Consider the following 57,671-nt stretch of genomic DNA (forward strand, 5'->3'; position numbering starts at 1 on the left):
TCCGTGGTGTTCCACGCCCGCGGGCAACTGTTCCACCTGGCCAGCCTCAAGGCCGAGCCGCAGCTGATCGAGTTGACCACCGGCATCGGGGCGCCGGCGCCGGTCCACATCCACCCCACCGACCGGCTGGAGTCGATCGTGCCGGACCACGGCGGCGACGGCTCGCTGCTGGAATGGCGCGGCGCCGCCTACTACCTCACGCACCGCAGCGGCCCCGCCCGCGCGCTGGCGGACACCGCCGGGGTCCGGGTGCGGGAGCCCCGGTTCCTGGACCGGAAGGCCGGCAAGGCCGTCTGGGTCACCGACGCGGAGGGCGAGGACGCGCTGGAGATCAGGCTGATCGAGGGCGGCGACAAACCGCGCCGCATCGGGGCGGGCAAGCTGGGCCGGGTGCTGACACTGGAGGCCAGCCCGCAGGGCAACAGGATCGCCGTGGGCAGCCACGATGGTGCCGTCTACCTCGTGGACGTGGCGCGTGGCTCGGTCAGGGAGATCGGCCGCTCCGCCGTCGGCGAGCCCACCGGCTTCACCTGGTCCACGGACGGGCGCTACCTGGTGTGGCGCAACGCCATCGCGCAGGAGGGGATGCTGGGCCAACTCGTGGGCTACGACCTCACGGACAAGAGGGCCTTCACGCTGACCCGTGGGCAGTTCAACGACTTCTCCCCGGTGTTCTCCACCGACGGCAAGCACCTGGCGTTCCTGTCCAGCCGCACCATCGATCCCACCTACGACGAGTTGACGTTCGATCTCTCCTTCACCAACACGGTGCGCCCGTGGCTGGTGCCGCTGAGCGCCGCAGAACCCGCACCGTTCGGACCGTCCGCGGACGGCTGGGCGATCAGCGAGGCCGACGACGAGCACGACGACGCCGACAGCCACGGCAAGGGCAAGGACGACAAATCCGACAAGGAGGACCGCGGGCCGGAGTCTGTGGTCTTCGACGTGGAGGGCGTGGAGGAGCGGATGGTGCCGTTCCCGGTTCCGTCCGGCCGCTACCTGCACCTGCAGCCCACGCAGCACGGCTACGTGTGGCAGTCCATGCGCTCGCTGGGCGAGTTGGGGGCGCTCCGCGCCGGGGTCGACGGCGAGGTCAAGGACATCGTCGAGCACTTCTCGCTGAAGACACGCAAGGTCACCACCGTGGTGGAGGGCTGCGACGGGGCCGGGGTCAGCGGCGACGGCGAGCGCCTGGTGGTGCGCAACGGCGACGAGATCTGGGTGCAAGGCGCGGAGCAGGCGCCCGGCGACGACGAGGACGCCAGGGTCGCCGTCGATCTGGGCCGGCTGCGCCGCGAGGTGGACCCGCGTGCGGAATGGCGCCAGATGTTCGAGGAGAACGCCCGCCTCATGCGGGACCACTTCTGGCGCGAGGATTTCGACGGCACGGACTGGGACGCCGCGGTGGCCCGCTACCGGCCGCTCCTCGACGTGCTCGCCAGCTACGACGACCTGGTCGACGTGCTCTGGGAGACCGTGGGCGAGCTGAACACCTCGCACGCCTACGTCTCCCCGCCCGACGACGACGGCCCGTCGGTGGGGCAACTCGGCGCCACCTTCACCCGCAACGCGAAGGGTGAGGTGGTCCTGGCCGGCATCCTGCCTGGCGAGACCTCTGACCCGACGGCGCGTTCCCCACTGCGCGCGGCGGGCGTCGCGGCGGAGCCCGGCGATGTGATCGTCGCGGTTGACGGCCGCTCCACCGCGGATGCCCCGCACATCGGCGCCCTGCTGCAGGGCGCCGCGGACAAGGTGGTGGAACTGACGCTGGCCAGGGGCAGGCAGAAGCGCAGGGTCGCCGTCGTGCCCACCAGCAACGAGTCGCCGCTGCGGTACCACCAGTGGTCGGCCGAGCGGGTGGCCTATGTGCGGGAGCGCTCCGGCGGGCGCATCGGCTACGTGCACGTGCCGGACATGGTGGCACGGGGATGGGCGGAGTTCCATCGCCTCATCGACGCGGCGATGCGCTGCGAGGGCGTGGTGGTGGACGTGCGCTTCAACGGCGGCGGACACACCTCGGAACTGGTGATCGAGCGGCTCGCCCGCCGCGCGATCGGCTGGGTGGGGGCGCGCCACCATGAAGGCGCCTCGACGTATCCCAGCCAGGCCGCCCGCGGCCCGGTGGTGTTCGTGACCAACCCGTTCGCCGGCTCAGACGGCGACATCGTCACCGCCGCCGCCCAGAACCTGGGCCTCGGCCCCGTGGTGGGGGAGCGCAGCTGGGGCGGCGTCGTCGGCATCGACGGACGGTTCACGCTGGTGGACGGCACCGAGGTGACGCAGCCGCGCTACTGGATCGCGTTCGATACCCACGGCTTTGGGCTGGAGAACCACGGCGTCGACCCGGACATCGTGGTGGAGATGGACCCCGCAGATTGGGAATCGGCGGCCGACAAGCAACTTGACGCCGCGGTGGACGAGGCGCTGGCCCGGCTCGACGGCACCCCCGCGGCCTCGGCGCCTCCGTTCGCCCCTCCCCGCTACGGCTGACCAGAATGTGAACCCCCGGTTGGGGCCAGCCCACCACCGTGACGTTCGACGAGCCCGTGACCACGCGTTACATCAAGCTGACCTCCATCAGTGCCGTGACGATCAACAACTTCGCGTCGGCCGCAGAGATCCGGGTTACCGGAGTTTCCGCAGCCGCCCCGAAGGAGCTTGTGGACCCGCCGCTCGGCCCCTACCCGGGCTCCACGCCGGAACCCACGCAGACGCCTGATCCGACGGTGGAGCCGACGGAGTAGCCCACTGTTGAGCCCACTGTTGACCCGACGGACGATCCCACGGTCGACCCGGCGGACGATCCGACGGAGGAGCCCCCGGTTGACCCGACGGTTGAGCCGACCTCGCCTGCGCCGACCACTCCGGCGCCGACGAAGAAAGAGCGGTTGGGCGTTCAACAACCTCACCTACCTGCCGTACATGACCGAGGCGTCGTGGAAGGGCAACCCGCAGCGTGACTGTGACCTTGACCCCTGCGATTGAGGTGTCGGATCGGCTGCGGGGTCCTTTACTTCGACCTGTCCGGCGCTTCGCGCTGGGACAGGCTCAGCACAAGCGTCGTGCCCGGCTCGTTCCTCGCGGGGCACGCTCAGGGACCGGTGAGGGGTGCCTTCATCCCCCGCTTGGCTCAGGACACGAGCTCGCAGGGCGACGCTCAGGGGCCGGGGCGGCAGACTGAGGCGTAGAGGTGGTGATCGTCGAGGCGGGTGGTGCCCGCGGCGCTACGCAGGTACTGGTACCCCAGTGGGCTGCGCCACCAGAGCTGTCCAGGGCGCACCTGCCGGGTGGTCCAGTAACCGGCGGTCTTCGCGTTGTGCACCTTGACGCCGAGTGGCGCCAGGTTGCGTAGCTCAGTCTTCCCGGAGAATGGGCCGGTGCCCCACGGGCTGGTGTGATCCTGCTGCAGGCCCTGGGAGGAGCGGGTGGCGAAGGGGAAGGCCTCCACGGGGAAGAGATACTCGACGGCTTCACGCAAGGCCGCAGACGGCGCGTAGCGGTCTTCCGTGGGCAGTTCGTTGAGGTCGACCACCGGCTTGACCGTGACGTTGCTGTGGCGCAGCATCCTGGCCAGCGTCTCGATGGTGACGTGGCCAGCCTGCTCGATCCAGGCGGAGCCCCGCGGATTGCCCTGGCCGTGCGCGATCAGGTCTGCGGAATTGAGGTGCACGATCACCTGCGCTGTAGGGCGCAGCTTGGAGAGGGGCACTGTGATGGTTCCACAGGTGTGGCCGCCGCAACAACAGGGTGGGCGACGGCCCGGGGCCGCCGGGTGCTCGCCGCCGGCATCGACGGCGGGTGGGCTCACAGGCGAAGTTTCCTCTTCTGGTGGTTCGCGCAGGGGCAGAGCCCAGCCCGGCGGAGGAGCGGGTTCCTCCCAGCGGAGTTCCGCCAGGCGGCGCTTGGTGAGCGGCTCAGCATCTGACGGAGGTGCAGGCGGGGGCTCTGAGGCGCCCTGAGCTTCGGGTGGATTGGCCAGCAGCGCCTGCCAGACCTCCTCTGGAAGCCCTGCCGGCGGTTGGTTGGGGACCTCTGCGGTGACCAGCGGCTGCTGGGCGTCCTGCTGGAGCAGCGCCAGCGCGTAGGCGGGGTGGGCGAGGATGCCCAGCGCCGCGGAGCGGAGTTCGTTCTTGGTTTCGATGGGCCAGTCGATGTCATCGTCTGTGAGGTGGATGCGTTCCAGCACGCCGGCGATCTGCTCGACAGCGGCGTCAAGGTACCGGGCGTCCAGAGCGGACAGACGGGCCGTCAGCTTCAAGGTGCCGTGCTGATGATCGAACACGTTGACTTTGCGCTCGGTGAGGGCGAGGGCTTCCTTCTGTGCCGCAGCATCCGGATCGAGCGCGATGATCAGTTGCTCGAGCAGGTCTTTGGCCGCGGACCAGGGGAGTCCTTCCTGGCGCTTCAACCAGGTGTTGGCGATGCGGTCTGCTGTGGTCATGTCCAGGGCTCGGCACCGGTGCGCGGCCCACAGCGCCTTCCAGTGTTCGAGCTCGAGTTCCTGAACAGCGCGCCAGAGGAACTGGTGGCGGTGCTTCAGGGATACAGCGTCGTCGCTGGCCTTCAACTGCTCCAGCCTTAGACCCCGAAGAGGTATCGACTCCGTGCCTCGGGTCGCCCTCGCCGCGTAAGCGGCCAACTCGCTCTGTCACTGGAAGGGGGCGGTGTCGCAACTAGTGCGACACCGCCCCTTCGCTCTTGCCTGGATCAGGCGGTCGACTCAGCGAGCTCCACGTCGACCGACAGTGACTCAGCGCCCTCGGCCCACTCCACGTCGCCGACGAGGCGGCCGACGGCGCGGAGGTCAGGCTCGATCGCCCTTAACCGCTCCAGCGACGCCGCGGGGCCGTGGAAGACTGCCCTCGATACCTCGGCGCGCATCGAGACCTTCGCGTTGGACTTCGCGCCGCGGATGGCGATGAGCGCCTCGGCGACATCTGCCAACAGCGCCGCGTCGCCGTCGGTCGACAACTCCTCGACGGTGGGCCAGGGAGAGCGGTGGATCGAGGTCTCATTGGTCCAGCGCCAGACCTCCTCGGTCACGAACGGCAGGAACGGGGCGAACAGGCGCAGCTGCACGCCCAGCGCGATCGCCAGCGCGGCCTGGGCCGACGCCTTCTCGGCCTCGGCGCCGCCGTAGGCGCGTTCCTTGACCAGCTCGAGATAGTCGTCGCAGAACGCCCAGAAGAACGTCTCCGTGGCCTCGAGGGCGCCGGAGTAGTCGAACTCCTCGAACTCCGCGGTGGCCTTCTCCACCACGCCGGCCAGCGCGGTGAGCAGGGACCTGTCGACGGGGTTGGTCACAGCTTCCAGCGTGGCCGGGGTCTCGGCCATCGACAGCACGAACTTGCCCGCGTTGAGGATCTTCATCGCGAGGCGGCGGCCCACCTTCATCTGCGTCTCATCGAACGGCGAGTCCATGCCCGGGCGGGCCTGCGCGGCGCGCCAGCGCACGGCGTCGGAGCCGTACTTGTCGAGGATGTCGGTGGGCACCACCACGTTGCCCTTCGACTTCGACATCTTCTTACGGTCAGGATCCACCACGAAGCCCGAGATGGTCGCCCGCTTCCACGGCAGCGTCCCGTTCTCGAAGTGGGCGCGCACCACGCGGCTGAACAGCCAGGTGCGGATGATGTCGTGGGCCTGCGGCGCCACGTCCATCGGGAACGTCAGGTTGAACAGTTCCTCGTCGCGCTCCCAGCCGGTTGCCAGGTGGGGCGTGAGCGACGACGTGGCCCAGGTGTCCATCACGTCCGGGTCGGCGGCGAACCCGCCGGGCTGGTTGCGCTGCTCCTCGGTGAAGCCCTCCGGGGCATCGGTCATGGGGTCGACGGGGAGCGTGGCTGCATCGGCGACGATGGGGCTGTCATAGATGGGCTCGCCGTCGGCGTCCAGCTTGTACCAGACGGGGAACGGCACGCCGAAGAAGCGCTGCCGCGAGATCAGCCAGTCTCCGTTGAGGCCGCTGACCCAGTTCTCGTAGCGGTGCTTCATGTGCTCGGGGGTCCACTCCAGCTCCGTGCCGCGCCTGAGGAGGGTGGCCTTCAGGTCCTCATCGCGGCCGCCGTTGGTGATGTACCACTGGCGGGTGGCGACGATCTCGAGCGGCTTGTCGCCCTTCTCGAAGAAGTTGGCCATGCGCTGCGTGGCCTGCGGTTCTCCCACCAGGTCTCCCGTTTCGCGCAGCTTCGCGACGGTGGCCTCACGCGCGGAGAAGGCGGTCTTCCCTGCGATGGGTGCGTAGGCCTCCGCGTCGGCGATCCACTCCGGGGTTTCGGTCTGGAACCGGCCGTCGCGGCCGATCACGGTGCGGGTGGGCAGGTTCAGTTCGCGCCACCAGAGCACGTCGGTCAGGTCACCGAACGTACAGCACATGGCGATGCCTGCACCCTTGTCGGGCTCTGCGGCGGGGTGTGCCAGGACGGGGATCTCCACCCCGAAGATGGGGGAGGTCACCGTGGTGCCGAACAGCTCCTGGTAGCGCTCGTCATCGGGATGTGCGATCAGCGCACACACGGAGACGATCAGCTCGGGCCGGGTGGTCTCGATGTGGACCGGCTCGCCGTCGGGCTTGTGGAAGGCGACGCGGTGGTAGTGGCCCGGGTATTCGCGGGCCTCCAACTCGGCCTGGGCGACGGCGGTCTGGAAGGTCACGTCCCACAGGGTTGGGGCGTGGTCGAGGTAGGCCTCGCCGCGCTCGTGGTTGCGCAGGAACGCCAGCTGCGCCACCTTCTGCGCCTCGGGCGAGATGGTGGTGTACAGCGTGTTCCAGTCCACCGAGAGGCCCAGCTGCTTCCACAGGTCCTCGAACGCCTGCTCATCGATCTGGGTGAGCTCTTCGCACAGCTTGATGAAGTTGCGGCGGCTGATGGAGACCTGGCGCTTCGGGTCCGGCTTGGCCGGCGGCTGGAACTGCGGGTCGTACGGCAGCGACGGGTCGCAGCGCACGCCGTAGTAGTTCTGCACGCGGCGCTCGGTGGGCAGGCCGTTGTCGTCCCAGCCCATGGGGTAGAACACTTCCTTGCCCCGCATGCGCTGGTAGCGCGCCACCGTATCGGTGTGTGTGTAGCTGAACACGTGGCCCACGTGCAGCGAACCCGAGACCGTGGGCGGGGGAGTGTCGATGCTGAACACCTCATCGCGCGATGAGGGCCGACGGAAGGCGTAGACGCCCTCGTCCTGCCATACCTCGCCCCACTTGGCCTCCAGGCCTTCGAGGACGGGCTTGTCAGGCAGGGTGCGCTTGGGCGCGGTGGTCTCAGTCATGCCCCCGATCTTAGCGAGGTTCGGGCGGTGCCTCGATCTGGCGGCCGCCGGCCTCCCATGCTGCGGTCACACCCTGCAGTAAGCTCTCGGGCTCCGGCTGGATCAGCATGTTCCCCGTGGCCTCATCGAAGAACTGCAGCCGCTTGCCGCTGACCACGAACGTGGGCGTGGCAGCGACCTGCTCCGCGGTGAACTTCTCGAACGAGCTGGCCACGAAGTCCTCGAAGGCGCGGGCCTCGTACAGCTCCCGGAAGCGGGTGAGGTCGTTGCCCTGGATGCCGGCCTGCTCGGCGAAGCCCGTCAGGTCGGCGTCCGTGTAGTTGCCGGCCCCCTGATGCAGTTGCGCGAACAGGAGCGCGTGGTACTCGTCGAACTTGCCCACCGCATCTGCTGCGGCCATCGCGATCGCTCCGCGCAGTGAGGGGCCATCGGGCTGGCCCTGGTCGAGGAAGTACGCGAAGCGGGCCTCGGCGGTGATCTTCCCCTCGTCCACGAGTTGCGCGATGACCGGGCCGAAGCCCACCTCGTACTGCGCGCAGGCGGGGCACTGCGGGTCCTCCCAGATGATGACGTGGGGGATCCCCTCCGACGGTGCCTTGCCGCGGATGAGGATGCCGAACCCGTCGGTGGCGTTGGGTGGCGTCGTCTCATCAACCGTCTGGGACGGCTCGGCGGTCTCGTCGCCGGCGTCGGCGGCCACCGTCTCGGTGACGGTAACCGTCTCGGTGCCGGCGGGTTGGGCCATCTCGCGGCCGATGAGGATGCCTGCACCCGTGAAGAGCGCGGCTGCCAGCAACCCGCTGAGCACTATGAGCAGGGTCTTGGACCCGCCGGACTTCTGCGGAGGCTGGTTATAGGGCGGCAGCCCGGCCGGACCCTGCCACTGTGCACCGGGCTGCGGTGCGGGCGGCGGGTTCGAACCGGGCTGCTGTTGGTAGTGGGGGCCCTGGTAGGCCGGGCCGGGCTGCTGGGGGCCGGTCACCGCTGGTAGGGCTCCGGCTTGGTGTCAATCTGCTTGTCGCCGGCCTCCCAGGCCTCGGTGATGGCCCGGAGGAAGTCCTGCGCGGTGGGCTGGATCAGTACCTGGTTGTTCGCGTCGACGAACTGGAGGCGCTTGCCCGAGACGACGTAGGCCGGGGTGGCGGCGATCTCGTCCTCGTTGAACTTGTCGTTGGCGTTGTCGACGAAGTCCTTGAATGCGCGGGAGTTGTAGAGCTCCTGGAAGCGGGTCAGGTCGTCGCCGGTGATGCCAGCGGCCTCGGCGACGTCGCCGCGCAGCACCTGATCGGTGTAGCCGGTGTTCTGGTTCTCGAAGGCGATGCGGTGGAACTCCTTGTAATGGCCCACCTCGTCCGCGGCGGCGGCGGCGACGGCGGCGCGGAACGACGGGCCGTCCTCGCGGGTGTCATCCATGAACTTCGCGGTGCGGATCTCGGCGGTGATGTCACCGTCGGCGACGAGCTGCTCGATGATGGGGCCGAAGGCGGCCTCGCGGGCGGCGCAGGCCGGGCACTGGAAGTCCTCCCACACGATCAGGTGCGGCTTGTCCTCCGTGGGCTCGTTGCCGTCGATGAGGATCCCGTAGTTCTCCGTGGCGTTGGGCGGGGTGAGCTGGTCCTCAGCGATGGAGGTGCGGTTGCCCACGGCCTGCACGATGACGATCGCGAGCACCACGACCACCACCAGGGCGGCGAGCCCGAGGCCGAACATCATGACGCGCTTGTTGCGCTTGTTGCGCTCCTCCATCTCCTGCTGCTGGCGCAGCGCGGCGCGCTTGCTGAGGTTCGAGTTGTTCGCCATGAGAGGGTGCTCCTTCAGGGTCCGGGATGGGCCTCGGGCGCCGTCGGGTGCTGCGCCGTGAAGTACATGATAACCACGGCGCGCAAAATGGTTGAAATGGGAACTAGAAGTGTCTCAGGCGAGCTGCTGGACGGCGGCCAGGAACGCCTCTGATGTGGGCTCCTCCAGGACCTGCTGGGCTTCGTAGTCGTAGACGATCAACTGCTGGTCGCCCACGAAGTAGGATGGGCGGCGGCGATGCCGATGCCCGCGATCACAATCCGCCGGCTCCGCTGGGCGCGCTCGTCGGCTTCCTGCTGCTGGCGCAACGATGCGCGGCTGCTGCCGGAGTTGGTGGTGGCCATGACTGGCTCTTATCCCCGCTTCCCATGATCCTGAGCGACGGCGCTTCTCCGAGTACGCTGGCCCCACCATGACTGACACTTCACACGCCGAACTGGTCGCCGAGCTCACCAGCCGCTGGCCCGAACACCGGGTGGCGCCCAGCCTCACCAGGATCGCCTCCCTGATGGACCTGCTGGGGGACCCGCAGCGCAGCTTCCCCGTCATCCAGGTGGCCGGCACGAACGGCAAGGGCAGCACCGCCATCATGATCGAGACGCTGCTGCGCGCAGCCGGGCTGCGCACCGGGCGCTTCGCCAGCCCGCACCTCTCCGATGTGCGCGAACGCATCGCCATCGACGGCGAACCCATCAGCGAGGAACGCTTCGACGAGGTGTGGGCCGACATCGCGCCCTACGTCGCGATGGTCGACGAGCAGGCCCACGACGGCGTCGCCATGACGTTCTTCGAGGTCATCACCGGCATGGCCTACGCGGCCTTCGCCGATGCCCCCGTCGACGTGGCGGTGATGGAGGTGGGCCTCGGCGGCCGCTGGGACGCCACCTCCGTGGCGGATGCGACGGTGGCCGTCGTCGCCCCGGTCGGGATCGACCACACGCACATCCTGGGCGAGACCCTCACCGAGATCGCCACCGAGAAGGCCGGCATCATCAAGCCCGGCGGCACCGCGGTGTTCGCCGGCCAGGAACCCGAGGCCGCGAAGGTGCTCCTCGCCGCGGCCGTCGCCGCGGGCGTGCCCGTCAAGGCCGAGGGGCCGGATTTCGGGCTGTTGGATCGTGCCTTGGCCGTCGGCGGTCAGCTGCTGCGCATCAAATCGGTGGGCGGTCCGGTGGGAGACGTGTTCCTCCCTCTCTACGGCGAGCACATGGCCCGCAACGCCGCGCTCGCCGTCGCCGCCGTCGAGGCGTTCCTGGGCGGCAAACCGCTCAACGCGGAAATCATCGTGGAGGGCCTCGGCTCGGTGGAGGCCCCGGGCCGGTTGGAACTGGTGCGCACGTCGCCGCCCATCGTCATCGACACCGCGCACAACGCGCAGGCGGCGCGCGCGACCATCGCCGCGGCGGATGAGAGCTTCGACTTCACGCCCACCATCGGGGTCGTGGCGATGATGCAGGACAAGAAGGCGGAGGAGGTGCTGGAGATCTTGGCGGAGAAGATGGACCAGGTGGTCATCACCACCATGGCCTCCACCTCGCGGGCCCGCAGCGTCGACGACCTGGCCGCCGTCGCCGAGACCGTCTGGGAGACCAGCAAGGTGCACCGCGCCGCCACCATGCGCGAAGCCCTCGACCTGGCCGTCATGCTGGCCGACACGGCCAGCACCCAGGCGGGCGTGCTCGTCGCGGGCTCCGTCATCGCCGCGGGGGAGGCCCGCGAACTGCTGAAGAAGGACGACTCGTGACGCTCGCCCCCGGTAACCCGATGAGGGTCGCGGCCCTGTCCGTACTCATCTTCGAAGTCATCATCATCTGGCTGGCCTACATCGGCATGATCCAGGTCTCCGGCGTGAACCTCGCCGTCGCAGCCGCGTGGAGCGGCGTCGCCACCGTGCTGTGCCTCATGGCCACAGCGGGCCTCCGCAAGGGCTGGGGCTACCTAATCGGATGGTTTGCGCAGCTTGTCCTGATCGGTTTGGGTCTTCTCACCCCGTGGATGTACGCGATGGGTATCATCTTCGCGATGATCTGGGCCACGTGCATCATCCTCGGCCGAAGGGTCGAAGCCCACCGTCAAGGAGGTAACGCGCAGTGAGCGAACACACGCTCGTCATCATCAAGCCCGACGTCGTCGAGGCGGGCAACGCAGGCAAGGTCCTCGCACGCTACGAGGAGGCCGGCTTGACCATCGAGTCGATGGAGCTTCGTGAGATCACCGGGGAGTTCGCCGATCAGCACTACGCCGAGCACCTCGAGCGCGACTTCTACCCGCCGCTGCGGGAGTTCATGACCAGCGGGCCACTCATCCCGCTCATCCTCAGCGGGGAGGACGCTATCGCCCGGGTGCGCGCGCTCAACGGCGCCACGGACCCGAAGAAGGCCGAGGCGGGCACCATCCGCGCGGACTTCGGCGAGTCCGGCCCCCGCAACGCCGTGCACGCCTCGGATTCGCCCGAATCCGCGGCCCGCGAGATCGCCTTGTGGTTCAACCGGTGAGCCCGGCGCCCGGCTGGTACGCCGACCCGCAGGACCCGTCCAAGGCGAGGTACTGGGACGGCGCGAAGTGGACGGATCAACGGATGGCCTCCGGCGGTACCCCCACCACAGGGGGCGGAGGTCAGCAGCCATGGTTGAAGTGGCTCTGGATCGGGCTGGGAGTACTGGCGGTCGCGGCCCTGGCCGTGGGCGCCTTCTTCCTGCTGTCCGGCAACGACGAGGAGCCCGATCCGCCCGCTCCGGGTGAGTCCACCACGGCGGCCCCGGTCGACCCGTCCGCAGACCCCGCGGATCCCTCAGCCGACCCTTCCGCCGGGCCCGTCCCCGGGGAGACCTTCCCCGCCGACGTCGGCGTGTGCCAGGGCGGCAACGGCGCGTACACCCGCTACGCCCACGAGAGCTTCTACGCCGCGGGCGTGGAGTACACCCATCCGGCGGACTGGGAGTTCTCCTTCGACCCCTCCTACTTCACCTGGCTCGACGACCACTCCGCGCTGGGCGCCATCAAGCTCGACGGCGCCGACAACGAGGCGGGCATCGTCTTCGGGGGCCTGCGCCAGTGGGGCGAGTTCGAGGACCAGCGCTCGGCCGCCGCCCAGTCGATGCAGTGCCTCATCGAGTCGCTCTCCGACGAGGGGGAGGTCGCCGCTGAACCGGCAACCGTCACGGAGACCACCGTGGGCGGCATGCCCGCCGTGCAGGCGATGGCATCCGTGGCCAGCGACAGCTACCCGGACCCGCTGATCCTCAACGTCTACGTCATCGACGGCGGGGCCGACGGCTCCTGGGCGGAGCTGGTGACCTTCGCGCGCGAGGGCAGCGAGGCCGAGCCCGTCCTCGAGGAGGCCGTGGCCAGCGTGCGCCAGTCCTGACGTGGCGCGCCCTCGCGCCACGCAAAGCTAAGGTTGGCGAAATGACGCAGCCTGGTTGGGAACCGCCCGCAACGCCACCGTCCCAGCAGTGGGGCCCGCCCCCGCAGCCCCAGTGGCCCGCACCGGAGGGTTGGGCACCGCCCAGCCCGCCGTCGACCATCCCCACGGAGCCCACGGGATACCACCAGTTCTGGCGCGCCCCGGGGATCGCGCCGTGGCGACCCATCATCGCCTCGGTGATCATCGCCGTGGCGTTCGTGATCATCTCGCTCATCGTCACCACGGTGGCCATGATGATCGAAGTGGCCACCGGCGCCATCTCGCCCGACGACCTGGACACAATCCTCCTCGACGGGAAGGTGACCCCGGGCATGGTGCTGGGCAACAGCATCGCCATCGGTCTGCTCGTGCCCACCGTGCTGCTGGTGGCACTGCTCGTCAAGCAGCGCCCCCGCTTCCTGCACTCGGTCACGGGACGGTTCCGGTGGGCGTGGTTCGGGCTCTGTTCGCTGGCCTCGCTCCTGGTGCTGGGAGCGGCAACCGGCATCGACATCCTGCGCACCGGCTTGTCCGAGCTCGACCTGCAGATCCACCCCTACACCTGGTGGCTGCTGATCGGCCTCATGCTGGTGACGCCCTTCCAGGCCGCGGCCGAGGAGTACATGTTCCGCGGCGTGATGTTGCGCACGGTGGGCTCCTGGTTCCGAAATCCCGTGGTGGCGCTCGCAGTGGGCACGCTGGTCAACGCCCTGATCTTCATGTCGATCCACGGCGCCGACGACATCTGGCTCAACATCTTCTACGTGGTGCTCGGCGCGCTGCTGAGCTACCTGACCTGGCGCACGGGCGGGATCGAGGCGGCCGCAGCGGTGCACATCGTCAACAACATGCTGGGCTTCGCCTTCATCCCGTTCCAGGACGTGACCGGGGTCTTCGACCGCTCCGCCGGGGTGGGCGGGCCCTTCATCCTGTGGCAGATCCTCGCCATGGCCATCCTCGCGGGCGGCATCGTGGCGCTGGCCCGGCGCAGGAACATTGAACGGGTGGGCCCGCCGGAGGCCGTCGCGCGCTAGGTCTTATACCTCCGGCGGGTTATCCTTGGCGGCGCTATGACTATGATGCCCACCCTGCCCCAGCATTCGGTCTTCGACCGTCTCGAGCCGCTGCTGGCGCGCGTCAGCAAGCCCATCCAGTACGTCGGCGGCGAGCACAACTCCGTCGTCAAGGACTGGGACAGCGCCTCCGTGCGCTGGTGCCTGTCCTACCCGGACGCCTACGAGGTGGGCCAGCCCAACCAGGGCGTGGCCATCCTCTACGAGATCCTCAACGAACGCGACTGGATCCTCGCCGAGCGCACCTACTCCGTCTGGCCGGACATGGAGGAGGTGCTGCGAACCCACGACATCCCGCAGTTCACCCTCGACGCCCACCGTCCCGTGGGCATGTTCGACGTCCTGGGCGTGAGCTTCTCCACCGAGTTGGGCTACACCAACCTGCTCAATCTGCTGGACCTGTCCGGCATGACGCTGCACGCGAAGGACCGCCGCGAGGACGAACCCATCGTCGTGGCCGGCGGGCACGCCGCGTTCAACCCTGAGCCCATTGCAGACTTCATCGACGTGGCGGTGCTGGGCGACGGAGAAGAGGCCTCGCTGCACATCTCCGACATCGTGCGCGAATGGAAGGAGGACGGACGCGAGGGTGGCCGCGACGGCCTGCTGCTGCGCCTGGCCGTGACCGGCGCGTTCTACGTGCCGAAGTTCTACGACGTGGACTACCTCGACGACGGGCGCATCCAGCGCGTCGCGCCCAACCGCCCCGAGGTGCCGTTCCAGGTGCGCAAGCACACCCTGATGGACCTCGACGCCTGGCCCTACCCGAAGAAGCCCATCGTGCCGATGGCCGAGACGGTGCACGAGCGCTACTCCGTGGAGATCTTCCGCGGCTGCACGCGCGGCTGCCGCTTCTGCCAGGCCGGGATGATCACCCGCCCGGTGCGCGAGCGCAACATCGAAACGATCGGCGCGATGGTGCAGGGCGGCCTGAAGGCCACCGGCCTGGAGGAGATCGGCCTGCTGTCGCTGTCGTCGGCCGACCACTCAGAGATCGCCGAGGTCACCAAGCAGTTGGCGGACCGCTACGAGGGCAGCAACGTGTCGCTGTCGCTGCCGTCGACCCGCGTGGACGCCTTCAACATCGACCTGGCCAACGAGTTGTCGCGCAACGGCCGCCGCTCCGGCCTCACGTTCGCGCCCGAGGGTGGCTCGGAGCGCATGCGCAAGGTCATCAACAAGATGGTCAGCGAGGACGACCTCATCAACACCGTCGCCGCTGCCTTCTCCTCCGGCTGGCGCCAGGTCAAGCTCTATTTCATGTGCGGGCTGCCCACCGAGACCGACGAGGACGTGCTGGCGATCGCCGATCTCGCGCGCCGCGTCATCGAGACGGGCCGCGAGGCCTCCGGCACCCGCGACATCCGCTGCACCGTGTCCATCGGCGGTTTCGTGCCCAAGGCCCACACCCCGTTCCAGTGGGCCGGCCAGGCCAGCGCGGAGACGATCAACCACCGCCTGATGCTGCTCAAGGAGACCATCAAGCAGGACCGCAACTACGGCAAGGCCATCGGGCTGCGCTACCACGAGGGCCAGCCGGGGGTGATCGAGGGCCTGCTGTCGCGAGGCGACCGCCGCATCGGGCGCGTCATCGAGCGCGTCTGGCGCGAGGGCGGCAAGTTCGACGGCTGGACGGAGCACTTCAGCTACGACCGCTGGGTGGCCTCCGCCAACGAGGAACTGGCCCAGTTCGGGATCGACCTGGAGTGGTACACCCAGCGCGAGCGCGGCTACGAAGAGGTGCTGCCCTGGGACCACCTCGACGCGGGCCTGGACCGCGACTGGCTGTGGGAGGACTGGCAGGACGCCCTCGACGAGCGCGAGGTGGAGGACTGCCGCTGGACGCCGTGCTTCGACTGCGGCGTGTGCCCGCAGCTGGACACCGAGATCCAGATCGGCCCCACCGGCAAGGTGCTGTTGCCCCTCACCGTCGCCAAGCCCAACCTCAGCTGACGGCGGCGAGGAACGCGTCGACCACCCGGTGGAATCCCTCCGGGTTGTCGCGGCGCACGCAGTGCCCGGCATCGGGGATCGCAACGATCTGCACCAGGTCGTTGTTGATCAACTCCGGGTCCGGGGCCATCTCGCCGTCGACCGGCACCACGACAAGCGTGGGCACCGTGAGCGCGGTGAACATCTCCTCCCACGCGGTCTCGCCCAGATAGAGGCCCCGTCGGAGGTAGTCGCGGTCCACCCGCGCCTTCGAGGCGGCCCACGGCTGGAGTTCCGTCTCCGTCCACGGGGTCTCCTGCAGCATCCTGGCGAATTCGCCGTCCGGGTCCTGCGTCACGGCGTCGACGAAGGTCAGCTGCTGGCGGGAGAACTCCCCGTTGGCCGGCGACCAGTGGGGGCGGGGCTTGGCGGGATCCTCCAGCACGAGCCGCGCCACCAACTCCGGATAGGCCTGTGCGACCCGCGCGGCCATCAGTCCGCCCAGCGAATGCCCCACCACGAGGGCCGGCCGGGCCAGGCCGCTGAGGACGTCGGCCAGATCGTCGCGCATCACGTCGGGCACCCGCTCGAACTGTTCGTCGGAGAAGCCGGGGGAGCGGCCGTGGCCCCGCTGGTCGACGGCGAGGATGCGGTACCTCACACCCCAGCGCGCCACGGCGTCAGGCCAGCAGGTGCCGTCGTCGGTGAGGCCGTGGACCAGCACCAACGGCGGGCCGGCCGGGTTGCCGTACTCGTGCACGTGCAGTGAACTCATGACGGCAATCTAGCGGAACGGGCGTGTAGGCTCGGGGTCCGTGGCTGAGAGCATGCGCAAGATCGGATTCGACCGGCAGAAATACCTCGACCTCCAGTCGGAGCACATCGATCAGCGGCGCAGGCGCTTCGGCGGCAAGCTCTACCTCGAGTTCGGCGGGAAGCTCTTCGACGACCACCACGCCGCCCGCGTGCTGCCCGGGTTCACGCCGGACAACAAGATCGAGATGCTCAACACGATCGCCGACGACGTCGAGATCGTCATGGTCATCTCCTCGCACGACCTGATCCGCAACAAGGTGCGCGCCGACGTCGGCATCACCTACGAGGCGGACGTGCTGCGGCTGATCGACGAGTTCCGCTCCTACGGCCTCTACGTCGGCTCCGTGGTCATCACGCAGATGGCCGACGACCACCGACAGGCCCGCAACTTCAAACGCAAGTTGGAACGTCTCGGGTTGAAGGTCTACCGGCACTACCCGATCAAAGGCTACCCCAACGACATCCCGCTGATCGTCAGTGAGAACGGCTACGGCCGCAACGAGTACATCGAGACGAGCCGCGACGTCGTCGTCGTGACGGCTCCGGGGCCGGGCAGCGGGAAGATGGCCACCTGCCTGTCGCAGCTGTATCACGACCACAAGCGCGGCATCGCCTCTGGCTACGCCAAGTACGAGACGTTCCCCATCTGGAACCTGCCGCTGGACCACCCGGTCAACATGGCCTACGAATCCGCCACGGCGGATCTCGACGACGTCAACATGATCGACCCGTTCCACCTGGCGGCCTACGGCGAGCAGGTGGTCAACTACAACCGCGACGTCGAATCGTTCCCAGTGCTCAAGCTGCTGTTCGAGCAGCTGATGGGGGCCAGCCCCTACCAGTCGCCCACGGACATGGGCGTCAACATGGCGGGGGTGTGCATCTCCGACGACGAGGTGTGCCGCGAGGCGTCCCGCCAGGAGGTGCTGCGGCGCTACTTCAAGGCACTCGTCGCCGAGCGTCGTGACGAACTGGACTCCCACCAGTCGGACCGCATCGCCCTGATCATGTCGACGCTGGGGATCACGCGCGAGGACCGGCCCGTCGTCGCTCCCGCCCTCGAGTTGGAGAAGCGCACCAAGGGGCCGGCCGCCGCCATGCAGTTGCCCGACGGGCGGATCGTGACCGGTAAGACCTCCGCGCTGCTGGGCGCCAGCTCCGCGATGCTGCTCAACGCGCTCAAGGCCCTCGCCGGCATCCCCGACGACGTGCGGCTCCTGGACCCCGAGACCATCGAACCCATCCAGACGCTCAAGACTCGCCACCTCGGCAGCGCCAACCCCCGCCTGCACACCGACGAGGTGCTCATCGCCGTGTCCGTGGGTGCCCGCTACGACGAGCACTGCCGCAGGGCACTGGCCGAGTTGCAGCAGTTGCGGGGCTGCGACGTGCACACCACGGTGATCCTCGGCTCCGTCGACGAGGCGATCTTCCGCAACCTCGGCGTCAACGTCACCTGCGAGCCGGTCTACCAGTCCAAGAAGCTCTACAAGAAGCGTTAGACCACGGCCCAGCCGTCGGTGGTGCGGCGGACGTGCCCGGATTCGGCCATTGCCTCCAGCCAGCCCTCCATGGGGTAGTCGCCCCACAGGGAGTGGAACAGGTTCGCGTTGCGCACGATCGACGCGGCGTGCCCGATGGGCGGGCTGCTGCTGGGATGCCACTGGTGGAACGCGCCGGCGCCGCGTGCCCACCACAGGTGCCCGCCGGCCGCGCGGAGCCGACGCCCGAAGTCCGTGTCCTCGCCGCCGTAACCCACGTACCGCTCGTCGAAGCCGCCGATGCGGTGCCAGTCCGTGACAGTGGTGGCGATGTTGAGCGACCACAGCAGGTTCACGTCGGCGGCCAGGAGGTCGTCGCCGTCCGGCACGACGCGCAGCGGATGGTCTCGTCCCACCTCGGCCAATCGGCGTGGAGTGTGCTCGGCCTCGGTGAGCCCCTCGGGCAGGTAGCGGACGCGTCCCGCGACGACGGATGGGCCGGTCACCTTCGCCGCAACCTTCAGCAGGGCCGCATAGTCGGCGACGAAGGATGCTTCGGGGAGGCAGTCGACGTCCAGGAGCGCCACCGCGGTACACCCTGCTTCCTCGGCCGCCCCGACGCCGCGGTTACGCGCAGCGGCCAACGGCAACTCGTCCTGCGGCGGCAGCTCCAGGAGGCGCTCACGCTCAGGGACCAGGTCCTTGATGCCTGCGTCACCCATCGAGACGACGACGTGGACGAGTGGGGCCGGATCGAGGGCGGCCACCCAGCGCAGTTGCCTGGCCAGATGCGTGTGCCTGCCGTGCACGATCGTCACGATGCCCAGTTCCATCAGTGCGCCTCCTGAACGAGGTGGTCGATCGCGGCGGCCGCCCGGGCGGCGCCGTCGCGGAAGGTCCAGCGTTCCCACGCTGTGGATGTGGCGGCGTGGGCCAGCAGCCCTGGCCAGTCCCCGGCGGCCGGCCAATCGTCCAGGGCGACGCAGCACCGGAGCGCGCGCAGCGCCGCGACGGTGGCCTGCTGCTCGTCGAAAGGGCGCCGCTGGGCGATCACGACGGCGGGGCGTCCCGCTGCGGCAACCTCGGCCACCGCGTTCTGCCCGCCGTGGGTGACCACCACGTCGGCCCAGGCGAGATCCGCCCAGACGTCGGGGGAGGGTGCCCCCTCCGGCGTGCGGAGTCGCCACTCCCATCCCGGGGTCGCCTCCACCGCAGCGCGGAGATCCTCCCGCGTCGCCTCGGTGCCGCCGGCACCCCACAGCACCAGCACGCGCCGGCCCGTCGGCGCCTGCTGCGCGGGCCTGTCGTCGAAGCGGGAGATGGCCCCCACGTGGCGGGTCTTCCGGAGCCAGCGTTGCGGCCAGGTGGGCTCCGGGGCGGACTCCGGCCAGGGTGCGATCAGGATGGAGGCGGCGTCGTAGGCGGCCTCGTGCGGGCGGTCCCGGCGGTTGCCCCGCATGGCCAGCACGGCGGTACGCACCCCGAACAGCCGCGCCAGGAGGGTCACCTCCGCGGAGACGTCGACCACCATCGTCGAGAGGCTGCCGCGGAGGTGCTCGGCGATCAGGCCGAGCCGCTCGCGGTGGCCCTGGTGGCCGAGCGGAGCCCAGTGGAACACCCCGCCCGCGGTGGGGTCGACGGGTGCCGGCGTGACGTCCGGCGGGAGCTCCACCCACTCGCCCGGCCACCCGTCGGGCCGGGGCATGGAGCCGAAGCCCACCACCGGACGGCTCAACCGCCGGGCGATCTGCACGCCGCGGGTCGCGTGCCCGCGCCCGTGGTGGTGGACGTACCAGCCGATCACAGGAGGCTCCGGTACAGCTCGATGTAGCGGCCGATCATCGCGTCCAGGGCGCAGTTGTCCCGGGCGTGGCGGCGCACCGCGGCCCGGTCGAGCCTGGTCACGCGCTGGAGAGCGACCACCGCCTCATCCAGTGAGGCGTCGGGAGGGATGCACTCGCCACCCGGCGGGCGCACGAACTCGGTCAGTCCGCCACGCGCGAAGCTCAGCACGGGCGTGCCGCAGGACATGGCCTCAGCCGCCACCAGGCCGTAAGGCTCATCCCACTCGGGCGTGACCAGGCAGGCGGCGCTCCTGCCGACCAGCTCAGGAAGAGCGTCCGGCCCCAGGTGGCCCTCGTAGCGGATGTCGTTGCCCAACAACGGTTTCATGGTGCCGCGGAAGTAGGCCGTATCCACCAGGGGGCCGGCGATGTGGAGAGGCAGCCCTGCGCGCCGCGCGATGAGAGCCGCCCGGTGCGGGGCCTTCTCCGGGACGATGCGTCCGTACCAGACCAGGGCGTCCCCGCCGGGGCCGGCGGGCCAGGACGACAGGTCGATGCCGTTGGGGATCACCTCGGACGGGGTGATGGAACGCCACCTGCGCGCCACCCATTGGCTCACCGCGACGGTACGCGCCCCGGGGTTGAGGCGCAGCGCCGGCTCGATCCACGGATGGGGCGGGGTGTGCAGGGTGGTCACGACAGGTTGCGGGATGGTGCCGTCGAGGACGATGGGCAGATAGTGCAGTGAGTTGTTGTGCACGATGTCCACATCGCTGCGCGCCGCGATGGACCGCAAGGCGTTGGCATAGGCCATCGTGGTGGTCACCTGGGACATGGGAGGCATGGCCACGTCCGCGCGGGCGGCGTCGCTCAACTCGAACTGCATCACCGGCAGTTCCTCTGCCTCCAGCGCAGGGTCGCTCCCCGGGCCGGCGAACAGCACCACCTCGACGCCCCGGTCCCTCAGGCCGCGGACCAAGTGCCAGGTGAAGGACTCCAACCCGCCCGCGAACGGGGGTGCGATGGGGTAGCGGTCGTGGGCGAGGATGGCGACCTTCACCGCCGTGCTCCGGCGAGGGCCCGCCGGTAGATGTGGGCGTGGGTGGCGGCGAGGTACTGGCGCTCGGCCGCCCGCTCGTCAGGATCGGCCCGCCATGGAGCGGCCTCGGGGAGGGCGTCCAGCGCGGCGATGATGCCGGCCTCGTCGGGACCCTGCTCGCCCACGTCGTAGCCGAAGACCCCGTCGTGCTGATGGTGGTAGTACCCCAGATGTGGAGCCAGCACGTGGGTGCCCACGTCGAAGCAGGCCTCAAGCCAACCCGAGTGCGTCCCGAATCGGTAGGGCAGCACGGAGAGGTCCAGGCTGAAGAAGTAGTCCCACAGTTCGGCATCGGTGTAGTAGTCGTGCACATGAACGCGCACGCCAGCCACGGCGTCGAGTTGGGCCACCCGCGCCGCCACCCGGGCATCGTGGTGATAGGCGCCCGGCGTCAGCACGTCGGTGTGCACGTCGACGACCAGTTCCAGCCCGCGCGCAGGCACCTCCCGCTCCAGGATGTCGAGGATGGGCAGCGGGTCGATGGAGGCGCGCAGGCTCTTGAGGTGTACGCCGACGCGGAGCCGGTCCCGCTCCCGGCGTGGTCGGTGCAGCGTGTCCGGGTCGACCACGTGGGGGTGGGGGAGCACGACGGCGTCGCGGCCCCAGCGCGACCGGATCTCCCTCGCGGCGCCGTCGGTCAGCGTGATGAGTTCGGTAGCGGCCGGGATGAGGACGTCGAGGGCCTCATCGTGCGCCCGCCGGTCGAGGTGGTGGGGATTGCGTAGGTCGTGGACGGTGTAGACCAGCGGCTTCCCGTGGTGGCGCAGGGCGTCGACGACGGCGGTGAGATCCTGCGTGGACAGTGCATCGAAGCCGAAGTGCACGTGGAAGACATCGAAGCCGTCTGCGTGCTCATCGATCCACCCCGGCGACAGCAGCGCCGAGGGCCACGCCTTCCCGCCGGGGTCCGGGAGACGGACCACGCCGTGGTCGATGCACGGGTCAGAGAGGTGCCTGACGTACACGTGCCCCTCGGGCACAGACGCGATCCTGATCAAGCGACGTTCCTTCCACACGGCCCCAACCCTGCTATTTGACACTGCCAGGGTCGACTCTGCTACCCCCTTGGGGGTTACCCGCCAGCCTTCCCTGGGCCACTGCCGTCGCCATGGACGGCGCGAGCGGCAGGCGGGGGATCAGCGTCGCCTGGACGGCGTGGTAGAGGTCCGGCTTGCCCGGCCACACCGAGGTCGCCACAGCCAGAGAGGCGTCGAGTTGGTGGTGCCAGGAGCCGCGGTCTGCGTCGATGAAGTGCTCCGCGATGTGATCCCACCAGCGTGCGTAATCCGCCGCGTAGCGATCCTCACCGGTGCGGTGGTGGAGGGCGGCGGCGGTGCCCACCGCCTCAGCGGCCACCCAGTGCATGCGGTCGTTGGTCACAGGGGTGCCGTCCCAGCCTGTGGTGTAGACGAAGCCGTCCGCGCCGTCGCGGGCCCAGCCGTCGGCGACCGCCCGGCCGTAGAGCGCGCGTGCCGCCTCGAGCCAGCCGCCGCCGGTATCGCTGAGAGCTGCCTCGAGGTGCAGCCAGAGCCTGGCCCATTCGAGGCCGTGCCCCACGGTGGCGCCGTAGGGGCGGAACGGGTCGTCCGGCCGGTACGCGTTGTACTCCAGTTGTGGCTGCCACTGCTCGTCGTAATGCTCCGGGAGTCGCCAGTCGTGCGCCTCGGCCTGTGCCCGGGCGAACCGGGCGATCCTCGCGGCGCGGTCCAGCCAGACCGGCTCCCCGGTGACATCCGCGGCAGCGAGCATGGCCTCGACGGTGTGCATGTTGGCGTTGATGCCGCGGTACGGGTCAGTGGCGGACCAGTCGGCCTCAGCGGCATCTGCCATCAGGCCGTGCTCCTCGCTCCAGAAGCGGTCGGTCAGCACCGACAGCGCGTCGTCGAGCAGGTCGCGACCACCGGGCAGCCCCGCGACCGTGGCGGAGGCACCCGCCAGTACGACGAAGGCGTGATCGTAGGTCTGCTTCATGCCGTCGCCGGCCGCGGTGTGGAACCAGCCGCCATGCTCGTCGTCGTGCAGCGCTCCGGTCAGCCCGCTCATCGCGCGCTCGGCCAGGGTGCGTGACCCGGGGATGCCGAGGAGATGCCCCAGCGAGTAGACATGCACCATCCGGCAGGTGATCCACGTCTCCGCGGGCTGCTCGGGGTAGGGGACGCCGTCGGCATCCAGGTAGCCCGCGCCCACCCCGTCGAGGGGGCTCGCGGTGCCGAAGGAGAGCAGGCGCTCGGTCTCGCGCTGCAGCCAGGCCAAGTGGGTGGGAGTGATCAGCCAATGGGTCATGCGCAATACACTACGCGCATGAGTTCTCGCCAGCCTCCCGTGCAGCAGCCACCGCCGGAGCAGAAACTGCGCCTGCGTTACGCCAAGCGCGGGCCAGCCCGCTTCACGTCGCACCGCGACTTCGGGCGCGCGCTGGAGCGGGCGCTGCGCCGCGCCGAGATCCCCATGGCCTACTCCTCGGGCTTCAACCCGCACCCGCGCATCTCGTATGCCAGCCCGTCGCCCACGTCGGCCTCCTCTGAGGCGGAGTACGTGGAGCTCGGGCTCAGCCAGGTGTGCGATCCGGCCAAGGTGGTGGCCGCGCTCAACGAGGTGCTGCCTGTGGGCTTCGAGATGCTCGACGCGGCGGATGCGGTCAAGGCGTCGTTGGGTGAGCTGTTGCAGGCCTCGGATTGGGAGGTGCGCCTCGCCGGGCTGGAGCCCGGGGTGCTGGCCGCCGCGGTCGCCGAGTTGATGGGCCGCGACGAGGTCACCGTTGAGCGCATGACCAAGCGCGGGCTGCGCAGCTTCGACGTGCGCGCCGCGATCGTCAGCCTCGAGGCGACCGACGACGCGACCTTGCGCCTGCGTTCCATGATCGAGACGCCGTTGGTGCGGCCGGACGACGTGGTGGCCGCGCTGCGCACCATCGACGAGCGGGTGCCCGCCGAGATGCTGCTCAACAGGCTCTCGCAGGGGCCTCTGGCGGACGGGGAGATCGGCGATCCGCTGCGTCCATGACGGGGTGGCGGATGCGGTTTCTTGCTGACCTGTGGAACAATAGCCGTGGGTCATGGCGCCGCCGGTGCCACCCTGATGCGGTGAGGCTGCACCGCGGCACCACTGCCGCGACTGCTCGCTGAGTCAGAGGACCACAGTCTTACGGCACAGCACGCTGTGCCCGGTCCGCGCTTCGTGCGCGTAAGGAGCCGAATGCTTCCCTCAGAGAACAATGAACAGGTGAACACCCCCCGCAAGACCGCGGCGCAGAAGGCCGCCGAGGCTGAGGCCGCCGCCACCGAGGCGGCGAAGACTGAGGCCCCCGCTGAGCCCTCCGTCGAGACGACCCCCGCGGAGCCCGTCGCCGAGGAGGCTCCGAAGACCACGCGCCGCCGTCGCGTCGCCACCCGCAAGACCGCGGCCCCTGAACCCGTCGCTGCTGCCGAACCAGAGCCGCAGACCGGTGCGCAGGCGGCCGCCGAAGAGCCGCAGGGCAAGGGCGAGCCCGCTGCTGCCGAAGCTGGCGAGCCCGCTGAGGAAGCCGCCCCCGACGCCAAGGCCTCAGCGCCCGAACCGCGTGGCCGCCGCCGTCGCGCCGCATCCCGCCCGGCCGCCCCGCGGGAGCCGGTCAAGGCCAGCACGGCCGCTGATCCCGATGAGGACCCCATCGGTGCCGCGCTGCGCGCCGCCGAGGAACTCGCCGAGGCCCGCCGCTCCGTGCTGAGCGACCCCTTCATCACCGCTGAGGCCCGCGAGGCACAGCTTGCCGCGCTGGCCGGCGCGATCGCCGCAGACGATGCCGAGGCGAAGGCGGCCGAGGAACCTGATGAGGACGCCGAAGAGGCCGAAGGTACCGAGCAGGCCGCCGAGGACCAAGCCGAACAGGATGACGATGACGATTCGGATGACTCGGACGACGATTCCGACGATTCCGACGATTCTGATGATGATTCCGCCGAGGACGAGCGGCCCACGCGTCGCCGTCGTCGCCGCGGTGGCCGTCGTCGCCGCAGGGGAGGCAACCGCGACTCCGACAAGGATGACTCCTCGGACGATTCTGACGACGATGACTCCTCAGATTCGGACGACGACCCTGACGACACCGACAACGGCGACCACGCGGACGACTCGGATGCCGAGGGCGGCACCGTGCGTCGTCGCCGCCGCAGCCGTCGCCGCCGCGCTGGGGACACCTCCGGTGACGGCAGCAGCCACGACGACGAGGTGACCGGCATCGAGGGCTCCACCCGCATGGAGGCCAAGCGCCAGCGCCGCAAGGAGTCCCGCGCCGCGGGTCGCCGCCGCGCGCCCATCCTCAGCGAGGCCGAATTCCTGGCCCGCCGCGAGTCGGTGGACCGCAAGCTCGTGATCCGCCAGTCCGAGGACTACACGCAGCTCGCGGTCGTCGAGGACGACATCCTCGTGGAGCATTACGTCGACAAGGCCTCCGCCGCGTCGCTGATCGGCAACATCTACCTGGGCAAGGTGCAAAACGTCCTGCCGAGCATGGAGGCCGCGTTCATCGATATCGGCCGCGGCCGCAACGCAGTGCTCTACGCCGGCGAGGTGGACTGGGACTCCTTCGACGTCTCCGGTGAGAACCGCAAGGTGGAAAACGTCCTCAAGTCCGGCCAGTCCGTGCTGGTGCAGGTCACCAAGGACCCGGTTGGCGCGAAGGGCGCCCGCCTCACCAGCCACATCTCGCTGCCCGGCCGCTACATCGTGTACTCCCCGGGCGGCCACCTCTCCGGCATCTCCCGCAAGCTGCCCGACACCGAGCGCAGCCGCCTGCGCGGCATCCTCGGTGGGCTGATCTCCGACGACGAATCGGTCATCGTGCGCACCGCGGCCGAGGGCATCCCGGAGGAGGAGCTGGTCCGCGATGTGAACCGGCTCAAGGCCCAGTGGGAGGTCATCGAGAAGAAGTCCAAGAAGGGCGGCTCCCCGCAGGCGCTCTACTCTGAGCCCGACCTGACGCTGCGCATCGTCCGGGACCTCTTCACCGAGGACTTCGCCAAGCTCGTCGTGCAGGGCGACGGCGGCCCCGAGGACTCCCACGACGCCATCGCCGCCTACGTCTCGCACGTGGCGCCGCACCTGGCTGAGCGCCTCGAGCGCTACGAGGTGGGCGAAGACGGCAAGGACGTGTTCGCGAAGTTCAAGATCGATCAGCAGATCGCCAAGGCGCTCGACCGCAAGGTGTTCCTGCCCTCGGGCGGCTCGCTCGTGATCGACCGCACGGAGGCGATGACGGTCATCGACGTTAACACCGGCCGGTTCACCGGCGCGGGCGGCAACCTGGAGGCCACCGTCACCAGCAACAACCTGGAGGCGGCGGAAGAGGTGGTGCGCCAGCTGCGGCTGCGCGACATCGGCGGCATGATCGTGGTGGACTTCATCGACATGGTGCTGCCCAGCAACCGTGACCTGCTTCTGCGCCGCCTCGTCGAATGCCTCAGCCGCGACCGGACGCGCCACCAGGTCTCCGAGGTCACCAGCCTCGGCCTGGTGCAGCTGACGCGCAAGCGCATCGGCACCGGCCTGCAGGAGGCGTTCACGGAGGAGTGCGAGCACTGCCACGGCGCCGGCTACCACCGCTTCGACGAGCCCGTCGAGTCTCAGGCCCCGTCCGACGGCGGCGAGCGGAAGCACGGCAACGGCCGTCGCCGCGGCGGCAAGAACCGATGATCCACCGCCCGTTTGGTCATTCCGGCCAGCACGGGTTAACATTGTGCGGTTGCCTTTTTGAAGGCACCCCCTCACGAACCAACAAGGAGATTCCAGTGGCTGCCAAGTGTGAAGTTTGCGCCAAGGGACCCGGCTTCGGTCACAACAAGCCCTGGTCGAAGAAGAAGACCAACCGTCGCTGGAACCCCAACATTCAGCGTGTCCGCGCCACCATCAACGGTGCCGCGATGCGCGTCAACGTGTGCACCTCCTGCCTGAAGGCGGGCAAGGTCTCGCGCTGATCTGAGACAATCAATCGCACCGGCGGTCCGCTCAGGCGGGCCGCCGGTGTCGCTTTCCCGGGAGCCCGATGAGGCGCGCGAACGCGGTCATCCACAGCGCGCCGCCTCCGGCGATCCCGCCCACGGCGAGCATCGCCGCCGGCAGTGATGCCGCCACCAGAAGGGCGGAGATCAGGAGAGGTCCACCCAGGATGCCCACCTGGCTGAACAGCGCCCAGATGCTGAGGAACTTCGCCCGTCCCCTGACCGGCGACAAGTCTGCACCGATCGTCATGTTGATGCCTGCGCCCAAGCCGTTGCCGACGCTCATCACCACCACGGCGACGACGAAGCCCGTCGACTCCGGCCACAGGGGCGCCAACGCGAAGCCGGCCCCGTAGACGACCAGGCAGGCCACCAGGGTGAAGGCGCGGCCCAGCACGTCCTTGAGATAGCCGCCGGGCAGCATGAGCAGCATCTCGATGCCGGCGCCCATCGCCACGATGAAGGAGATCTGCGCCTCGCTCCAGCCCAGGTGCAAGCCCCACAGCGCGATGAGAACGGGGAACGCGGCCCGGGCGACGGCCAGCGTCGAGATCGCGATCCCCGCGAGCGTGACCGCACCCCAGCGGACGCCCTGCGCCAGTTCCTCGTCGGTGTGTGAGGTCCTGTTGCGGAGGGTCTGCGCGTCGAACGCGCTGTTGAGCCGCTTGACGAACAGGAGGCCGGTGGCGGTGACGGCGGTGACGATGGCGAACAGGCAGACCGACCAGAGGGGGAACCACAGCAGCAGCACCGCGCCGCACAGGGGGCCCACGAGGTTCCCGGCGCGCTGCGTGCCGCCCAGCGCCGTCATCGCCTGCCCCCGTTGCGGCCCTGGAACCGTCTCGGCCACGACGGCCTGGCGGGCGAGCCCCCACGCCACCATGGGCGCGACCCGCGCCATGTAGGCGCCGAGGAAGACCCCCAGTGACCACGGAGCGGGGTTGGCCAGGGCGAGCACGTTGAGTCCGAGCAGCAGCGCCGAGGACGCCGTCGCGAGGGCCATGGCGCGCTTGTCGCCGACCCGGTCGATGAACGCTCCGACCGGCACCGTCGCCACCAGCGCCACCGCCCCGATGGCGGCCATGCTGGCGCTGGCGAAGGCTTCCGAGGCCCCCAACTGCAGCAGGGCCAGTACCGTGACGGGCAGCATCGCGCCGCCGCCTACCGCGAACAGGAACGACGGCACGAGCACGGGCCACAGGATCAGTCGATACATAACAGGGCGATCGTAGTGTCAGCCGTGGTCGGTAGGGTGGCGGGCATGTGGCGAACCACCATCTACCGCGAACTGCACCGGCGCCTGGCGGACGTTGTGGGCGGGCCCACTGCCAGGGAGTTCGCCAAACTCGACATCCACACCGTCGACGACCTGCTGCGGCACGTGCCACGCCGGTACCTGGCAGGCTCGGAGATGTCGGATTTCTCGGGCCTCCGGGTGGGGGAGGACGCGGCGCTCGTCGCCCGGGTGCTGAGCGCCAGCACCTACGAGACGAACGGCCAGTTCCGGGTCAACGCCACCATCACCGACGGCCACACCAGGGTGGACGTCACGTTCTTCGCGCCCCGCGTCAAGGACGGGCCCTCGCGCAAGAGGGCTGAAGGCATGACGAGTTGGTGGGAGAAGGAACTGCTCTCAGGGGACAGGCGCGGCATCTTCATCGGCAAGGTGGGAGCGTACCGAGACCAGTTGCAGTTGACGCACCCCGAGTTCGTCATGCTGGATGGGGCCGCGATCAGGAACCCCAAGACGCAGAAGCAGCAGAACAGGGCCGCGATGAGCCGGGCGGTGCAGCGCGCCAGCATGGTGGGCCTCTACCCGGCGCACGCGAAGCTGCCCACCTGGGTCATCGCCGAGGCGATCCAGATGGCGCTGCCCGGCGTCGGGGGAGACACCCTGCCGCCCTGGGTGGTGGAGGAGGCGGGCGTGCTGCCGTTCCAGGAGGCGCTCACCGCCGTGCACGAGCCCACGGACCGGCGGCAGGCCGAGGTGGGCAAGGCGCGGCTCAAGTTCGACGAGGCCTTCGGCATCCAGTTGGCCATGGCCCATCGTCGCGCGCAGTACGCGACCGAGCCCGCCACCCCGCGCCCGCGCCGCGTGGGTGGGCTGCTCGACGCGTTCGACGAGCGGCTGCCGTTCACCCTCACCAAGGGGCAGATCGCGGTCGGGGAGCAGATCTTCGACGAACTGGCGCGCTCGGCGCCCATGAACCGGTTGCTGCAGGGCGAAGTGGGATCCGGCAAGACCCTCGTGGCGCTGCGGGCGATGCTCGCCGTCGTCGACGCAAGCGGCCAAGCGGTGCTGCTGGCGCCCACGGAGGTGTTGGCCAAGCAGCATTTCCAGACCATCACCCGGTTCATGGGGGATCTCGGGGAGGGGCGATCGCTCGGCGCGCACCCTGACGCCACCGGCGTGGTGCTCCTGACCGGCTCGCGCTCATCGGCCGCCAAGCGGGAGGCGCTCAACAGCATCGTGACGGGCGAGGCCGGCATCGTCGTGGGCACGCACGCGCTGCTGTCTGATCCGGTGGAGTTCTTCGACCTGGGGCTGGTGGTGATCGACGAACAGCAGCGCTTCGGTGTGGAGCAGCGCGCCGCGCTCACGGCCAAGGCCCAGCACAAGCCCCACACCCTGGTCATGACCGCCACTCCCATCCCGCGCTCCATCGCCATGACGGTCTTCGGTGACCTGGAGACCAGCGAACTGCACGAGCGGCCGGCCGGCCGGGCGGAGGTGCAGACCGTCTTCGTGGACACCCATCGCAACCCCACGTGGGTAACCCGTGCGTGGGAGCGGATCCGGGAGGAGGTCTCGGCGGGGCGCCAGGCCTTCGTCGTGTGTCCCGCCATCACCGCCAAAGAGGGGGAGGGGCTCACCGCCGTCGAGGAGCTGGCACCACTGTTGGCCGAAGGTCCCCTGGAGGGGCTGCGCATCGGTGTGGTGCACGGCAAGCAGCACGTGCAGGACCGCGACGAGGCCATGGCGGCGTTCGCCGCGGGTGAACTCGACGTGCTGGTGGCCACCACCGTCATCGAGGTGGGTGTGGATGTGCCCAACGCCACCGTCATGGTGGTCATGGACGCGGACCGCTACGGGCTGTCGCAGTTGCATCAGCTCCGCGGGCGGATCGGTCGCGGCGGGCACGCGGGCCTGTGCCTGCTGTTGGCCGCGGTGGGTGAGAATCTGGATGCCCACACCCGGCTCAGCGCGTTGGCCGCCACCACCGACGGCTTCGAACTGGCAGAGCTGGACCTCCGGCTGCGCCGCGAGGGCGACGTGCTGGGCGCCGCCCAGTCAGGCGCCGGCTCCCTGAAGCTGCTGCGGGCGCTGGACGACGCGGAGATGATCCGGCAGGCGAAGGGGCTGGCCGAGCGGGTGCTGAAAGATCCGCGGGCCGAGACGGATCCGCTGCTGGCAGATCTCATGGCGAAGGCCGAAGAGGTCGCCGCAGCCGAGTGGATGGAGAAGACGTGAGCCGCATCATCGCAGGCAAGGCCAAGGGGCGCCGGCTGGAGACGCCGAAGGGCGCCAACACCCGCCCCACCACGGACCGCACGCGCGAGGCGCTGTTCTCCGCGCTGGTCAACTGGTTCGACACAGCAGATCGTGACGCCGCGGAGCACCTGGACGGCTTTTCGGTGCTGGACCTGTTCGCCGGCTCCGGTGCGGTGGGGCTGGAGGCGGCCAACCGCGGCGCGTACCCCGTCGTGCTCGTGGAGTCGGACCGGGCCACCGCGGCGCTCGTCCAGGCCAACGCGCGCCACATCGGCGTCCGGGCGGAGGTCCGTGCCGCCAAGGCCCAGACCTTCGTGGAGGAGACCGCCCACTCCTTCGACCTGGTCTTCATGGACCCGCCCTATGGCGTCACGACCGATGACGTGGAGCGGCTGCTGGCTGCCGTCGCGGATGGCGTCGTCGCTGAGCGCGGCCTGGTGGTCGTGGAGCGCCCCAGACGGGACCGTGAGCCGGTGTTCCCCGAGCGCTTCACCGACACCTGGGACAAGCGTTACGGCGAGACCGTGCTCTACTACGGCTCCGTCGACTGACGCTACGTCCCCTGATCCTGCCCCTGCGAGCTCGCGAGCCACGCAGGGCTAAGGGCCCCGGTGCACTACGCTCAGCCGAATGAAGGTTCTGTGCCCCGGCTCGTTCGACCCCATCACCGTCGGGCACCTCGACATCATCGAGCGCGCCCATGCGCTGTTCGGTGAGGTGGTGGTGGCCATCGGCAACAACTCCACCAAGAACTACCTGTTCACCTTCGATGAGCGGGTCGCGCTGGTCCGCGGCGCCACGGAGGGCCTCGAAGGCGTGACAGTCGAGGGGATGGACGGCCTGCTGGTGGACTTCTGCCGCGAGCGCGGCATCGGCGCCGTGATCAAGGGCATCCGGTTCGGTGCCGATGTCGACTTCGAGCTCCAGCAGGCCCACATGAACCGGGACCTGGGTGGGATCGACACCGTCCTGCTGCCGGCCGCGAAGGATCACGTTACGTTGTCGTCGACGATCATCCGGCAGGTACACAGCCTGGGCGGCGACGTCTCGGCCTATGTGCCCGCCAACGTGGCGGGCGCACTAGCCGAGAGACGCCGCGCTGGTTGAGCCCCTTACGTCGGGTCCACCGCCCGGTCCCACAGTCGAAGCGCTGCGCAGCTTCACACTTTGGCAATCCCATTCTTCGTGTTGGCCGGGGTGTTGATGAACTCCGGCGGCATCGCAGGCAGACTCATCGACGCGGCCAAGGTGCTCACCGGCCGCATGCCCAACTCCCTGGCCCACACCAACGTGCTGGCCAACGCCCTCTTCGGAGCTGTCTCGGGTGCCGCCGTCAACGTGGCCTCAGCCCCGGCCGGCATGCTGATCCCCCCGTCGAACACGTTCATCGTCTACTCGCTGGTCTCCAGCACCTCCGTGGCGGCGTTGTTCGTGGCAGGCGTGGGTCCCGGGCTCATCTGGGTGATCGCCTGCATGATCGTGGTGGCCATCCTCGGCCGCACGTACGGCGGAGGCAGGGGAGGGGAACGCCCAGGCCTGAAGCTGACGCTGCTGACGCTGTGGCGGGCCGTCCCGTCGCTGCTGATGATCGTCATCGTCGTGGGCGGCATCCTCGCCGGCTACTTCACCGCCACCGAGTCCTCGGCCGTGGCCGTGGTCTACTGCCTCATCCTGGGCTTCGCCTACAAGCAACTCAGGTCAAGGACCTGCCGGCCCTCCTGATGGACGCCGCGCGCACCACCGCCATCGTGATGCTGCTGGAGGCCGTGTCCACCGTGCTCTCGTTCGTCATGTCACTGGGCCACATCCCCGAGGCGGTGTCCTCGGCGCTGCTCGGCCTCAGCGACAACCCCAGCGTGATCCTCATCATCATGATGGTGATCCTCCTTGCGGTGGGCACCTTCATGGACCCGACGTTCCTGGTGGTGTTCCGCAGATCTCGCTGTGGCTGCCCACCGTCATGGGCCTCACCTGATTTGGTGGGAACCCTGGGATTCGGTAGAGTTGGCAGTCGGTCATGACGAGATCGTGATCGGTTTGTGAAGGGAGTCTGACGTGTCACCCATGCAGCACCACCCCGATCGTCGCTCGCCCCTCGTCCTCGAGGTGCACGAGCTCGGCCGCGGCGCTGGTTCGGCAAAGGAGATGGTCACGACGGTTCCCGCACCAGCCGATCTCGGTATCGAAGTGATCGGGGTGCCACAAGGTTCCGACGTCGAGCTTGATCTCAGGCTCGAAGCCGTCGTCGAGGGCGTCCTGGTGACGGGTACGGCAACCGTGGAACTCCACGGCCAATGCGCCCGCTGCCTGGACGACATCGAGGACGAGGACACCTTCGATCTGCAGGAACTCTTCTTCTATCCCGGCCGTGAGGTCGACGAGGAGGAGAGCGTCGTGGTCGATGAAACGATCGACCTGGACGAGACCCTGCGCGACGCGGTGGTGCTCGAGTTGCCGTTCACGCCACTGTGCAGCGACGATTGTCTGGGGCTCTGCCCCGATTGCGGCTTCAACCGCAACGACGATCCCGCCCACAGCCACGGGGAGAAGATCGATCCCCGCTGGGAGAGTCTCTCTGGACTTGTCGGCGAGACCAACAACTGACTTTTGCAATACAACTAGGAGAAGATCATGGCCGTTCCGAAGCGGAAGATGTCGCGCAGCAACACCCGTTCGCGCCGTGCGCAGTGGAAGGCAAGCGTGGTTCCCACGGTCGTGTGCGCCAACCCCGCGTGCCGTGAGCCCCACCTGCAGCACACCGCGTGCCCGAGCTGCGGCCAGTACGGCCCGCGAGGGACGCGTCGCCAGGTCGTCGAGGCCTGATCCCTACTCACCCCGCGAGCCCGGGGGTGAGCAGGCTTGAAAACCAGCTGAAGGAGCTGGGCGTCGAGGTGGACGCCCAGCTCTTTGAGCTGTCCTTCACCCACCGCAGCTTCTCCTACGAGAACTCGGTGCCGTCGAACGAGCGGCTCGAGTTCCTGGGCGACGCGGTGCTGCAGATCGTGGTGACCGAACACATCGTGCGGGCGTATCCGGATCTTGCTGAGGGGCACCTCGCGAAGCTGCGCGCCTCCGTGGTGAGCTCCACACCGCTGGCGAAGCTGGCCCGGTCGCTGGAGTTGGGCGGCCATCTGCGGCTCGGCAAGGGTGAGATCGCCACCAACGGCCAGGACAAGACGTCGATTCTGGCCGACACCATGGAGGCGGTCATCGGCGCGATCCACCTGTCCCAGGGGCCCGAGGCTTCTGCGCGGTTCATCCACCACAACTTCGATCCGCTGATCACCGCCGCCGCTGATTCGGGCGACTACGCCGATTACAAGACCGTGCTCCAGGAACTGACCGCAGCCCGCGGATGGGGACTGCCCCGCTACGAGGTGGTGGGCACCGGCCCGGACCACAAGCGCAGCTTCACCGCAGTGGTGTTCGTGGAGGAACGTCCGGCGGGCGAGGGGGTCGCCCCCAGCAAGAAGCGCGCCGAGCAGATCGCCGCGCGACTGGCTGTCGCGGAGCTGTCCGGTGCCTGAGCTGCCTGAGGTCGAGGTCGTCCGCCGCGGCCTCGAGCGCCACGCCACCGGCCACACCATCACAGACGTCACCGTGTTGCACCCGCGGCCCGTGCGCTACCACCCGATCGGCCCGGACGCCTTCCGCGCAGACCTCGGCGGCCGCCGGATCGATGGCGTGCTGCGCCGGGGCAAGTACCTGTGGGTCGTGCTGGGGGACGACGCGCTGGTGGCGCACCTCGGGATGAGCGGTCAGTTCCGGTTCAACGCACCCGGCGACGAGCATGTGCGCAACACCAGGGTCATCTTCCACCTCGACGACGCGACGGAGCTGCGCTTCGTCGACCAACGCATGTTCGGCGGCCTGGAGCTGCGCCCGGGGCTGGCTGACTGCCCAGTGCCGCACATCGCGCTCGACCCGTTTGATCCCGCGTTCGATGCCCGGAGCGTGGCGGCGCGGATGCGGGCCAAACGCACCACCGTCAAACGGGCGCTGCTCGACCAGAGGCTGATCAGCGGAGTGGGCAACATCTACGCGGACGAGGCGCTGTGGCGCACACGGATCCACTTTGACACGCCCACCCAGGAGCTCGGCCCACGCAAGGCCGTCGAGTTGGTCCGTACCGCCGGCGAGGTGATGGAGGAGGCGTTGGAGGAGGGCGGCACGTCGTTCGACAGTCTCTATGTCAACGTCAACGGCGAGTCCGGCTACTTCTCCCGGGCACTCAACGCCTATGGTCGCGAGGGAGAGCCGTGCCGCCGGTGCGGTCGCCCCATCGTGCGGCGGGTCTTCATGAACCGCAGCTCATACCTCTGCCCCGCCTGCCAGCGGGCCCCGAAAGGACGCGTGTGAACGACCAACGCAAGGCGCGGTATCGCAGGAACGTGGGGCAGTTCATCAAGTTCGGCATCGTCGGCGGCTCCGGCGTGCTGGTCAACATGCTGGTCGCCATCATCATGAACCGGCTCAACGGCGGCTCACAGAACGCGCAGAACGTGCTGTGGTCCATCCCCGGCACTGACTTCAACGTGCGCTTCACCGTGGCCGTCTGGGTGGGCGCCTTCCTCGTGGCCAATCTCTACAACTTCCAGCTCAACCGCTGGTGGACGTTCCAGAGTTCGAAGCACGCCGGCTGGTGGAAGGAGTTCTGGCCGTTCCTCGCAGTCGGCTCCGTGGCGGCTGTGGTGGGCCTGGCGATCAAGCTGCTGCTGACCAACCCTAGCCCGCTCTACCTGCCCGAACCGTACTTCCATGAGGACCGCGGCCTCCAGTCCCGCGAGTACTGGTCCCAGCTCATTGCGATTGTGCTGACCATGCCGATCAACTTCATCGTCAACAAGGTCTGGACCTTCCGCGCCGTGCGCCCCTCGAAGCTGGCGGACGCCGAAGTTCCGGTCGACGAGAGGTCCGCGACCTAGCCATGTACCTGAAGAAGCTCACCCTGCGGGGGTTCAAGTCCTTCGCGTCGGCGACGACGCTGGTTTTCGAGCCAGGCATCACGTGCGTCGTCGGGCCCAACGGGTCCGGCAAGTCCAACGTGGTCGACGCACTCAGCTGGGTGATGGGTGAGCAGGGCGCCAAGTCGCTGCGCGGTGGGAAGATGGAAGACGTCATCTTCGCCGGCACCGCCAAGCGGGCCCCGCTGGGTCGCGCCGAGGTGGAGCTGACCATCGACAACACCGACGGCGCGCTGCCCATCGAGTACGCCGAGGTGACCATCACCCGCACGATGTTCCGCTCGGGCGGCTCGGAGTACGCGATCAACGGCACGCCCGCACGCCTGCTGGACGTGCAGGAACTCCTGAGCGACTCCGGCATCGGCCGCGAGATGCACGTGATCGTCGGCCAGGGCCAGCTCGATGCCATCCTGCAGGCCACCCCGGAATCCCGCCGCGGCTTCATCGAGGAGGCCGCCGGCGTTCTGAAGCATCGCAAGCGCAAGGAGAAGGCGCTGCGGAAGCTGGAATCCACCAACGCGAACCTCGAGCGACTGCAGGACCTGGTGGGGGAGCTGCAGCGCCAGCTCAAGCCCCTGGGCCGCCAGGCGCAGGCCGCGCGCAAGGCAGCGGTCATCCAGGCTGAGCTTCGCGACGCCAAGGCCCGCCTCCTGGCAGACGACCTGGCCACGGCACAGGCCAAACTGAAGGCGGAACTCGCCGACGAGGCGGCCGCAGAGCAAGCGAAGGCACGCGCCGAGAATGACGTGGCCGAGGCGCAGGCCGCGGAGGAGGCCGCCGAGCGCCGGCTCCGCGCCGCCGCGGCTGATTTCGATGCCGCCCAGGAGCAGTGGTACGCCCTGGCCGGACTTCGGGAGCGGGTCACCACCACCATCTCGATCTCCGCGGAACGCATGCGGGCCGGCGAGAACCAGCCCACCCTCGACGTCGGCGGTCGCGACCCCGACAAGCTCGAGGCGGAGGCCGCAGACGTCCGCGTCAAGGAGCAGGGCCTCCGGCGCGAAGCTGAGGCCGCCAACACCGCGCTGACCGACGCGACGCTGCGGCGCAACGGCGCGGAACAGGAACACTCCGCCGCGGAACAGGCCTACAGCTCCGCGCTGCGCGCCATTGCGGACCGGCGCGAGGGACTGGCCCGCCTCACCGGCCGGGTCAACTCCTTCAGCTCCCGACTCGAGGCCTCCGACGAGGAGATCGCCCGGCTCGACGCCCGCCGCACCGAGGCGCTGTCGCGCGCCGAGGAAGCCGCGTCGAAGTACCACCAGACCGAATCGTCGCTGGCGGGCCTCGGCGCCTCGGAATCGGACCTTGACGCCGAGTATGAACGGGCCGCCGCGGCGCTGGAGGCACTCGAAGCCAAGGCCGCCGAGCTGAAGGGACAGGAAGCCGACGTGGCCAAGCGCCGCGCGGGGCTCAGCGCCCGCGTCGAGGCGCTGCGCCTCATGACCCAGCGCAAGGACGGCTCCGCGGACCTGCTCAACGCGGGCCGCGACGATGTGGTGGGCCGCCTGAGTGATCTGTTGACCGTCGAGCAGGGCTGGGAGGCCGCCGTCTCAGCCGCGCTGCGTGGGCTGGCCGAGGCCGTCGTCGTGCAGGGGCTCGACGGCGCGCTGGCCGCAACCCGGCACATGGCAGACGAGGATCTCGGCCGCGCCCCCCTCGTGGTTTCTTCGCTGGTTGAGCCGGCCGCCTCCGAGCTTGCGAGGAGCGGGGCCGTGTCGAAACCGGGTGAGCTCCCCATTCTCCTCAACCGCATCACCGCCCCCGACCATCTGGTGGGCGCGCTCGAACGCCTCCTCGGCGACACCGTCGCCGTCGAGACCGCCGAGGACGCGGCCCGCGTCGCGGCCGATAACCCCGAGCTGGTCGTCGTGACGCGTGCGGGGGACCTGTTCTCCTCCTGGCTCGTGGAGGGCGGCACCGCGGCGGCTCCTTCGCTGCTGGAGGTGCAGGCGCAGCTCGCCGAGGCCGAGGAGGCGCTCAGCGCTGCGGGCCACGAAAGGGACAGGCTCAAGTTCGCCGCCGACGAACTCGCGGACGAGCTCGAGGCAGCCCGCGGCGACGAGAACGCCGCGTTGGCCCGGCTGCACGACTCCGATGCGCAACTCGCGGCGGTCGCCGACCAGCTCGGCTCGTTCCGGCAGGCTCAGGCCTCCGCCACCAAGGAGGCCGAACGGCTTGCCGAGGCCATCGAGGCCGCCCGCTCCGCACGCACCCGCGACGAGGAGCAACTCGCGGAGCTGACCGCCCGTCTCGAGGCCGCGTCGACGGAGGAGGACGTGGCCGAGCCGGACCCGGCGGAGCGCGATGAGAAGGCGGCGCAGGCCCGGCGGGCGCGGCAGGCTGAGATGGATGCGCGGCTGGCGTTGCGTTCCATCGAGGAGCAGATCAAGGCCATCTCCGGCCGGGCCGAGTCCCTGCTGAGGGCCGCGCAGAACGAGCGGCAGTCGAGGGCCAAGGCCAGACAGCGCGCGGAGCAACTCCGCCGCGAGGGCGAGGTCGCCCGCGTCGTGCATGAGGCGGCGCTGGTGCTGGCCGAACGCGTCGAAGGCACCCGACGTAAGGCCGCCGCACAGCGAGACGCCGCGGATCAGGCCCGCCGGGAGGCAGAATCCGGCACCACCCAGGCCCGGCACGCGTCGAAGGCGGCCTCGCAGCGGCTCGATGAGATCGTGCGCGGCGCGCACCGCGACGAGATGGTGCGCATCGAGCACCGCATGCGCATCGAGCAGCTTGAGGACCGGGCGCTCAGCGAACTCGGGCTGGAGCCGGAGCAGCTCGTCACCGAGTACGGCCCGGATCAGCTGGTCCCCGTCTTCACCCGCCCGGACGGGACGGCCCTCACTGAGGACGACGAGCAGCCCGAGCCTGTGCCCTACGACCGGGACCAGCAGACCTCGCGGCTCCGCAAGGCCGAGCGGAACCTGGCAGTGCTCGGCCGGGTCAATCCGCTCGCGCTCGAGGAGTTCGACGCGATGACCGCCCGGCACCAGTTCCTCGCCGAACAGCTCGACGACCTGCGCCAGACCCGCTCTGACCTCATCGACATCGTCGCCGAGGTGGACAAGCGAGTCCAAGAGGTGTTCGAGGCCGCCTACCGCGACGTGGAGGAGAGCTTCGACAAGGTCTTCGCCCGTCTCTTCCCGGGCGGCGAGGGCAAGCTGGTCCTGACAGATCCCGGCAACTGGCTGACCACCGGCGTCGACGTCGAGGCCCGGCCCGCAGGCAAGCAGGTCAAGCGCCTGTCCCTGTTGTCCGGTGGCGAGCGTTCCTTGGTGGCGGTGGCGTTCCTGGTCTCGCTGTTCATCGCGCGGCCCAGCCCCTTCTACATCCTCGACGAGGTGGAGGCCGCGCTCGACGACGCCAACCTCGGCCGACTCCTGGGCATCTACGAGGAGCTGCGCGCCTCGTCCCAGCTGATCGTCATCACGCACCAGAAACGCACGATGGAGATCGCCGATTCGCTCTACGGCGTCACCATGCGCGGGGACGGCATCTCCACCGTGGTGTCCCAGCGTCTCGCAGCCGACTGATCCGCGCCGAGGCTCATCGAGCCGGGCAACCGCCACGACGGCGGAATCCCCCACCGACACCAGCGTCACGCGCCAACCGTCGATGGTGGCGCTGTCCCCGATGCCGAGGCGGATGTGGCTGGGCGGTGTGGTCATCGGCGCTGGCGGCGTGGATGTTCCAGCGTGAGACGCGGGGCCCGCCGGGGTGCTGGTGGACGGATCGGTCCCGGTGCCTGGGGGCCGGCCTGCGCACAGCCCATGAGCAGCGCCCGCTCGAGGACGCCCCGCTAGAATGTGCGCGTGGATTGGTTTTTTTGGGTAATCATCGGGATCATCGGCCTGGCCATCATCGTCGCCGGCGTGATCATCACCATCGACGGGCGTCGCCAGCGGGAGCTTCAGACTGAGCAGAAGCCGGAGATCGAGCCCACCGAGGTGGAGCCGCCGGTCGTCGCGCCCGAGGAACTGCAGCCTGCTGGCGACGAGCCCGCGGCCGTCGAGGTGGAGCCCGCCCCATCGGCGGTGGAGCCTGAGCCCGAGCCGGTCGTCGTCGAGCCCGAACTGGATCAGCCCGAGGCGCCCACCTCCAGGTGGGCACGCCTCCGCCGCCGCCTGTCCACCAGCAACAACGCGCTGGCCCGCGCCCTGGGCGACCTGCTCAGCGCCGACAAGCTCGACGAGGACGTCTGGGACGACTTCGAAACCACCCTCATCACCTCGGATCTGGGCGTCGGCCCCACCATGGAACTCACTGAGGCGCTGCGCAAGGAACTGGCCATCGACGGCGTGGCTGACCCGGAGCGCGCCAAGGCCGTGCTGCGCTCCGAGCTGCTCAAGCTCGTCGACCCCACGCTGGACCGCTCCCTGAACCTCACCCCCGCCAAGGACGGCGACCCCGCCGTCGTGCTGGTGGTGGGCGTCAACGGCACCGGTAAGACCACCACCGTCGGCAAGCTGGCCCGCGTGCTGGTGGCCGAAGGCAAGACCGTCACCCTGGGCGCTGCAGACACCTTCCGCGCCGCGGCAGCCGAGCAGCTGGCCACATGGGGCGAGCGGGTGGGCGTCGAGACCGTCCGCTCGCACGAGGGTGCTGACCCCGCCTCCGTGGCGTTCGACGCGGTGGCCAAGGGCGTCGACGACGGCGTGGACGTCGTGATCGTCGACACCGCCGGCCGCCTGCACACCAAGACCGGCCTGATGGACGAACTGGGCAAGGTCAAGCGGGTCATCGAGAAGAAGGCCGCGGTCAACGAGGTGCTCCTCGTGCTGGACGCCACCACCGGCCAGAACGGCATGACGCAGGCGCGCATCTTCGCCGAGGTGGTCGACGTGACCGGCATCGTGCTGACCAAGCTCGACGGCTCCGCCAAGGGCGGCATCGTGATCCAGGTGCAGCGCGAGCTGGGCGTGCCCGTCAAGCTCGTGGGTCTCGGTGAGGGCGTCGACGACCTGGCGCCGTTCGACCCCGAAGGCTTCGTCCAGGGCATCCTGGGCGAGTGAGCTAGGCCACGCTGGCCAGCGCGAAGGGAAGCACCGACGCGGCGCCGGCGCGTCGCAGCAGGCGCCCGGCCACGGTCAGCGTCCAGCGCGAATCCACCAGGTCATCGACCAGCAACACCGGGCCATCCAGCTCCGTGACCCGCTGCGCCATGGCCTGCGGCACCCGGAAGCGATGCCACACGTCACGCACCCGGAAGGCGCTGTTCGTGGCCCGGTTCAGGGGCTCAGCCTCCGGGTTGAGATCCAGCGGCCCCAACAGTTCGAGACGCCCCGCGCGGGAGATCCCCGTTGCCAGCGACTCCACCAGCTGTGGCCGCGACAGGCTGGGCACCCAGGTGACGGCGACGGGGCGCTCGGCCCAGCCCCACTCCTTCAGCACGCGCAGGCAGGCCGTGGCTAGCTCGGCCGGCACCTCGCCGTCCACAGCCACCCCTTCTGGGCCCGGCGTGAAGAGCTCCCGGAGCGCGTTGCCGTAGCCGAGGTCCGTCAGGCGGGCCACCACCCTCCCCTCCGTGAGCCTCTCCTCGGTGGGGATCTTGGTCTTGAACGCCTTCCCTTCCGCGTCCACGACCCTCAGTTGGTCCAGACCTGAGGGCCACTGGGCCCGTGGGGGGATGGGCACGCCCACCTGATCCAGCGAGCTGCGGGCCTGCTCGGCCGCCTCGACGGCGACCTCTGTGGGGTACCAGATCCCGGCGCAGGTGTCGCAGCGTCCGCACGGGGCAGCGGTGGGATCGTCCAGCTCCGCCGTGAGGAACTCCATCCGGCAACTGCCCTGCGGCAGTTTCTGGTATTCGATCATGGCCTGTTGCTCCGCGACGCGGGCCGCGGCGATCCGGTCGTAGCGTTCCTGGTCGTAGACCCACGGCTGCCCGGTGGCGACCCACCCGCCCTGAACTGCCTCCACCGCGCCGTCGACTGCGAGTACCTTCAGGAGCAACTCCAGTTGGGTGCGACGGATGTCCACCCTCGCCTCGAGGGCGGGCGTGGTCAGCGGACGGCCCTCCGCAGCGAGCGCCTCGATGATGGCCGACGCCTTCGACTCGGTGGGCATGGCGTTGGTGGCGAAGAAGTGCCAGATGTCACGGTCCTCTTGGCCGGGCAGCAGCAGCACGTCCGCATGGTCCGTGGCTCGGCCCGCGCGGCCCACCTGCTGGTAGTACGCCACCGGTGAGGAAGGGGCCCCGAGGTGCACGACGAAGCCCAGATCCGGCTTGTCGAAACCCATCCCGAGTGCCGAGGTGGCGATGAGTGCCTTGACCTCGTTGTTCTTCAGCGCCCGCTCAGCGGATTCGCGTTCAGCCGCATCCGTGCGACCCGTGTACGGCAGCACCTCGTGGCCCGCCGTGCGCAGCGCGGCCGCCGTATCCTCCGCCGCCGCCACCGTGAGGCAGTAGACGATCCCGCTGCCGGGTAACTCGCTCAGATGCTGGGTGAGCCAGGCCAGCCGACGCCAGGACGTGCCCAGGTCCAGGACGCCGAGGCGTAGCGAGTCTCTGGCCAGGCCTCCGCGCAGCGTGAACACCTCGTGCCCGCCGGCGGCCATCTGCTCGGCCACGTCGTCGACGACGCGCTGGTTCGCGGTGGCGGTGGTGGCCAGGACGGGCACCCCGTCGGGCAGTTCCTCGATGAGGGTGCGCAGGCGCCGGTAATCCGGCCGGAAGTCATGACCCCAGTCGCTGATGCAGTGGGCCTCGTCGATGACCAGCATGCCGGCGCGCTCGAGCAGCCGTGGGAGTTGCTCCGCCCGGAACTTGGGGTTGACCAGCCGCTCCGGCGAGACGAACAGCACGTCGACCGAATCCTCGGCCAGCCGCTGCTCGATGTGGCCCCACTCCGTGACGTTGGCCGAGTTGATGGCCACCGCCTTCACCCCGGCGCGCTCGGCGGCCGCCTCCTGGTCGCGCATCAGCGCGAGCAGGGGAGAGATGATCAGCGCCGGCCCGTGCCCGGCGCGGCGGCGCAGCAACGCGGCGATGAAGTAGACCGCAGACTTGCCCCAGCCGGTGCGCTGCACCACCAGGGCCCGCCGCCCGTGCTCGGTGAGGGCCTCGATGGCCTCGCGCTGACCGGGATGGAACTGCGCGTCAGGCCGGTTGGTGAGGTGCTGCAGGATGCCGAGTGCTTCGTCGCTCATGTCACCCATCGAAGCACGGGCCTCAGACAACCGGTACAAGTTATCCACAGGTGGCCATTGGGTATCCTGGTTCGGTTGCCTCCCACCTCGAAGGAATCACGACGTGTTTGATACTCTGCAGGACCGGCTCGCGTCGGCATTCAAGGGGCTGCGCTCCAAGGGCCGGCTGACCGAAGCCGACATCGACGCCACCATGCGCGAGATCCGCATCGCGCTGCTGGAAGCCGATGTGAACCTCGGCGTGGTCAAGGAGTTCATCTCCGCGGTGAAGACGCGCGCGCTCGACGCCGAGCTGTCCAAGGCGCTCAACCCCTCGCAACAGGTCATCAAGATCGTCAACGAGGAACTGGTCGCCATCCTCGGTGGGGAGGCGCGCACCATCCGGTTCGCCAAGCGCCCGCCCACCGTGATCATGCTCGCCGGTCTCCAGGGCGCCGGTAAGACGACCCTGGCGGGCAAGCTCGGCAAGTGGCTCAAGTCGGAGAAGCACACGCCGCTCCTGGTCGCCGCCGACCTCCAGCGGCCCAACGCCGTTCAGCAGTTGCAGATCGTCGGTGAGCGGGCCGGTGTCCATGTCTTCGCGCCGGAGCCGGGCAACGGCGTCGGCAACCCCGTCGATGTGGCCCGCCAGTCCATCGCGCATGCGGAGGCGAAGCTGTACGACGTGGTCATCGTCGACACCGCCGGACGCCTCGGCGTCGATGCGGAGCTGATGCAGCAGGCCGCCAACATCAAGGCGGCCGTCAACCCGGACGAAACACTGTTCGTCGTCGACGCCATGATCGGCCAGGACGCCGTCAACACGGCCAAGGCGTTCGACGAGGGCGTGGGCGTCGACGGCGTGGTCCTCACCAAGCTAGACGGCGACGCCCGCGGCGGTGCGGCCCTCTCGATCGCACGCGTGCTGGGCAAGCCCATCATGTTCGCCTCCAACGGTGAGGCGCTGACAGACTTCGACATGTTCCACCCTGACCGGATGGCCTCGCGCATCCTGGGCATGGGTGACGTGTTGACCCTCATCGAGCAGGCGGAGAAGACCTTCGACGCCGAGCAGTCGCGCGCCGCGGCCGAGAAGCTGATGAGCAAGAACTCGTTCGGCCTGCAGGACTTCCTCTCGCAGATGCAGCAGCTGCGCAAGATGGGCCCCATGTCGAAGATCCTCGGCATGCTGCCGGGCGCCGGGCAGTTCAAGCAGGCCATCAATGAGATCGACGAGAAGGAGATCGACCGCATCGAGGCGATCATCTTCTCCATGACCCCGAAGGAGCGCGACGACGTCGCCATCCTCAACGGCTCCCGTCGCGCCCGCATCGCCCGCGGCGCCGGGGTGGAGGTCTCAGACGTCAACAAGCTGGTCAACCGCTTCGTCGAGGCGCGCAAGATGATGGAGTCGATGGCCGGTGGCTTCCCCGGGATGGGCGGCATGCCGGGCGGGATGCCCGGTATGCCTGGGATGCCCGGCATGGGCGGCCGCAAACAGAAGCGCCAGCAACACAACCAGAAGGGCAAGAAGGGACGCCGCGGCACCGCCCGTCCCGCAGGAGCCAACAGGGCCGTCGCCCAGCCGAAGGCGCCGGAGATCCCGCAGAGCCTCGACGAGTTCGAGTTGCCGCCGGAGCTGCAGAAGATGTTCAACGAGAACAAGCCCAGGTTCTGATGACCCGCCCGCTGCATATCCACGGCACGTTCCTCCCGGAGGACGAACCCCGCGACCTGTGGATCGTCGACGGGGTGCTGACCGACGAGCCCGCCGCCAACGCTGAGACGCTCGCGCGGAACGCTTTCGTGGTGCCCGGCTACGTGGATGCACACTGCCACATCGGCGTGGGTGCCCAGGGACCCGTCGACGACGAGACCATCCGGCGCCAGGCGCTGCAGGACCTCGGTGGCGGCACCATGCTGATCCGCGACGCGGGCTCGCACGCAGATACCCGATGGGTACAGGGCGACGAGACCCTGCCGCGGCTGATCCGTGCCGGGCAGCACATCGCGCGGCCCAAGCGGTATGTCCGCTACCTGGGGGTGGAGGTGGAGCCGGAGCAGCTCGTCGAGCAGGCCAGGCACGAGGCGCGCTCCGGCGACGGCTGGGTCAAACTGGTGGGGGATTGGATCAACCGGAGCGCAGGCGACCTCGCACCGCTGTGGCCCGCCGACATCGCGGCTGCCGCCATCGAGGCAGCCCATGACGAGGGAGCCCGCGTCACAGCGCACTGCTTCGGCGAACAGTCCGTCCACGAACTGGTGGCCGCCGGCATCGACTGCATCGAGCACGGCACCGGGCTCAGCGACGACGGGATCGACGAGATGGTCCGCCGCGGCACCGCGCTGGTGCCCACCATGATCAACCTCGAGCGCTTCCCCCAGTACGCGGGGCCGGCGCAGGAGAAGTTCCCCACCTATTACGCGCACATGATGGACCTCTACGCGCGACGCAAGGAGACCATCGGCAAGGCGGTCGAGGCTGGGGTCCAGGTTTACGCCGGCACTGACGCGGGCACTGTCATCGAGCACGGCCGCATCCGCGACGAGATCGATGCGCTGGCCGAGGTGGGTGGGAGCGTTTTCGCCATCGGCGCAGCCAGTTGGCGTTCCCGCACGTGGCTGGGGGCGGACGCGCTCCTCCCTGGAGCCAGCGCAGACCTGATCGTCCTCGACGCGGATCCGCGGGTGAGCCTCGAGACGATCCGCTCTCCCCGGGCCCTCGTCCTGCGGGGCCGCGTGATCAGCTGATCTGGTCCCTGAGCGTGAGCCCCAGCGAACGACGAAGGGCCCCGCAGCGCTGACGGCAGCTTCACCCCCCGCCTTGGCCCGTCAGTTGAAGCGCACCATGTTGTTGAACTGCCAATCGGTCTTCTGGACGAACTGGCCGTTCTCGACGGCGATGAAGGTGGCACGCACGAAGGAGCGGCAGGCGTTGCGACCGGTCAGCGCGGTGTCGCATTCCGTGCGCCACTGACGGCCGTCCGCGGCGGACCAGGAGCCCGTGTTGCCCAGCGGGTTGCCCCGCCACAGCGTGCGCGGCGACGCCGCGTACGTGAGGTTGTTGAACGCCCAGCCGGTGGTCTGCACGTAGGCGCCGTCGACCAGGGCGATGGTGGTGGCCCTGATCTCGGTGCGGCAGCGCTCGGTCTGCGAGTAGGGCTCGCAGCGGGTGCGCCACTCGCGGCCGTTGAGCAGGTGCATGCCCGGGGTGGTGTAGACGTCGAACCCGGCCGGGGCCGGCTGGGCGCCGACGCGGTAGACCATGGGGATTTCCTGGTACGTGGTGCCGAGCTGCGCCTGCAGCAGCGCGACCCCGGCGCTGTCGCCGGAGACGGTGATGCCGCGCTGGGCCACACCAGGTGTGGGGAAGATGGCGGCGAGGCTGCCGTCGGCCAATTGGGCGGCATAGCGGTCCTGCAGTGCGCTGACCGCAGCCTCCACCTTGGTGTAGGGGATCCGCGCGGGCGTGAAGGTGACGCGGGTGGCGCCGGCGCTGCGCATCTTGGCGCGCAGGTCCTCCTGCATGCTGGGCCAGGTGAGGACGGAGTTGTCGAGGTAGACCACTTCGGCGGCGAGGCTCTTCAGCTCCCACGAGTCCACGGAGCCGGGGAAGATGTAGTCCCAGCCCTTCACGATCTCCACCACCCGCTGGCCTTTGCTGGAGGTGGGGGAGGGGGTGGGGTAGTCAGCCCGGGCGACGCCGCCGGTGCTGAGGATCAGGGCGACGGCGGAGAGGAGCACGAGCCCCCAACGTACGGCGGTCTTCATCGCAGGAACTTCCCTTCACTCTTGGCTCTCACATCAGCGGCTTCCGGCTCGGGCCGTTGACTAGTGTCTACCACTGGGCGCCGACAATTCCACCCCCGCACTGGTCTGACCCTTGACCCGGCCATGGATAGGCTGGGCCGACAGCACCGAGGAGGCAGCAGAGCGCATGAGTGACAATCCCCAGAACTTTCCCCCGCCATCGGCCGGTGAACGAGGCGCGGACATCCCTGATCCGGTGCCCGCGACGGCGCCTCAGGCACCCCGAGCACCGCAGGCGCCGGCGCGGGCACCGGATCAGGGATGTCCGCGCCTCGTTCACCGGCCCGTCTCTTATCACCCTCTCCCAGCCCACGAGACCGTACTAGATCTCGTATGCGGCAAGCGGGGCGGGTTCGCGCGCGGCTTCGGCGGCGGCCTCGGGTTCGGGATCGGGTTGGGCGCCATGCTGTTGGTCACCTCACTGGTCTCTCTGATCACCATGATCGGCAGCCTCGCGGCCCTCACACCCTCGGAGGCGGGCACCGCCACCACCAACCTGACCACCATCTGGGGCAGCGGCAGCGAGCGGCTGCGGGCCATCAACGTCTCCGGTGCCATCCTCTCTGATGCCTCCGACGGCGCGCTGCTGGCCGCCGGCACCTTCGGCAACGAGGTGGCCAAGCAGATCGACGAACTGACCTCCGAGGATGCCTCCGGCCTGTTGCTGCTGGTCAACACACCCGGCGGCAGCATCGGCGGCTCCCGCGCGATCAGCGACGCCGTCGAGCGATACCAGGAACGCACGGCGAACAGGGTGCTGGTGCACGTGACGTCCATGTCTGCATCGGGCGGCGTCTACGCCACCGCGTCGGCCGACGAGATCATCTCCGACCACGGGGCCCTGATCGGCTCCATCGGCGTGATCTTCGGCCCGTTCACGCAATACACCGACGTGGTGGGCACCACCGGCAACATCCTCGAATCCGGGGTCACCACCACCGGCGGCATCACCCAGGAGTACCTGAGCCAGGGCACCGGCAAGGACTTCGGTAACCCCTACCGGCCCATGACGGATGAGGAACGCGCCAACTACACCTCAGGCCTCAAGGTGGAGTACGACAACTTCGTCGAGCACGTCAGTCAACACCGCGACATCCCGTCGGAGAAGATCGTCAACGACCTGGGCGCCTTCATGTTCGATCCGGAGACGGCCCAGAACCACGGCCTCATCGACGGCATCATGGGCCGCGACGAGTTCTTCCGCCACGCGGCCGAATCCGCAGGCCTCGATCCGGATGACACCCGGGTGGAAGCCGTGCGCGCTCCGAGTGCATGGGAGTCGCTGCTCGGCGCCGAGCGCCCGTTCGGGTCTGCGCCCGCCGTCGACCAGGGCCCGGGCGTGGTTCCTGCGCTCAGCCGCTCGTTCTGTGGCGGCACCCAGCCGCTGGCGTTCGCCGGTGACCTCGCCGGGGTCTGCGGCTGAGCCCGGGGCGCGCGCTAGCCCCAGCCGAGCTCGTGGAGGGAGTCCTCCTCGATGCCGTGGTAGTGCCCAAGTTCGTGGACGAGGGTGATCCAGATCTCCTCGTACAACTCGTCCTCGGTCTCGCAGAGGCGCGTCAGCGGCCCCTGGAACAGGACGATCCGGTCCGGCAGTTGCCCGAAGCCGTAGGTTTCGCCCCGGTCGGTCAGGGAAGTGCCCTCATACCAGCCGAGCGTGTCTGAGTCGTCCTCCGGTTCGTCCTCGATCACGAAGATGAGGTTGTCCAGATGCTCGGTCAGGGGAGCGGGCAGCATCTCGAGGGCCTCCTCGACGAGGGCCTCGAACTGATCCGCGCTGAGCTCCACGTCACCGATCCTATGCGGGCGGTGGCGGAGCCCTGCCTCCGGCGCCTCTGGGTTTTGGGCCGATGCCGCCACATCTGGCACAATGGCCGGTGCACCTCGTCTCGGCGTGCCCTCTCACGCGCCTCGACGGGACCCCCTTGGTTTACGCGCAGTGTGCCCCACACTCTGCGCGGCGCCTTTCGACACAGCCTCATCCCGAGGCACACACAACAGGAGACACCACACACGTGGCTACCAAGATTCGTCTGAAGCGTCTCGGCAAGATTCGCTCGCCCCACTACCGCATCATCGTCATCGACGAGCGCGCCAAGCGCGACGGCCAGGCCATCGAGGAGATCGGCCTGTACCACCCGAAGAACGACCCCAGCGTCATCCGTGTCGACTCGGAGCGCGTGCAGTACTGGCTCGGCGTGGGCGCACAGCCCACCGAGGCCGTCGTCGCCATCCTGAAGCGCACCGGTGACTGGCAGAAGTTCTCGGGCGACACCTCGCCGTCCGGCGTGGACCCGCAGCCCGAGCCCCGCGACCGCGAAGCCGAGTTCGCCGCCGCCCTCGCCGAGGACGCCGACGCCGCCGCGCCGGCCATCTCGAAGGCCAAGAAGAAGGCCGAAGAGGAAGCTGCCAAGAAGGCCGCTGAGGAAGAGGCCGCGAAGAAGGCTGCCGAGGATGAGGCCGCCAAGGCTGACGAGGCCCCGGCCGAGGAAGCCCCGGCTGAAGACGCCGAGGCTCCCGCCGAAGAGGCCTGATCATGCTCGCTGAAGCCCTGGAGCACCTCGTTGCGGGGATCGTGTCGAATCCCGACGACGTGACCGTCAGGGACAAGGACCTGCGCCGTGGTCGCCTGCTCGAGGTGCGCGTGCACCCCGACGACGTGGGCAAGGTGATCGGCCGCCAAGGCCGCACCGCCCAGGCGCTGCGCACCCTTGTCGGTGCGCTGGCCGGTAATGAGAGTGTCCGGGTCGACTTCGTCGACGTGGACCGGCCCCGCCGCCGCTGACCATTACCACCCGCGATGCCCCGGAACTCATCTGAGCCCGGGGCATCGCTGTTGAGGATTGAAGATGAGTGAGATCGAAGTCGTCGTCGGCCGGATAGGACGGGCCCACGGCATTCGGGGCGACGTGTTCATCGACGTGCGCACCGACGAGCCCGGCCGGCGCTTCGTCGAGGGCGCCACGCTGTGGCTGGGGGAGAAGCGCCGGCCGCTGAAGCTGACTTCCGTGCGCTGGAACAAGGGCAAGCTCGTGGTGAGCTTCGCCGACGTGCCGGACCGCACGGCAGTGGAGGCACTCAACGGCGAGTTCCTCTACGACCTGGTGCCCGAAGCGGAGTTGCCCAGCGAACCGGAGGAGTACTTCGACCGGCAGCTCGTGGGGCTGACGGTTCGCGACCACACCGGTGCCGAGCGCGGCGCCGTCGCCGAGGTGCTGCACCTTCCCGCACAGGACGTATTGCGCATCGACGTCGCCGGCGAGGACCGGCTGGTGCCGTTCGTCGCGGCCCTGGTGCCCACCGTCGACATCGACGGGGGCTATCTTCAGCTGGCAGACGTCGAGGGACTGTTGGAGGACGTCGAATGAGGCTCGACGTGGTCACGATCTTCCCGGACTACTTCGCGCCCCTGCAGCTGTCCCTGGTCGGCAAGGCCATCGACAAGGGCATCATCGAGGTCGCCGTGCACGACCTGCGCGACTGGACCCATGACCGGCACAACACCGTCGACGACACGCCGTACGGCGGCGGCGCCGGCATGGTGATGAAGCCCGAGCCGTGGGGCGAGGCGCTCGACGCCCTCGAAGCGGCGGATGACCGGCCCATGACCATCGTCGTCCCGACACCTGCGGGCCGTCCGTTCACGCAGGCCCTGGCCTACGAACTCGCAGCCAGGCAGCGGCTGGTGTTCGCCTGCGGCCGCTACGAGGGCATCGACCAGCGCGTCATCGACCACTGCGCCGAGCGCTATGAACTCGTCGAGGTCAGCCTGGGCGACTATGTGCTCAACGGGGGAGAGGTGGCCGCGCTGGCCGTCACGGAGGCCGTGGTGCGGTTGTTGCCCGGCGTGGTCGGCAACCCCGAGTCCCTCGTCGAGGAGTCGCACTCGCCCGAGCATCCGCTCCTCGAGTACCCGAACTACACCAAGCCCCCCGTCTGGCGGGGCCGCGAGGTGCCGGAGATCCTGTTCAGCGGGCACCACGCCAACGTCGCGAAGTGGCGCCTGGAACAGGCCACGGAACGCACCCGGGCCCGTCGCCCGGACCTGCTCGACGAGGCCTGAACCACCGCTTCGCTCTCAGCGAATTAGGTGAGCCGAACCGCACCTAAATGTGGCATCGCGACGCGCTGTCCGCTAACCTGCCCCCTTCCCCCACAGGCCGACATGGGTTGGCTAGAGTGGCGCCGTGGCAACAAATCTCACCATTCATCAACGTGCGAGACGAAGCACGGTCGTGAAGAAGGTCATCATGGCGGTGACCGGTCTCATCATGATCGCTTTCCTCCTCATGCACATGTACGGCAACCTGAAGATGTTCTACACAGCGGACAACTTCTACGCGTTTGACCATTACGCGCACTGGCTGAAGGGCAAGACCGACGACGGCGGCATCTTGTACCCGATCATGCCGGCGGGCACCTTCATCTGGGTGTTCCGCTTCGCTCTGCTGCTCTCGGTCATCCTGCACATCTGGTCGGCGGCAACCCTCTCGGCGAAGACCCTCGCTGAGCGCGGCGACAAGTACGTCAACACCAAGAAGAAGGTCCAGACCTACTCGGCGCGCACCATGCGCTGGGGCGGCATCATCATCGCGGCCTTCCTGATCTTCCACCTCATCCAGTTCACCATCGTGCCGGGCTCCCTCGGCGCCGGTGGCAGCGGTGAGCACCCGCACCTGATGGTGCTGGCCAGCTTCAGTAACTGGTGGATGGTCGTGCTCTACGCCATCTGCATGGTGCTGATCTGCATGCACATCCGCCATGGCTTCTGGAGCGCGTTCGCGACCCTGGGCGGCAACCTGAGCGCGAAGTCGCGCCAGCTGCTCAACGTGCTGGCCATCATCGTGGCCGCCGTGCTGTTCATCGGCTTCATGATCATGCCGCTCGCTGTTCTGATTGGAGTCATCGGATGACCGAGACCACCGCAACCGCCCCCGTGGCGACCGATTACTGGGCCGTCGGTGAGGACATCGCCGACACCAAGGCCCCACAGGATGTCAGCATCGACAAGGTGTGGCAGACCCGCCAGTTCCAGGCACGCCTGGTCAACCCGGCCAACCGTCGCAAGCTCAGCGTCATCATCGTCGGCACCGGCTTGGCCGGTGGCGCAGCCGCCGCCACGCTCGGCGAGGCCGGCTACAACGTGCTGAACTTCTGCTACCAGGACAGCCCGCGTCGCGCCCACTCGATCGCCGCCCAGGGCGGCATCAACGCGGCCAAGAACTACCGCAACGACAACGACTCGACGCACCGTCTGTTCTACGACACGGTCAAGGGTGGCGACTACCGCGCCCGCGAGACCAACGTCTACCGCCTCGCCGAGGTGTCGGCCAACATCATCGACCAGTGCGTCGCGCAGGGTGTGCCTTTCGCCCGCGAGTACGGCGGCCTGCTCGACACCCGCTCGTTCGGTGGCGTGCAGGTGCAGCGCACCTTCTACGCCCGCGGCCAGACAGGTCAGCAGCTGCTGATCGGCGTCTACCAGCAGCTGGAGCGCCAGATCGCCGCCGGCACGGTGAAGATGTACGCCCGCCACGAGATGATCGAACTGATCGTGGTCGACGGCCGTGCCCGCGGCATCGTGACCCGCAACATGATCAACGGCAAGATCGAAGCGTGGACGGCCGACGCCGTCGTGCTCGCCACCGGCGGCTACGGCAACGTCTTCTTCCTCTCCACCAACGCCATGGGCTGCAACGTGACCGCCAACTGGCGTGCACACCGCAAGGGCGCCTACTTCGGCAACCCCTGCTACACGCAGATCCACCCCACCTGCATCCCGGTGCACGGCGAGACCCAGTCGAAGCTGACGCTCATGTCGGAGTCGCTGCGTAACGACGGCCGGATCTGGGTGCCCAAGAACGCGGAGGACTGCGCGAAGGACCCGCGTCAGATCCCCGAGGAGGCGCGCGACTACTACCTCGAGCGCATCTACCCGGCGTTCGGCAACCTGGTGCCGCGTGACATCGCGTCGCGCCAGGCGAAGAACATGTGCGACGAGGGTCGCGGTGTGGGCCCGGCCGTCACCGAGATCGGCGAGGACGGCGTCGAGCGCCAGGTCCGTCGCGGCGTCTACCTGGACTTCTCCGATGCGATCAACCGCATGGGTCAGAAGACTGTGGAGGCCAAGTACGGCAACCTCTTCGACATGTACCAGCAGATCACCGGTGAGAACCCGTACGAGGTGCCGATGCGCATCTACCCGGCGGTGCACTACACCATGGGTGGCCTGTGGGTCGACTACGACCTCCAGTCCTCCATCACGGGTCTGTACGTGACAGGCGAGGCGAACTTCTCGGATCACGGCGCCAACCGTCTCGGTGCGTCGGCCCTGATGCAGGGTCTGTCCGACGGCTACTTCGTGCTGCCCAACACCATCAACGACTACCTGGCTGACGCCCCGTTCGAGAAGATCGGGCAGGATCACCCCGCCGTCGTCGAGGCTGTCGGAACGGCCCGTGCCCGCATCGAGAAGCTGCTCAGCATCCAGGGCACCCGCTCCGTCGACTCCTACCACAAGGAGCTCGGGCAGATCATGTGGGAGTACTGCGGCATGTACCGCACGGAGGAGGGCCTCAAGAAGGCCATCGGTCTCATCCGTGCCCTCAAGGAGGACTACTGGAGTAACGTGCGCGTCACCGGCGTGAACGAGGACTTCAACCAGGCCCTCGAGCGGGCCGGTCGCGTGGCGGACTTCTTCGAGCTCGGCGAACTGATGTGCATCGATGCCCTGCACCGTCGCGAGTCCTGCGGCGGCCACTTCCGCGGCGAGTCCCAGACGGAGGAGGGCGAGGCGTTGCGTCACGACGACGAGTTCCTCTACGTCGGCGCCTGGGAGTGGACAGGTGAGGGCAGTAAGCCCGTCCTGCACCGCGAACCCCTCGTCTACAAGGCAATCGAACTGAAGCAACGGAGTTACAAGTGAAGCTCAAGCTACGTATCTGGCGTCAGGCCGGCCCCAACGCCGCCGGCAAGATGGTCGAGTACGACCTGGACGGCGTGTCCGAGGACATGTCGTTCCTGGAGATGCTTGACCTGCTCAACGAGAACCTCACGCAGCGCAACGAGGAGCCGGTGGCCTTCGACCACGACTGCCGCGAAGGCATCTGTGGCATGTGTGGCGTCGTCATCAACGGCGTCGCGCACGGTGGCAGCGAGTTCCGCACCACCACCTGCCAGCTCCACATGCGTTCCTTCGAGGACGGTGCCACGATCGATATCGAGCCCTGGCGCGCAGGCGCGTTCCCGGTGATCAAGGACCTCGCGGTGGACCGCACCGCGCTCGACCGCATCATCCAGGCCGGCGGCTTCATCTCCTCGAACACCGGTTCGGCTCCGGACGCACACGCGAGCCCGGCGCCGAAGCGCGAGGCAGATATCGCCTTCGACAACGCCACCTGCATCGGCTGCGGCGCCTGCGTCGCGGCCTGCCCGAACAGCTCCGCCATGCTGTTCACCGCGGCCAAGATCACGCACCTCGCGATGCTGCCCCAGGGCCAGCCTGAGCGGTACCGCCGCGTGAAGTCGATGGTGGCCCAGCACGACGAAGAGGGCTTCGGTAACTGCACCAACATCGGTGAGTGCGCAGCGGTCTGCCCCAAGGGCATTCCGCTGGAGTCCATCTCCCAGCTGAACCGTGACCTCATCAAGTCCATGTTCAAGGGCGACGGCAAGTAACAACCACCTGCCACAGCGGGGGAGGGGCGGCGCTTCGGCGCGCCCCTCCTTCTGATTTCCGCCAGCCGCGGCAAGCTGGCATAATGACTAGCCGTTGCCCACACCTGGGCAACCCCATCACCGACAGCTCCTGCCACGGGGGGAACGTCTGGTGCGTGATGGGCCAGAGCATACCGCGGTGGCCTGTGGCACTGACGGAAAGGCATAGATCATGACCAACCCGCTGATCCAAGAGGTCAACAAGGCGTCGCTGCGCGACGACATCCCCCAGTTCCGCGCCGGCGACTCCGTCAAGGTGCACGTCCGCGTCGTCGAGGGCAACCGCTCCCGTATCCAGGTGTTCGCCGGCGTCGTCATCGCCCGCAACGCCGGTGGCGTGCAGGAGGCCTTCACGGTCCGCAAGGTGAGCTTCGGTGTGGGCGTGGAGCGTACGTTCCCCCTGCACTCGCCCATCATCGAGAAGATCGAAGTCGAGCGCCGCGGTGACGTGCGTCGAGCCAAGCTGTACTACCTGCGCAACCTGCGCGGCAAGGCAGCCAAGATCCGCGAGAAGCGTTGATCTGCTCCCACGAGCATCACATGAACCGCCGGGCCCTGTGCCCGGCGGTTCTGCGTTCAGGCTGTCAGTGGGCGGCGGTATGCTCATGGGAGCGATCCCGCCTGATGTGTAAGGAAATGATTCGTGGCACCCAGCACTGAGCCCACCGAGCCGAGCGCTGCAGAGGCCCCTGACACCACCGGTGACGCCCAGAAGCAGGCACGTCCGAGTTTCGGGCGCCGGGTGCTGGGGTGGCTCACTGAGGGAGCACTGATCATCGTCGGGGCCATCGTGATCGCCACCCTGCTGCGCACCTTCGTCGGGCAGATGTTCGTGATCCCTTCCGGCTCCATGGAGAACACCCTCCAGGTGGGAGACAGGGTGCTGGTGGCGAAGTTCGGTGGCTTCCAACGCGGGGACGTCGTCGTCTTCGAAGACCCGGGCAACTGGCTGCCGCCCAGCACGCCCACGGAGAATCCCGTGCGGATCGCGCTGGAGTTCGTCGGTGTGCTGCCCAACTCCGGCACGGAGCACCTCATCAAGCGGATCATCGGCATGCCGGGTGACCACGTGCGCAGCACTGAGGACGGCTTCCTGGAGGTCAACGGGCAGAAACTCGACGAATCCGCCTATCTCTACGCGAGCGACGGTCTTCAGGTGGCGCCGTTCACCGTGCCGTTCGATATCGTGGTGCCCGCGGACCACATCTTTGTGCTGGGAGACCACCGCAACGCCTCCAACGATTCACGCTGTCGCCTGGCAGACGTCTCCCAGACGCCGGGCGAGCGGGCGTTCGTGCACGTCGACAAGGTGGTGGGATCCTCTGTGGCCATCGTCGCCCCCCTGCCCCGCCTGTCCACATTCACCGTCCCCGATACGTACGCCACGGTCCCGGATCCCGCTGAGCCTGCGCCGGCGAAACCGGACCTCATCCGTGTGGAGCCCGGCTGCTGATGATCCGCCCAGGCCGCGGCCCCTACGGGTACGAGCGCGCTCTGGTGCGCGCAGGGCTCGGCCCCGTCGCCGGGGCTGACGAGGCTGGCCGTGGGGCGTCGGCGGGCCCGTTGGTAGCCGCGGCGGTCATTCTCAACCCGAACCGGCCGATCAAGGGACTCGATGACTCCAAAGCCCTCACCCCGGCTGCCCGCGAACGACTCTACGAGGAAATCCTCCGGCGCGCCGTGTCCGTGGCCTGGGCACGCGTGGAGCCGGCGGAATGCGACGACCTCGGTATGCACCAGGCTGACCTGCACGGGCTGCGCCGAGCGGTCGGGCGCCTCGACGTCCAGGCCGGGTTCGTGCTGACAGACGGCTTCCCCGTCGACGGGCTGGCAGCCCCGGAGTTGGCGGTGTGGAAGGGCGACAAGGTCTCGGCGTGCGTCTCGGCCGCCTCCATCGTCGCGAAGGTCACCAGGGACCGGATCATGACGGAGTACGACGCCACCTACCCGCAGTATGGCTTCGCGATCCACAAGGGCTACAACACGCGGCTCCACCAGAGCGCGCTGGCCGAGCATGGGCCTTCTCCCATCCACCGCTGGTGCTTCGAGAATGTGCGGCTGAGCGCTAGGGTGGAGCAACTATGAGTGCTGAGGATCTTGAGCAGTACGAGAGCAAGCTGGAGCTTGACCTGTACCGGGAGTACAAGGACGTCGTGTCCATCTTCACCTACGCGGTGGAGACGGAGCGTCGTTTCTACCTGTGCAACGCTGTCGATCTCAAGGTGCGCACCGAGGGCGGCGACGTGTACTACGAGGTCTCCATGGGGGATGCCTGGGTGTGGGACATGTACCGCCCGGCACGCTTCGTGAAGTCCGCGAAGGTGCTGACGTTCCGCGACGTCTCCATCGAGGAGATCGCCCACTCCGAGCTCCAGGTCCCAGACAACAAGAAGTAGCACCTGCTCCACCTGTGGATAACGGTGATCGGGGACACCCTTTGGACATAAATGGGTCCGAGGTGATGACCCATGAACCACAAACAGACATTCGGGCGTCTGGGAGAACAACGAGCAACTGAACACCTGCTGGAGTGCGGGTGGCAGATCCTGGAACGAAACTGGCGCTGCAAGGAGGGCGAGGCCGACATCATCGCGCTCGACCCTGAAGCGCAGGCGTTGGTCGTCGTCGAGGTGAAGACGCGCGCGGGCACAGGCTACGGTTCTCCGCTGGAGACCATCACGTACGCCAAGGCGCGCCGCCTGCGCTCCCTTGCTGCCATCTACGCGCGTCAGAGCCGGACCTCCTACCCGCGGCTGCGCGTCGACGCCATCGGCATCCTCTGGCCCAAGGGCGGGGGCTCGGAATTGATCCACGCCCGCGGGATCGAGGAGCGGTGAGCCTGTCAGCATGGTCGGTGGCGCTGCAGGGCATCGACGGCATGCCTGTGGAGGTGGAGGCCGCGGAGGGAGGAGGTCTCCCGCGCACGCAACTCGTCGGCCTGCCGGACAAGGCCCTGGGGGAAGCGAAGGAGCGCGTGAAGGCCGCCGTGCGCGCCTGCGAGTTCGACTGGCCGGATCAGTTGGTCACCATCAACCTGTCTCCCGCCGGCCTACCCAAGACCGGCACCCACTTCGACCTGGCCATCGCCGTGGCCGCGCTCGGCCCCAAGGGCTACATCAAGCAGAGCGAAGCCCGGAAGACCGTGCTGCTCGGGGAGTTGGCTCTGGACGGCCGGGTGCGGAGGGTGCGCGGCATCCTCCCCGCGATGCTGGCCGCGGTGAAGGCCGGCTTCGAGCGCGCCATCGTGCCCAGCGGCCAGCAGGAGGAGGCCTCGCTCGTGCCCGGCATCGCGGTGGAGGGCGCCGGCCGGCTCGACGAGGTGATCAAGCTCGTCAACGGCCTCACCGTGGATGAGCCGGTGGAGGCGGCACCACCATCGGAGCCGCCCCCTGAGCCGTTCCACCAGTTCGTCCCGGATCTGGCAGACGTGGTCGGGCACGAAGAGGGCAAGTTCGCGCTCGAGGTGGCCGCCGCCGGCCGGCACCACCTGTTCCTCAGCGGAGCCCCCGGGGTGGGCAAGACCATGCTGGCCTCGCGGCTGCCCTCGATCCTCCCCGAACTCGACCCGGATGAGTCAGTGGAGGTCTCGGCCATCCACTCGCTGGCAGGCCACGAGTTGAAGGGGCTGATCACCACGCCGCCGTTCGCGGACCCACACCACTCCACCACCCAGGTGGCACTGGTGGGCGGGGGTTCAGGGGAGTTGAAGCCCGGCGCCATCTCACTGGCTCACCGCGGGGTGCTGTTCCTCGACGAGTGCCCGGATTTCGGGGCGAAACTGGACGCGCTGCGCACACCGTTGGAGAACGGCTGGATCACGGTCAGCCGGGCCCGGATGTCCACCCGCTTCCCGGCCAGGTTCCAACTGGTGCTCGCGGCCAATCCCTGCCCGTGCGGCCGGTATGGCGTGGCCGGGATGGACTGCACCTGC

53 protein-coding genes and 2 pseudogenes (2 of these 55 cut by a window edge) are annotated in these 57,671 nt (G+C 68.8%); 39 read left to right on the forward strand and 16 right to left on the reverse strand.

Features of this window, described 5'->3' with window-relative positions:
- Both BN1186_RS01390 and BN1186_RS15340 read left to right on the forward strand, forming a co-directional pair.
- Positions 1–2,490 carry the 3' portion of a S41 family peptidase gene (locus tag BN1186_RS01390; protein WP_040281819.1) on the forward strand. Its footprint begins 732 nt before the window's first position, so 2,490 of the gene's 3,222 nt are visible here — the last part of the coding sequence; the start codon falls outside the window, past its left edge; the stop codon is at positions 2,488–2,490.
- Positions 2,491–2,528: 38 nt separating this feature from the next.
- Positions 2,529–2,744, forward strand: a complete 216-nt coding sequence (locus BN1186_RS15340) for a hypothetical protein (RefSeq protein ID WP_040281821.1) — start codon at positions 2,529–2,531, stop codon at positions 2,742–2,744.
- 413 nt (positions 2,745–3,157) lie between these two features.
- Here the strand turns inward: BN1186_RS15340 and BN1186_RS01395 are convergent, their stop codons facing one another.
- The 5 genes from BN1186_RS01395 to BN1186_RS15345 all read right to left on the reverse strand — a co-directional run bounded on the left by BN1186_RS01395 (position 3,158) and on the right by BN1186_RS15345 (position 9,410).
- On the reverse strand, positions 3,158–4,567 hold the full coding sequence (locus BN1186_RS01395) for a hypothetical protein (RefSeq protein WP_040281823.1): 1,410 nt from the start codon (positions 4,565–4,567) through the stop codon (positions 3,158–3,160).
- 140 nt (positions 4,568–4,707) lie between these two features.
- Positions 4,708–7,266, reverse strand: a complete 2,559-nt coding sequence (valS, locus tag BN1186_RS01400) for a valine--tRNA ligase (protein ID WP_040281825.1) — start codon at positions 7,264–7,266, stop codon at positions 4,708–4,710.
- Positions 7,267–7,276: 10 nt separating this feature from the next.
- Positions 7,277–8,248 (reverse strand): DsbA family protein, encoded by a 972-nt coding sequence (locus BN1186_RS01405; RefSeq protein WP_052459636.1) that lies wholly within the window; start codon positions 8,246–8,248, stop codon positions 7,277–7,279.
- Positions 8,245–9,066, reverse strand: a complete 822-nt coding sequence (locus tag BN1186_RS01410; protein ID WP_040281827.1) for a DsbA family protein — start codon at positions 9,064–9,066, stop codon at positions 8,245–8,247. Before BN1186_RS01410 ends, BN1186_RS01405 begins: the two co-directional genes overlap by 4 nt.
- A gap of 197 nt (positions 9,067–9,263) precedes the next feature.
- Positions 9,264–9,410, reverse strand: coding sequence for a hypothetical protein (locus BN1186_RS15345; protein ID WP_180348996.1), 147 nt, complete (start codon positions 9,408–9,410; stop codon positions 9,264–9,266).
- A gap of 68 nt (positions 9,411–9,478) precedes the next feature.
- On the opposite strand from BN1186_RS15345, the gene BN1186_RS01415 reads away from it, so the two are divergent.
- From BN1186_RS01415 to BN1186_RS01440, 6 genes are read left to right on the forward strand one after another with little or no spacing between them, the layout of a single operon-like run.
- On the forward strand, positions 9,479–10,810 hold the full coding sequence (locus tag BN1186_RS01415) for a bifunctional folylpolyglutamate synthase/dihydrofolate synthase (RefSeq protein WP_040281829.1): 1,332 nt from the start codon (positions 9,479–9,481) through the stop codon (positions 10,808–10,810).
- Positions 10,807–11,160 (forward strand): DUF4233 domain-containing protein, encoded by a 354-nt coding sequence (locus BN1186_RS01420; protein ID WP_040281832.1) that lies wholly within the window; start codon positions 10,807–10,809, stop codon positions 11,158–11,160. Before BN1186_RS01415 ends, BN1186_RS01420 begins: the two co-directional genes overlap by 4 nt.
- Positions 11,157–11,561 (forward strand): nucleoside-diphosphate kinase, encoded by a 405-nt coding sequence (gene ndk / locus BN1186_RS01425; RefSeq protein ID WP_040281834.1) that lies wholly within the window; start codon positions 11,157–11,159, stop codon positions 11,559–11,561. Before BN1186_RS01420 ends, ndk begins: the two co-directional genes overlap by 4 nt.
- A complete protein-coding gene (locus BN1186_RS01430) occupies positions 11,558–12,433 on the forward strand; it encodes a DUF2510 domain-containing protein (RefSeq protein ID WP_052459637.1) in 876 nt (291 codons plus the stop codon). Before ndk ends, BN1186_RS01430 begins: the two co-directional genes overlap by 4 nt.
- A gap of 41 nt (positions 12,434–12,474) precedes the next feature.
- A complete protein-coding gene (locus tag BN1186_RS01435) occupies positions 12,475–13,506 on the forward strand; it encodes a CPBP family intramembrane glutamic endopeptidase (RefSeq protein WP_052459638.1) in 1,032 nt (343 codons plus the stop codon).
- Positions 13,507–13,551: 45 nt separating this feature from the next.
- A complete protein-coding gene (locus tag BN1186_RS01440) occupies positions 13,552–15,498 on the forward strand; it encodes a TIGR03960 family B12-binding radical SAM protein (protein WP_040282012.1) in 1,947 nt (648 codons plus the stop codon).
- Here BN1186_RS01440 and BN1186_RS01445 read toward each other — a convergent pair.
- Positions 15,491–16,252 carry an alpha/beta fold hydrolase gene (locus BN1186_RS01445; protein ID WP_040281835.1) on the reverse strand — a complete coding sequence of 254 codons (762 nt, stop codon included), beginning with the start codon at positions 16,250–16,252 and terminating at the stop codon, positions 15,491–15,493. The two genes, BN1186_RS01440 and BN1186_RS01445, sit on opposite strands and share 8 nt — an antisense overlap.
- Before the next feature lie 40 nt (positions 16,253–16,292).
- On the opposite strand from BN1186_RS01445, the gene BN1186_RS01450 reads away from it, so the two are divergent.
- Positions 16,293–17,795 carry a DUF1846 domain-containing protein gene (locus tag BN1186_RS01450; protein ID WP_246043199.1) on the forward strand — a complete coding sequence of 501 codons (1,503 nt, stop codon included), beginning with the start codon at positions 16,293–16,295 and terminating at the stop codon, positions 17,793–17,795.
- Here the strand turns inward: BN1186_RS01450 and BN1186_RS01455 are convergent.
- The 5 genes from BN1186_RS01455 to BN1186_RS01475 are packed head-to-tail and all read right to left on the reverse strand — an operon-like array spanning position 17,792 to position 22,940.
- A complete protein-coding gene (locus BN1186_RS01455) occupies positions 17,792–18,607 on the reverse strand; it encodes a glycosyltransferase family 2 protein (protein WP_040281840.1) in 816 nt (271 codons plus the stop codon). The two genes, BN1186_RS01450 and BN1186_RS01455, sit on opposite strands and share 4 nt — an antisense overlap.
- Positions 18,607–19,578, reverse strand: coding sequence for a glycosyltransferase (locus tag BN1186_RS01460; RefSeq protein WP_040281842.1), 972 nt, complete (start codon positions 19,576–19,578; stop codon positions 18,607–18,609). Before BN1186_RS01460 ends, BN1186_RS01455 begins: the two co-directional genes overlap by 1 nt.
- A complete protein-coding gene (locus BN1186_RS01465) occupies positions 19,575–20,618 on the reverse strand; it encodes a glycosyltransferase family 4 protein (RefSeq protein WP_040281844.1) in 1,044 nt (347 codons plus the stop codon). The genes BN1186_RS01460 and BN1186_RS01465 overlap by 4 nt, the downstream gene beginning before the upstream one ends.
- Complete coding sequence (locus tag BN1186_RS01470; protein WP_040281846.1) at positions 20,615–21,655, reverse strand: glycosyltransferase family protein; 1,041 nt, start codon at positions 21,653–21,655, stop codon at positions 20,615–20,617. The genes BN1186_RS01465 and BN1186_RS01470 overlap by 4 nt, the downstream gene beginning before the upstream one ends.
- Positions 21,656–21,686: 31 nt before the next feature.
- A complete protein-coding gene (locus BN1186_RS01475) occupies positions 21,687–22,940 on the reverse strand; it encodes an AGE family epimerase/isomerase (protein WP_052459639.1) in 1,254 nt (417 codons plus the stop codon).
- Positions 22,941–22,958: 18 nt separating this feature from the next.
- On the opposite strand from BN1186_RS01475, the gene BN1186_RS01480 reads away from it, so the two are divergent.
- The 3 genes from BN1186_RS01480 (at position 22,959) to rpmB (ending at position 26,608) form a co-directional block, all read left to right on the forward strand.
- Complete coding sequence (locus BN1186_RS01480; protein WP_040281848.1) at positions 22,959–23,660, forward strand: TIGR03936 family radical SAM-associated protein; 702 nt, start codon at positions 22,959–22,961, stop codon at positions 23,658–23,660.
- Between the two features lie 219 nt (positions 23,661–23,879).
- The gene (locus BN1186_RS01485; RefSeq protein WP_425471459.1) at positions 23,880–26,327 is read left to right on the forward strand and encodes an Rne/Rng family ribonuclease; all 2,448 of its coding nucleotides are present in this window, start codon (positions 23,880–23,882) and stop codon (positions 26,325–26,327) included.
- A 95-nt stretch (positions 26,328–26,422) separates the two neighbouring features.
- Positions 26,423–26,608 carry a 50S ribosomal protein L28 gene (gene rpmB, locus BN1186_RS01490; RefSeq protein ID WP_040281850.1) on the forward strand — a complete coding sequence of 62 codons (186 nt, stop codon included), beginning with the start codon at positions 26,423–26,425 and terminating at the stop codon, positions 26,606–26,608.
- Between the two features lie 31 nt (positions 26,609–26,639).
- On the opposite strand, the gene BN1186_RS16420 is transcribed toward rpmB, so the two are convergent.
- Together BN1186_RS16420 and BN1186_RS16425 are read right to left on the reverse strand one after the other, a co-directional pair.
- Positions 26,640–27,128 (reverse strand): MFS transporter, encoded by a 489-nt coding sequence (locus BN1186_RS16420; protein ID WP_425471462.1) that lies wholly within the window; start codon positions 27,126–27,128, stop codon positions 26,640–26,642.
- 174 nt (positions 27,129–27,302) lie between these two features.
- A pseudogene (locus BN1186_RS16425) lies at positions 27,303–27,848 on the reverse strand (MFS transporter); the annotation flags it as partial.
- 45 nt (positions 27,849–27,893) lie between these two features.
- On the opposite strand from BN1186_RS16425, the gene BN1186_RS01500 reads away from it, so the two are divergent.
- The 11 genes and pseudogenes from BN1186_RS01500 (at position 27,894) to ftsY (ending at position 40,101) form a co-directional block, all read left to right on the forward strand.
- Positions 27,894–30,104 (forward strand): ATP-dependent DNA helicase RecG, encoded by a 2,211-nt coding sequence (locus tag BN1186_RS01500; RefSeq protein ID WP_052459642.1) that lies wholly within the window; start codon positions 27,894–27,896, stop codon positions 30,102–30,104.
- Positions 30,101–30,676, forward strand: a complete 576-nt coding sequence (gene rsmD, locus BN1186_RS01505; RefSeq protein WP_040281854.1) for a 16S rRNA (guanine(966)-N(2))-methyltransferase RsmD — start codon at positions 30,101–30,103, stop codon at positions 30,674–30,676. Before BN1186_RS01500 ends, rsmD begins: the two co-directional genes overlap by 4 nt.
- Before the next feature lie 79 nt (positions 30,677–30,755).
- Entirely contained in the window at positions 30,756–31,232 is a 477-nt protein-coding gene (gene coaD, locus BN1186_RS01510) for a pantetheine-phosphate adenylyltransferase (protein ID WP_040281855.1), read from the forward strand.
- Positions 31,233–31,328: 96 nt separating this feature from the next.
- Positions 31,329–32,146, forward strand: a pseudogene (locus tag BN1186_RS15885) (TRAP transporter large permease subunit).
- Positions 32,147–32,189: 43 nt separating this feature from the next.
- Positions 32,190–32,729: a YceD family protein gene (locus tag BN1186_RS01520; RefSeq protein ID WP_040281857.1), complete on the forward strand. Its 540-nt coding sequence runs from the start codon at positions 32,190–32,192 to the stop codon at positions 32,727–32,729.
- Positions 32,730–32,756: 27 nt separating this feature from the next.
- The gene (gene rpmF / locus BN1186_RS01525; protein WP_074436882.1) at positions 32,757–32,948 is read left to right on the forward strand and encodes a 50S ribosomal protein L32; all 192 of its coding nucleotides are present in this window, start codon (positions 32,757–32,759) and stop codon (positions 32,946–32,948) included.
- Complete coding sequence (gene rnc / locus BN1186_RS01530; RefSeq protein ID WP_074436883.1) at positions 32,888–33,652, forward strand: ribonuclease III; 765 nt, start codon at positions 32,888–32,890, stop codon at positions 33,650–33,652. The genes rpmF and rnc overlap by 61 nt, the downstream gene beginning before the upstream one ends.
- On the forward strand, positions 33,645–34,484 hold the full coding sequence (gene mutM, locus BN1186_RS01535; RefSeq protein ID WP_040281859.1) for a bifunctional DNA-formamidopyrimidine glycosylase/DNA-(apurinic or apyrimidinic site) lyase: 840 nt from the start codon (positions 33,645–33,647) through the stop codon (positions 34,482–34,484). Before rnc ends, mutM begins: the two co-directional genes overlap by 8 nt.
- A gap of 32 nt (positions 34,485–34,516) precedes the next feature.
- On the forward strand, positions 34,517–35,050 hold the full coding sequence (locus BN1186_RS01540; RefSeq protein WP_218975374.1) for a GtrA family protein: 534 nt from the start codon (positions 34,517–34,519) through the stop codon (positions 35,048–35,050).
- Between the two features lie 2 nt (positions 35,051–35,052).
- Positions 35,053–38,622, forward strand: coding sequence for a chromosome segregation protein SMC (gene smc / locus BN1186_RS01545; protein ID WP_040281863.1), 3,570 nt, complete (start codon positions 35,053–35,055; stop codon positions 38,620–38,622).
- 273 nt (positions 38,623–38,895) lie between these two features.
- Positions 38,896–40,101, forward strand: coding sequence for a signal recognition particle-docking protein FtsY (ftsY, locus tag BN1186_RS01550; protein ID WP_040281865.1), 1,206 nt, complete (start codon positions 38,896–38,898; stop codon positions 40,099–40,101).
- A 1-nt stretch (position 40,102) separates the two neighbouring features.
- On the opposite strand, the gene BN1186_RS01555 is transcribed toward ftsY, so the two are convergent.
- A complete protein-coding gene (locus tag BN1186_RS01555) occupies positions 40,103–42,247 on the reverse strand; it encodes a RecQ family ATP-dependent DNA helicase (protein WP_040281867.1) in 2,145 nt (714 codons plus the stop codon).
- A 94-nt stretch (positions 42,248–42,341) separates the two neighbouring features.
- Between BN1186_RS01555 and ffh the strand changes: the two genes are divergently transcribed.
- Positions 42,342–43,895, forward strand: a complete 1,554-nt coding sequence (gene ffh, locus BN1186_RS01560) for a signal recognition particle protein (protein WP_040281868.1) — start codon at positions 42,342–42,344, stop codon at positions 43,893–43,895.
- Positions 43,895–44,968, forward strand: coding sequence for an amidohydrolase family protein (locus tag BN1186_RS01565; RefSeq protein WP_040281870.1), 1,074 nt, complete (start codon positions 43,895–43,897; stop codon positions 44,966–44,968). Before ffh ends, BN1186_RS01565 begins: the two co-directional genes overlap by 1 nt.
- Positions 44,969–45,049: 81 nt before the next feature.
- On the opposite strand, the gene BN1186_RS01570 is transcribed toward BN1186_RS01565, so the two are convergent.
- Complete coding sequence (locus BN1186_RS01570) at positions 45,050–45,988, reverse strand: hypothetical protein (RefSeq protein WP_040281872.1); 939 nt, start codon at positions 45,986–45,988, stop codon at positions 45,050–45,052.
- A 442-nt stretch (positions 45,989–46,430) separates the two neighbouring features.
- Between BN1186_RS01570 and BN1186_RS01575 the strand changes: the two genes are divergently transcribed.
- The gene (locus BN1186_RS01575; protein WP_052459645.1) at positions 46,431–47,450 is read left to right on the forward strand and encodes a S49 family peptidase; all 1,020 of its coding nucleotides are present in this window, start codon (positions 46,431–46,433) and stop codon (positions 47,448–47,450) included.
- Positions 47,451–47,464: 14 nt separating this feature from the next.
- Here BN1186_RS01575 and BN1186_RS01580 read toward each other — a convergent pair whose 3' ends face one another.
- Positions 47,465–47,812 carry a metallopeptidase family protein gene (locus BN1186_RS01580; RefSeq protein ID WP_040281876.1) on the reverse strand — a complete coding sequence of 116 codons (348 nt, stop codon included), beginning with the start codon at positions 47,810–47,812 and terminating at the stop codon, positions 47,465–47,467.
- A gap of 227 nt (positions 47,813–48,039) precedes the next feature.
- Here BN1186_RS01580 and rpsP point away from each other — a divergent pair, with 227 nt between their 5' ends.
- The 13 genes from rpsP to BN1186_RS01645 form a co-directional block, all read left to right on the forward strand.
- Positions 48,040–48,558: a 30S ribosomal protein S16 gene (gene rpsP, locus BN1186_RS01585; protein ID WP_040281878.1), complete on the forward strand. Its 519-nt coding sequence runs from the start codon at positions 48,040–48,042 to the stop codon at positions 48,556–48,558.
- Positions 48,559–48,560: 2 nt separating this feature from the next.
- Complete coding sequence (locus tag BN1186_RS01590) at positions 48,561–48,809, forward strand: RNA-binding protein (protein ID WP_040281880.1); 249 nt, start codon at positions 48,561–48,563, stop codon at positions 48,807–48,809.
- Between the two features lie 64 nt (positions 48,810–48,873).
- Positions 48,874–49,392, forward strand: coding sequence for a ribosome maturation factor RimM (rimM, locus tag BN1186_RS01595; protein ID WP_040281881.1), 519 nt, complete (start codon positions 48,874–48,876; stop codon positions 49,390–49,392).
- Positions 49,389–50,087 carry a tRNA (guanosine(37)-N1)-methyltransferase TrmD gene (trmD, locus tag BN1186_RS01600; RefSeq protein ID WP_040281883.1) on the forward strand — a complete coding sequence of 233 codons (699 nt, stop codon included), beginning with the start codon at positions 49,389–49,391 and terminating at the stop codon, positions 50,085–50,087. Before rimM ends, trmD begins: the two co-directional genes overlap by 4 nt.
- 172 nt (positions 50,088–50,259) lie before the next feature.
- Positions 50,260–50,937, forward strand: a complete 678-nt coding sequence (locus BN1186_RS01605) for a succinate dehydrogenase cytochrome b subunit (protein ID WP_246043202.1) — start codon at positions 50,260–50,262, stop codon at positions 50,935–50,937.
- Positions 50,934–52,949 carry a fumarate reductase/succinate dehydrogenase flavoprotein subunit gene (locus BN1186_RS01610; protein WP_040281885.1) on the forward strand — a complete coding sequence of 672 codons (2,016 nt, stop codon included), beginning with the start codon at positions 50,934–50,936 and terminating at the stop codon, positions 52,947–52,949. The genes BN1186_RS01605 and BN1186_RS01610 overlap by 4 nt, the downstream gene beginning before the upstream one ends.
- Positions 52,946–53,701, forward strand: coding sequence for a succinate dehydrogenase/fumarate reductase iron-sulfur subunit (locus BN1186_RS01615; protein ID WP_040281887.1), 756 nt, complete (start codon positions 52,946–52,948; stop codon positions 53,699–53,701). The genes BN1186_RS01610 and BN1186_RS01615 overlap by 4 nt, the downstream gene beginning before the upstream one ends.
- A 211-nt stretch (positions 53,702–53,912) precedes the next feature.
- Complete coding sequence (rplS, locus tag BN1186_RS01620; RefSeq protein ID WP_040281889.1) at positions 53,913–54,260, forward strand: 50S ribosomal protein L19; 348 nt, start codon at positions 53,913–53,915, stop codon at positions 54,258–54,260.
- 123 nt (positions 54,261–54,383) lie between these two features.
- Positions 54,384–55,193 carry a signal peptidase I gene (gene lepB, locus BN1186_RS01625; RefSeq protein ID WP_082031059.1) on the forward strand — a complete coding sequence of 270 codons (810 nt, stop codon included), beginning with the start codon at positions 54,384–54,386 and terminating at the stop codon, positions 55,191–55,193.
- On the forward strand, positions 55,190–55,825 hold the full coding sequence (locus tag BN1186_RS01630; protein WP_246043208.1) for a ribonuclease HII: 636 nt from the start codon (positions 55,190–55,192) through the stop codon (positions 55,823–55,825). The genes lepB and BN1186_RS01630 overlap by 4 nt, the downstream gene beginning before the upstream one ends.
- Positions 55,822–56,136: a DUF2469 domain-containing protein gene (locus BN1186_RS01635; RefSeq protein ID WP_040281892.1), complete on the forward strand. Its 315-nt coding sequence runs from the start codon at positions 55,822–55,824 to the stop codon at positions 56,134–56,136. Before BN1186_RS01630 ends, BN1186_RS01635 begins: the two co-directional genes overlap by 4 nt.
- A 72-nt stretch (positions 56,137–56,208) precedes the next feature.
- Positions 56,209–56,577, forward strand: coding sequence for a YraN family protein (locus BN1186_RS01640; RefSeq protein WP_040281894.1), 369 nt, complete (start codon positions 56,209–56,211; stop codon positions 56,575–56,577).
- Positions 56,574–57,671 carry the 5' portion of a YifB family Mg chelatase-like AAA ATPase gene (locus BN1186_RS01645; RefSeq protein ID WP_040281895.1) on the forward strand. The gene runs 435 nt beyond the window's last position, so the window shows 1,098 of its 1,533 coding nt (coding positions 1–1,098); its start codon is at positions 56,574–56,576; its stop codon lies beyond the right edge, outside the window. The genes BN1186_RS01640 and BN1186_RS01645 overlap by 4 nt, the downstream gene beginning before the upstream one ends.

Source organism: Tessaracoccus massiliensis, from assembly GCF_000826065.2.
GTDB lineage: Bacteria > Actinomycetota > Actinomycetes > Propionibacteriales > Propionibacteriaceae > Arachnia > Arachnia massiliensis_A.

Coding starts and splice junctions, on each gene's coding strand:
- valS (WP_040281825.1), bottom strand. CDS start 7,266: ATGACTGAGACCACCGCGCCCAAGCGCACCCTGCCTGACAAGCCCGTC.
- BN1186_RS01410 (WP_040281827.1), bottom strand. CDS start 9,066: ATGGCGAACAACTCGAACCTCAGCAAGCGCGCCGCGCTGCGCCAGCAG.
- BN1186_RS15345 (WP_180348996.1), bottom strand. CDS start 9,410: ATGGCCACCACCAACTCCGGCAGCAGCCGCGCATCGTTGCGCCAGCAG.
- BN1186_RS01415 (WP_040281829.1), top strand. CDS start 9,479: ATGACTGACACTTCACACGCCGAACTGGTCGCCGAGCTCACCAGCCGC.
- BN1186_RS01435 (WP_052459638.1), top strand. CDS start 12,475: ATGACGCAGCCTGGTTGGGAACCGCCCGCAACGCCACCGTCCCAGCAG.
- BN1186_RS01440 (WP_040282012.1), top strand. CDS start 13,552: ATGCCCACCCTGCCCCAGCATTCGGTCTTCGACCGTCTCGAGCCGCTG.
- BN1186_RS01445 (WP_040281835.1), bottom strand. CDS start 16,252: ATGAGTTCACTGCACGTGCACGAGTACGGCAACCCGGCCGGCCCGCCG.
- BN1186_RS01455 (WP_040281840.1), bottom strand. CDS start 18,607: ATGGAACTGGGCATCGTGACGATCGTGCACGGCAGGCACACGCATCTG.
- BN1186_RS01475 (WP_052459639.1), bottom strand. CDS start 22,940: ATGACCCATTGGCTGATCACTCCCACCCACTTGGCCTGGCTGCAGCGC.
- BN1186_RS01480 (WP_040281848.1), top strand. CDS start 22,959: ATGAGTTCTCGCCAGCCTCCCGTGCAGCAGCCACCGCCGGAGCAGAAA.
- BN1186_RS01500 (WP_052459642.1), top strand. CDS start 27,894: ATGTGGCGAACCACCATCTACCGCGAACTGCACCGGCGCCTGGCGGAC.
- coaD (WP_040281855.1), top strand. CDS start 30,756: ATGAAGGTTCTGTGCCCCGGCTCGTTCGACCCCATCACCGTCGGGCAC.
- BN1186_RS01520 (WP_040281857.1), top strand. CDS start 32,190: ATGCAGCACCACCCCGATCGTCGCTCGCCCCTCGTCCTCGAGGTGCAC.
- rpmF (WP_074436882.1), top strand. CDS start 32,757: ATGGCCGTTCCGAAGCGGAAGATGTCGCGCAGCAACACCCGTTCGCGC.
- smc (WP_040281863.1), top strand. CDS start 35,053: ATGTACCTGAAGAAGCTCACCCTGCGGGGGTTCAAGTCCTTCGCGTCG.
- BN1186_RS01555 (WP_040281867.1), bottom strand. CDS start 42,247: ATGGGTGACATGAGCGACGAAGCACTCGGCATCCTGCAGCACCTCACC.
- BN1186_RS01565 (WP_040281870.1), top strand. CDS start 43,895: ATGACCCGCCCGCTGCATATCCACGGCACGTTCCTCCCGGAGGACGAA.
- BN1186_RS01570 (WP_040281872.1), bottom strand. CDS start 45,988: ATGAAGACCGCCGTACGTTGGGGGCTCGTGCTCCTCTCCGCCGTCGCC.
- BN1186_RS01575 (WP_052459645.1), top strand. CDS start 46,431: ATGCTGTTGGTCACCTCACTGGTCTCTCTGATCACCATGATCGGCAGC.
- BN1186_RS01590 (WP_040281880.1), top strand. CDS start 48,561: ATGCTCGCTGAAGCCCTGGAGCACCTCGTTGCGGGGATCGTGTCGAAT.
- rimM (WP_040281881.1), top strand. CDS start 48,874: ATGAGTGAGATCGAAGTCGTCGTCGGCCGGATAGGACGGGCCCACGGC.
- trmD (WP_040281883.1), top strand. CDS start 49,389: ATGAGGCTCGACGTGGTCACGATCTTCCCGGACTACTTCGCGCCCCTG.
- BN1186_RS01610 (WP_040281885.1), top strand. CDS start 50,934: ATGACCGAGACCACCGCAACCGCCCCCGTGGCGACCGATTACTGGGCC.
- rplS (WP_040281889.1), top strand. CDS start 53,913: ATGACCAACCCGCTGATCCAAGAGGTCAACAAGGCGTCGCTGCGCGAC.
- BN1186_RS01635 (WP_040281892.1), top strand. CDS start 55,822: ATGAGTGCTGAGGATCTTGAGCAGTACGAGAGCAAGCTGGAGCTTGAC.
- BN1186_RS01640 (WP_040281894.1), top strand. CDS start 56,209: ATGAACCACAAACAGACATTCGGGCGTCTGGGAGAACAACGAGCAACT.